The organism is Burkholderia sp. FERM BP-3421 (assembly GCF_028657905.1).
Taxonomy (GTDB): domain Bacteria; phylum Pseudomonadota; class Gammaproteobacteria; order Burkholderiales; family Burkholderiaceae; genus Burkholderia.
In genome coordinates this window covers 1,834,351-1,891,061 of sequence record NZ_CP117781.1, presented here as the reverse complement: position 1 = coordinate 1,891,061, position 56,711 = coordinate 1,834,351, and the positions used below count along the sequence as shown (strand labels likewise).

Here is a 56,711-nt window from a genome sequence, read left to right as displayed (position 1 = left end):
GATGCCGCCGCCCGCCCGCGCCGCGCGCAGCAGCACGGACGACTCGTTCGTGGCGAAGTTGCCCTGCACGGGCACGGCGATCGGCTCGCCGCCGCGGCCCAGGTGCCAGACGCTCTGGCCGAAGTACGCATAGGTCAGGCAGTTGTGGCGCGCGAGATCGCGCGGTTCGGTCGGCGTGCCGCGCGCCTGGAGATAGGCGGGCGCGGCGCACAGCACCGAGCGGCACACGCCGAGCTTGCGGGCGATCAGGCCGGGATCGGGCGCGCGGGTGATGCGGATCGCGAGGTCGATGCGCTCCTCGACCAGATCGACGGTGCGGTCGACCACCTGAAGGTCGACCGATACCGCCGGATAGCGGGCGAGGAAATCGAGCAGGGCGTCGGACAGATGGGTCTGCGCGAAGATCGCGCTTGCCGTGAGCCGCAGCTGGCCGCGCGGCGCACCGCCGTCGTCCGCCGCCAGCGATTCGATCCGGCCCGCCATCCCGAGCATGTCGCGGCACAGCGGCAACATCTGGGTGCCCGCCGTCGTCAGCGTCAGGCGGCGGGTGGTCCGGTGCAGCAGGCGCGCGCCGGACCATTGCTCCATCAGCGCGACATAGCGCGACGCCATCGCGCGCGACATGTCGAGATGCAGCGCGGCCGCCGAGACGCTGCCGCGCTCCGCTGTCTCCACGAACACCCGCATTGCGGTGAGCCGATCCATATTCGCTCAATCCATGCAACAAATCGTCAATCGGCGCATTGTATTTGATTGGATGGAGATCGAATAGACTGGCGTCCAAGCTACTTTCCCGCTGGAAGAACCATGACGAACGACCTGAAACTGCAGTATTTCTTCGATCCCCTGTGCGGCTGGTGTTATGCGGCGGCTCCCGCGCTCGCGGGATTGGCCGAGGCCTATCCCGACGCGCTGGAACTGATGCCGTCGGGGCTGTTCGCGGACGAGGGCGCGCGGGATCTGACGCGCGATTTCGCGGACTACGCGTGGCGCAACGACCAGCGGATCGAACAACTGACCGGCCAGCGTTTCACCGAGGCGTATCGCCGCGACGTGCTGCTGCGCGACGGCGTCCGCTTCGACTCCGGTCCGGCGACGCGCGCGCTGACCGCGCTGCGGGAACTGGACCCCGGCCTGGAACATGCGCTGCTCGAAGCGATCCAGCTGGCGCGCTACGTCGACGGGCTCGACACCGCGCGGGCCGAGGTGCTGGGGCAGATTGCGGCGCGCGTGGCGGCGGCCGCGCAACGCCCGCTCGACGCGGCCGCGCTGGCGCGCCGCATCGACGAGGATCCTGCGCTTGCCGCGGCGACGGCCGCGCGCACGAACGACTCGCAGCGGATGATGCAGGCCTTGAGGGTGTCGGGCGTGCCGCAGTTGCTGGTGACGCGCAACGGGCGCAGCCAGTTGCTGCACGGCGAACCGCTGTATCGCGGTCCGCAGGGCCTGCTCGCCTTGATCGAGCAGGGCGGTCGCGAGGCCTGAGCGGGCGCGCGCCGGCGGCGGGCCGGCGGCCCGCCGTTATTTTGCGGACAGCACAGTATCGAGCCGATCGCGCGTCGCGGCGGGCGCGGCCTGTCGCCACCAGCGCTCGCCCGTATGCGGGGCGGTGAGATCGAGCCGCTCGCCCATGCGTGGCGTCGCGACCGGGATGCCTTGCTCGGCCGCAAGCAGCGAAACCCGCTCGAACGGCTCCTCCCAGCGATGCATCGCGAGATCGAAGGTGCCGTTGTGCACGGGCACGAGCCAGCCGCCGCGCAGGTCGCGGTGCGCCGCGACCGTGTGTTCCGGCTGCATGTGCACGTACGGCCATTGCGCGTCGTACGCGCCGGTTTCCAGCAAGGTCACGTCGAACGGGCCGAGGCGCTCGCCGATCGTCCGGAAGCCGTCGAAGTAGCCGGTATCGCCGCTGAAGAACACCCGCAGGGTGTCGTCGGCGATCACCCATGAGGCCCACAGCGTGCGGTTGCCGTCGAACAGGCCGCGCCCCGAGAAATGCTGCGCGGGCGTCGCGGTGAAGCGCAGGCCGCCGAATTCGGTGCTGTCCCACCAGTCGAGCTGGCGCACCTTCCCGGCCGGCACGCCCCAGCCGATCAGCCGGTCGCCGACACCGAGCGGCGTGATGAAAACCGCCGCGTGGGCCGCGAGCTTCAAGACGGTGGCGCGATCGAGGTGATCGTAGTGGTCGTGCGACAACAGCACGCCGCGGATCGGCGGCAGCGCGTCGAGCGCGATCGGCGGCGCATGAAAACGCTTCGGGCCGAACCAGCGGAACGGCGACGCGCGTTCGGCGAACACCGGGTCCGTCAGCCAGTAGCCGCCGTGCAGTTTCAGCAACAGCGTCGAATGGCCGAGGCGGTAGAGCGAGCGGTCGGGCGCGGCGTCGAGCTGCGCGGCCGTGAGCGGCTCGACCGGCAGCGCGCGCGACGGTGTCGTGCCGGACGGCTTGTTGAACAGGAAATTCCACAGAATGCCGAGCGTCTTCGACGCGCCGTCGACCGGCTTGGGCTTCGGATTGCGGAAGTGCGCGCCATCGTGCTGCGGTGAGCCCGAATGGTCGGCGAGCGGAGAACGGAACAGGGCGGACAGGCGGGCAATCACAGGCGGTGCTCCCAGGCGTGGATCGGGTGGATGGCCGCTGCGTGAACGGCCACCGAAAGAAATTACACTAAGCAGTGTAGTTTTTGATATCTCAAAAGTAAACGGCTGAGTGTAAAATTGCGTGATGTCCGATCTTCAACCTTCCCGCCTGACCGATCGCAAGCGTGCCGCCATCATCGAGGCCGCGATCGACGAATTTCTCGCCGCCGGCTACGACACCGCGAGCATGGACCGGATCGCGGCGCGCGCGAGCGCGTCCAAGCGCACCGTCTACAACCATTTTCCGAGCAAGGATGCGCTGTTCGCGGAGATTCTGCAGCGCCTGTGGGAAGCGACCTGCGCGGGCGAGACGCTGCCGTACCGGGCCGACCGCCCGTTGCGCGAGCAATTGCTGGCGCTGCTCGCGCAGAAGTTCGCGCTGTTGAACGATGCGGCGTTCATGTCGCTCGCGCGGGTGGCGATCGCGGCGGGGATGCATTCGCCGGAGCGCGTCCAGGCCATGATCGCGCGGCTGGGCGAGCGCGAGGCGGGGCTGACCGAGTGGATCCGCGCGGCCGCCGCGGCCGGCCGGCTGAAGACGCCGGATCCGGTCTTCGCCGCGCATCAGCTTGAAGGCCTGGTGAAAGGATTCGCATTCTGGCCACAGATCGCGCTTGGCCAGCCGCCGCTCGCGGCGGACCAGCAGCGCGCGGTGGCCGAGTCCGCCGTCGACATGTTCCTCGCGCATTACGGCTGATACCGTTTTTCGCGCCGGCGCGGCCGGGGCTTGCCGCGATCGCTTTAAATCCGCGATTCCCGCTTGACCGGCTTGATAATGCCGCCCATTTCACTGTTTTACGCAATATGAATATCCGATCGTGAATCAGTCGGTATAGATCACACGAAACTGTGATTTAATTCCGGCCAAACACGAATTGACCGGCGGCGCGCGGGCACAACCCTGCGGGCCGCCGTTCCGCTCGGGGAGAGGGCCTCCGGCGAGCACGCGGTATCTGACCTACACGTGGTGAACGAACCAGTGGATCGCGTATGAACATGACAGAACTGGTTCAGGCCATTCGCGGCGGCCTGATCCAGCAGGACCGGCTTTTGAAAGCCGATATTCCCGCCTTGCCGGCCAATTCGCTGGTGCCGAGGCGGGTCGTCACGTCGTCGGTGCTCGGGCGCGATTTCAGCGTGACGCTCGACATGGTGTCGACGGCGGGCGACATCGCGCTGAAGACCTTGATCGCGCAGCCGATGACGCTGTGGATCCGCCAGGCCGACCGCAGCTATCTGCCGATCAACGGCTATATCCATACCGCGCGCCGGCTCGGCGCCGACGGCAGCCTGACCACCTATCAGTTGAGTTTTGCGTCGTGGCTGCACTTCCTGCGGTTTCGCAGCGACATGCGGCTGTGGCAGGACCGCAGCGTCGACCAGATCGTCACCGACATCTTCAGCGCGCACCCGCAGGCGAACGGGCATTTCCAGTTCGCCCTGTCGCGCGCGCTGCCGTCGCGTTCGTATTGCCGGCAGAGCGAATCCGACTGGCATTTCGTGCACCGGCTGCTCGAATCGGAAGGCCTGTTCGGTTTCTGGCGGCAGGCACAGGACGGCAAGTCGCACAGCTACGTGATCACCGACAACCTGTTCGCGCTCGACGCGATGGCGCCCGAGGTCGTGCCGTTCAGCCGCTCGGGCGCGTCGGGCGAGGCCGACGCGTTCACGCAGTGGTCCGGTTCGCGCACCTTGCGCAGCGTCGCCCATGCGACCCGCACGTTCGACTACAAGGACCCGTCGACGCCCTCGAATCCGAAGGGCACGAGCCTGCCCACGCGCGGCGACCAGGGCGCGCTGCCCGATCAGCTCGAGGTCTATACCTACACGGGCGCCTACACCTACGCCGACCAGGATCGCGGCGATCACCTGAGCAAGATCCAGCTTGAAATCTGGGAATCCGAAGCCAAGCGTTTCCACGGCGCGGGCGGCGTGTACGGGATCGAGGCGGGCCGACGCTTCACGCTGCGCGGCCATCCCGAGCACGATCGCGATGCGGCGGAGCAGAACGCGTTCGTCGCGCTGAAGGTCTGGCGCTACATCGAGAACAACCTGCCGCTGTCCGACCACGAGGCCGACTTCCCGCACAGCCTGAAGGCGCGGATCGCCGACGCGCGCGCCATGCAGGCGGGCACGGGGGCGGTGGCGCACGCGGACGGCAGCGAAGGCTTCTTCCTTGCCGAGGTCGAGGCGCAGCGCGTGGGCGTGCCGTATCGGAGCCCGCTCGAACACGCGAAGCCCGAGATGCACCTGGAGACGGCGATCGTCGTCGGCCCCCAGGGCGAAGAGGTGTACACCGACGCGCTGAACCGGATCAAGGTCCAGTTCGTGTGGGACCGGCTGAACCCGGGCGACGAACGCGCCTCGTGCTGGGTGCGCGTCGCGCATGCGGACAGCGGCGACGGTTATGGCAGCGTGCACGTGCCGCGCATCGGCGAGGAAGTGATCGTCGGGCACGTCGGCGGCGACTGCGACCGGCCGATCGTCCTGCATCGCGTGTACAACGGCGCGGTCACGCCGCAATGGAACAGCAACGGCATCCTGTCCGGCCATCGCTCGAAGGAATACGCGGGCAGCGGCTTCAACCAGCTCGTGATGGACGATGCGACCGGGCAAAACCGCGTGCAGCTGATGAGCAGCAGCGCGAACAGCCTGCTGCACCTCGGCTACCTGATCGACCAGAACGGCAACGCGCGCGGCCGCTACCTCGGCAGCGGCTTCGACCTGCGCACCGATGCGTACGGCGCGGTGCGCGCGAGCCAGGGCCTGTACGTCACGACCTACCCGAAAAACGCGACCAGCCAGCCGCTCGACGCCGGCGAGGCGCGTCAGCAGCTCGACAGCGCGCGCGCCGTGGTGGATGCGCTGTCGAACGTGAGCGAACAGCATCGGGCGGCGAACCTCAAGGACGCCTACGACACGCTGGGCGCGTTCAGCGACGCGACCCGCAACCCCATCGCGGGCGCGGCGGGCGGCGGCCGCACCGCGGGCGGCGGCACCGGCGAGGCGAATGCGTTCCAGGAGCCGGTGATGCTGTTCGGCAGCCCGTCGGGCATTGGTCTGTCGACGCAGCAGTCGGTGCATCTGGCGGCCGATGCGCAGATCAACATCGTCAGCGGGCAAAGCACCCATGTGGCGACCGGCAAGTCGCTGCTCGCGAGTGTCGGCGAGCAGCTGAGCCTGTTCGTGCAGAACGCGGGAATGAAGCTGTTTGCCGCGAAGGGCAAGGTGCAGATCCAGGCGCAGTCGGACAACCTGGAGCTGACCGCGCAGAAGACGGTCAAGGTGCTGTCCGCGACGGAGCGGATCGAGGTCGCGGCGGACCAGGGCATCCTGTTGACGAGCGGCGGCGCATACATCCGGATCGCCGGCGGCGACATCCTGATTCACGCGCCGGGGAAGATCGACATCAAGGGCGCCACCCACGCGCACGACGGGCCGACGAGCACAGGCTATCCGCTGCCGGCCGCGCGCCCGGACCAGCCGGGCCAACTCGAATTGAAGCACCAGTATGCGAATGGCGAGCCGCTCAAGGGCGCGTCGTTCTCGGTGCTCGACGCGAACGGCGCGGTGCTGCGCAAGGGCGCGCTCGACGATACGGGCCACACGATCGTCAGCGGGCTGCCGGCGGGCATGGCGCAGGTCCAGTTCGGCGAGGATCCGCGCAACCAGTATGACCGGGCCAGTGTGTTTAAGACCGCACCGTGGCCGGCGCAGCCGGGTGCGGGCGGCGACGTCGCGGGAACCGCGCTGTCGCGGCTGGGCGGTTTGTTGCCGGGCGGCGCGGGTCAGCTGGCGGGCGTGGCGACCCAGGCGGCGCAGGGTGGGCTCGGGCAGGCGCTGGGCGGACAGGCGATGGGGCTCGCGCAGGGCGCGCTCAAGCAGGCTTTGCCCGGCGGCGCGGGTCAGCTGGCGGGCGTGGCGACCCAGGCGGCGCAGGGCGGGCTCGGGCAGGCGCTGGGCGGACAGGCGATGGGGCTCGCGCAGGGCGCGCTCAAGCAGGCTTTGCCGGGCGGCGCGGGTCAGCTGGCGGGCGTGGCGACCCAGGCGGCGCAGGGCGGGCTCGGGCAGGCGCTGGGCAGACAGGCGATGGGGCTCGCGCAGGGCGCGCTCAAGCAGGCTTTGCCCGGCGGCGCGGGCAGCGCGCTTGCACCGGCCGGCCAGTTGCGCGCGGCCGCGACCCAGCTCGGCGGCTTGGCCCAGGCCGCGCGCGGCGCGGTTCCGCTGCTTTCCTTGTGATTTCGTGATCGCCGGGGCGTCGCGCGCGGCGCGGCGTCCTCTCTTTCTTCAGAACTGAATCGTTATGACCGGATCTTCAACAACCGTGCTGATGCCGAAGCCGACGGACGTCTACGTCGGGCCGCTGCTCCAGATCGAGACCGTGGACGTGAACGCCGGCCTGAAGGTGTGCGATCGCTGGTTGCGCGGCATCAGTCACGACCTGATCACGATCGATCGCCTGCAGATGGTGGCGAACACGCTGCCCGTGGTGGCGAACATCATGGCGGCGGTGGATCTGGTGCTCGACATCAAGGACATGGTCGAGCACAACGACCAGGGCAAGCATCCCGACGTGTTCGACTGGATGAACCTCGGCCTCGACCTGATCGGGATCATTCCCGTTCCGCCGGGCACGGCCGAATTCCGGGTGGGCGCGCGGCCGGTGATGAAGCTCGTGCGTCAGAAAATCGTGGAAAGCGGCAAGGCCATCGGCGAGGCGTCGCTGCAGGTGATGCAGATGGCGCTGCTGCAGGCGGTGATCGACGGCCTCAGCGAACAGTTCGCGGGGAAGATCGAGAGCTTCGCGGAAGGGCTGAAGAATCAATTGACCGGCTTGCTGCAGACCTGCGCGCAGTACATCGAGGCCTTCTTGCTGGGGTTCGCGAGGCTGTTCGAGGAAGTCGCGGGGGAAAAGCCGCTCAGCAGCGCGCATAACGTTCGCGCGGCGGGGCAGCACGCGGGCGATGTGGCGGCGGGATTCGCTGCGTACGATGCGGGCAAGACCGCCAAGAGCCTCGGAAAGCTGCTCGTCGATTTCGTGAAGATCGAAGCGAAGGGGGCGATCAATCTCGGGACGCAGACCGCGAAGGTGCTCGATCTGTCGTACCGGGCGCCCTTGCTGCAGATGGCGAAGTCGCTGCGGGCGATGGCGCCGGACGTGAAGGCGCGGGTCCTCGCGTTGAGCGGCGAGGACGTGGGCAAGATCGGCTGGCTGATCAACCTGATCCTGGTGGCGATCGCGAAGAAGCGGGAGATCCTGCGCCGCGGGCACACGCAGACGACGGCCGTCAAGGCGCAAGGAACGACCAAGGTCCATCACCAGGAAGGCGAAGGCCGAAAGGAAACGGTGCGGCATACGGAGCCCGCGCAGCATCCGGGGCCGAACGAATGCAAGCTCGGCTGCCCCGTGCCGGCGCCGCCCTCGGCGACGCCGCATTCGGTGGGGTTCGCGCTGGGCGACGAACGGCTCGATCACGCCGACTTCGAATTGCCGGGCGCGATGCCGGTGAGCTGGGTGCGGACGTACCGGTCGTTCTTCGATGCGTACGACCAGGATGGCGAGCTTGGGGCGCGGTGGATCACGCCGTATACGACACGCATCGAGATGCGCGCCGACAAGTTCGTGTACCACGATGCGACCGGACGGAGCGTGGATTGTCCGTTGCTGGGCGTGGGCGATGCGCATGAGGATCGTGGCGAGGGAATCACGCTGCTGCGTCTCGATGAGACCTGGTTGACGCTGACGCGCGGACATGAAGTGCTGGAAGCGTATGAGAAGCGCGGCGACGCGTTCCGGCTGGCGTTCCTGAAGGACCGCGCGGGCAACCAGGTGACGCTCGACTACGACGATGCGCATCGCTTGACTCGGCTGATCACGCCGCAGGCGATCGTCGCGTTCGCGCGGGATGCGCACGGGCGGATCGTCGAGGCGGCGCATCACGACGGCGAAGGCAAGCGGATCGGGATGCTCGCGCGGTACAGCTATGACGCGCAGGGCGATCTCGTCGCGGCGGTCGATCGGTACGGCAATCGTCGCGAGTACAGCTATCGTCATCATCTGATCACGCGCTACACGGATCGCACCGGGCGCGGCATCAACCTCGAATGGGACGGGACGGGCGCGAAGGCCAAGTGCGTGCATGAGCACGCGGACGACGGCAGCGACGACGTGCGTTTCGCCTGGCATCCGGATTTCCGGATGGTCAGCATCACCGACGCGCTGGGCGGGGTGACGCGGCATTACTACGATCTGCATGGGTATACGTTCCGGATCGTGTATGCGGATGGCAGCGAGGAGTGGATGTACCGCGACGCGCACCATAACCTCGTGCAGCACACCTATCCCGACGGCGGCAACGAGCAGATGAGCTACGACGCGCACGACAATCTCGTGCGGCATATGCGCGTCGACGGCAGCGTGGTGGAGATGGCGTATGACGAGAAGGACCAGATGGTTCGTCTCGTCGATCCGCAGGGTCATGCCTGGCTGCGCAAGTATGACGAGGCCGGGAACGTGGTCGAGGAAACCGATCCGCTCGGCCATCAGACGAAGTACGCGTACAACGGGCAGGGCATGCCGGTTGAGGTGACCGATGCGAAGGGTGGCGCGAAGGCCATCGAGTATGACGCGTCGGGGCAGATGCTGGCGTATACGGACTGCTCGGGGAAGAAGACGGAGTGGGCGTATGACGTGCAGGGGCGCTTGCTGGAGCGCAAGGACGCGGCGGGCGGGATCGTCGGGTATCAGTACGGCGCGAATGGGCAGCTGGAGAAAGTTCGCAGCGCGGCGGGCGTCGAGCGGGTGCAGTATGACGCGGAAGGCCGGTTGCTCGCGAGCGTGGATCCGATGCAGCGGAGCACGCGCTATACGTATGACGGCGCGGGGCGGATCGCGTCACGGATCGATGCGCTGGGGCAGTCGCTGAGCTATGGATACGATCGGTTGGGCCGGTTGGTGCGGCTGACCGATCCGAATCACGCCAGCTATCAGTTCAGGTATGACCCGGTCGGGCGGCTGCTGGAGACCGTCGCATTCGACGGGATGGTGACGACGTACGGCTACGACGAGGAAAGCGGGCAGCTGGCGACGATCGACGAAGCGGGCAAGGTGACCGAGGTCGAGTTCGATCGCGGCGGCAGGTTGGCGCGGCGCGTGTGTGGCGAGGCGGAGGAACGCTTTGCCTATGACGCGTCGGGGCGCTTGATCGATGCGCGGAATTCGGTGAGCCGGGTGCAGCAGTTTTTCGATCCGGTGGGGAATCTGGTGCGCGAGCATCACGCGTATACGTTGTCGGGTGAGCAGCGCAGCTTCGTTTGGCATCACGCGTATGACGAGATCAGGACGCGGATCGGGACCGTGCGGCCGGATGGTCATCGGGTCGACTGGCTGACGTATGGCAGCGGACATGTGCATGGGTTGGTGCTGGACGGCGAGGAGCGCGTGCAGTTCGAGCGCGACGATCTGCATCGGGAAGTTCGGCGGGTGCTGCCGAGCAAGGTTGTGCAGCAGACCATGTATGACCCGGTTGGGCGGCTGCAGGAGCAGACCGTGCAGCGGGAGAATGCGCCGGCGCCGCTGAGCGCGAGGTTGTATCGGTATGACGCGGCCGGGCAGTTGATGCATATCGAGGATAGTCGGAAAGGGCTGACGGATTATCGGTATGACCCGGTTGGGCGGTTGCTGGAGGCGGTTGGGCCGGGCGGCGCGGAGAGGTTCGCGTTTGATCCGGCGAGCAACTTGATCGATGCGGGGGATCCGGAGCAGGCGAGGTCCAGGGCGGCGGTGAGTCCGGTGAGTCCTGGGCGGGTGGAGAGCACGTTGCCGCCGCAGGTGCCGAAGGTGCTGGGGAATCTGCTCAAGCAGTATGCGGGAGCGCATTTTGAGTATGACGCGCAGGGGAATCTGCTTGAGAAACGCTCGGCAGGGCGCGTGCAGCGGTTCGAGTGGGATGGGTTCAATCGGCTGAGCAGGGTGTCGGCCGGGGCGGGCGAGGCTCGGTATTTCTATGATCCGTTCGGGCGGCGGGTGGCGAAGGAGGCTGGTGGGGCGCTGACGTTGTTCGGGTGGGACGGCGATACGCTGGCTTACGAGAGCGATGGGGAGCAAAGCACCCATTATGTGTACGAGGCAGGGAGCTTCGTGCCGCTGGCGCAGTTCGTGAGCAAGCCGGTGAGGGGGATTGAGACGCCGGTTTGGAGTGAGGCGTCGAGGTATACGCCGGAAGATGATCCGTTGCTGCGCGTGCCGACGCGGAGTGGCGAGGCGCATGCTTATTACTATCACTGTGATCAGATTGGTACGCCGCAGCTGCTGACGGATGATCTCGGCGATGTGGTGTGGGAGGCAAGCTACAAGGCGTGGGGCGAAGCGCGGGAAGTGATCGAGCGAGTGTCCAAGGCGACCGGGCAGGTGGTCAGGAACAGGATTCGGTTTCAGGGGCAGCAGGTTGATGAGGCGGGGGTGGTTTATAACCGGCATCGGTATTACGATCCGGACGCCGGGCGATACATCTCGAAAGATCCGATTGGTTTACGTGGAGGTATTAACCTACACACGTATGCAAAAAATCCTATCTCTTGGACGGATCCTCTGGGTTTGACATGCAAGGAAAAGAGACCCAGCACACTAGCGGCCGGCTGGCAAGGTAAGGGGAATTACCCAGGCGTCGACGCATGGAGCGACACGGTGCTTAAGAAGGGGACTCTCGTCGCACATGGGGCCCCAGGCGGAAGCAATTTTGTCACGACGCTAGGAGATGTCGAGGCAAGCAAGGGTTCGCGATCGGCGATGTTTGGCGCGCTGCAAGTTGCGCCCCATCCTGAAAGGGGATTTAGACCTGGGATGACGGTTTGTGAATTGATTGCGGACACAGCAGTCGCGAAGTCTACTGTATTGGAGAATCCGCAGCACGGTCCAGGGCGCGCGGAGCAGTATTTCATTCCCGACGAGGGTCTTTCGAATCTGAAGCCTCTCTATAGTATCCCTCTAACTAAGCCATGAAAATTGACATTTCTACTGGAAATTTGACGATCTGCGGGACAAAAATTCCTGCCAATTTAAAATTGGCGGATTTTTTTTCGCGCCCAGAGTATAGGGCGAGCAAAAAAATCTCTGAAAACCTTCCTTTTGCTACATATAAATTTGATTCGAAATGTGAAAATATGAATTATATATCTTCCTTGTATTTTAAAGGGGAGGTGCTGATTTGGGTGACGATATATATATCGGATGCTCGAGGTAATTCTGGTTGGGGGGGGTGGTCCGATGTTGATGAAAAGCAAAAGCTTCAACATCTCATTGGCATGTTGGCGGCTCAGGGGATTTCAAACGGGCAACAATTCTCGTGGGGAATAGTTGAAGCGACATATGACCCACGTGCGGGTGCATCAAGCGTCACTGTCCGGTATCGATCGTAGGAACGGTCGCAAGGGTATGTGAATTTGAAATCTCCAGGGAGAGAGTTGAGCGGACGTATGTGGTTTATAACCGGTATCGGTATTACGATCCGGAGACGGGTAGGTTCATTAGTAAGGATCCGATTGGGTTGCGTGGTGGGCTGAACGTATATCAATACGCGTCGAATCCGACCGGCTGGATCGATCCGCTGGGGCTGGCTCGATGCCCTTGCGATCCGTGCTCGAAGTACGAGGTTGGCAGGTACGACGATCTCAAGAGGCGTTCAGCTTCTGGCGACGGTCTAGATATTCACCACGCTATGCAAAAGCACCCAGCCGCTCAGGTTGTTGTTGGGTACGATCCAAAGACTGGCCCAGCCATAGCTGTTCCTGCCGGTGAACATGAACAAATCCCGACACGTAAGGGCGTGGATACGGGAACGGCAAGAGATCTGCTAGCTAGCGACATTAGAGACCTGAGACGACACACTGGTGCTTCTAACAAGTGCTTGCAACAGCTCATCGCGCTCAACAAAGAAATGTATCCAAAGGCTTTTGAGAAATAGTATTCACGTAAAAGGAACATCAGTCATGAATACAGAGGAATTTGTTGCTGCGATCCGGACGCATGTGCAGGAGCAGTCGACAAGTGATCTTGTGAGAACTTTTACTGCCCCTCCGGGGCGGCGGCCTCGTGATCTACTGATCAAGGTTTCGGAGTGGCGGGCTCGTTTGCCGAGCGATGAACAACGGCTGCTCGACGAAGCGATAGCAGAATCGGTTCGCGTTGCATTGTTTGGTCTCTTTGCTGTAATCGACGGCTCAAGGGTCGTTGACGAAAATGTTGATCGGTTTATTATTACTGCTGTAGGCTACGACGGAGCTAGAACGGAGCTCAATGAAGATACCGCAGTCGACCTTCACAGTGAGTTTGCGCCTGATTGATGAGAGCCTCTGAAAGGAGCAGTCAAACAACAAGGGCCGCGTAAGCGGCCCTTGTTGTTTATGGGCGTAAATCGGCTGGCTCGTTTCTCCCCGATTGGTGAGAAACGCGACGGCGGCCGCCAGTCTGCCGACGGCTAGAAAAACTATTCCGCACCTGCGCGAAGATTGTATCGACCATCGGTGAAACAAACAGTGGCTTGGCCTTGGGAAACTGCTCGATGACGGTGATCGATGCAGAAGATTTGAAGCGGGCCGGCGGTAAGTTTGGTGGTATCTGGGCGGTCGGAGAGCACGCTGCCGCCGCAGGTGCCGAAGGTGCTGGGGAATCTGCTCAAGCAGTATGCGGGGATGCATTTTGAATACGACGCGCAAGGGAATCTGCTTGAGAAACGCTCGGCAGGGCACGTGCAGCGGTTCGAGTGGGATGGGTTCAATCGGCTGAGCAGGGTGTCGGCCGGGGCGGGCGAGGCTCGGTATTTCTATGATCCGTTCGGGCGGAAGGTGGCGAAGGAGGCTGGTGGGGCGCTGACGTTGTTCGGGTGGGACGGCGATACGCTGGCTTACGAGAGCGATGGGGAGCAAAGCACCCATTATGTGTACGAGGCAGGGAGCTTCGTGCCGCTGGCGCAGTTCGTGAGCAAGCCGGTGAGGGGGATTGAGACGCCGGTTTGGAGTGAGGCGTCGAGGTATACGCCGGAAGATGATCCGTTGCTGCGCGTGCCGACGCGGAGTGGCGAGGCGCATGCTTATTACTATCACTGTGATCAGATTGGTACGCCGCAGCTGCTGACGGATGATCTCGGCGATGTGGTGTGGGAGGCAAGCTACAAGGCGTGGGGCGAAGCGCGGGAAGTGATCGAGCGAGTGTCCAAGGCGACCGGGCAGGTGGTCAGGAACAGGATTCGGTTTCAGGGGCAGCAGGTTGATGAGGCGGGGGTGGTTTATAACCGGCATCGGTATTACGATCCCACCGTTGGGCGCTACATATCGAAAGATCCGATCGGGTTGCGTGGTGGACTGAACGTTTTCCAGTACGTACCGAATCCGACTCAGTGGATTGATCCGTTGGGTCTTCGCAAGAGACAAGGTTGCAAAGGCAAGTTCCATTCGTTCAATGACTTCGATCTGCCAAATGACAAGCTGTTTGCTAGCGACGGCGTGCAGTTCCGTATAGCTAATAAGGCGCTGATCAGCAGGATGAATACGGACGCGGCTTTCAGAAAAGATCTTCTTTCGCGTAACCCTGCGTTGCTTGAGTGGTCGCAGAATCCCGAGGACCTTGGAAGTAGCCCACCGGGAATGACTTGGCACCACAACGACGACGTTGGTAGATTGAATTTGGTCGATCGAAGTGATCATGGCGACAATCACGGCATTTACCACCCTGACGGCACAGGCGGTCGAGATAAATGGGGTGGAGGTGCTCTCGGTCGGAAAGGGAAATTGAATGCTGCTACAGGATGCCCACTATGAGCAACTTTGTTGTGAATGCGTTTTACACGCTTGACGATCTGATCGGCTTGGTCAAGGAGAAGAAGGACCGAGATGAGATTTATATGATCTACGTTCGCAAGGGTGTCGACGACTTACGGCCGGGAATGGAGGTCTATGTCGGCGATGTGCCGGACTTTGATGACGATGACAACGAGGTATTGCCGCAATCAGTAACAGCGTTGGGGCTTGAGCAAGGCTACATGCGGGAACACTTCCAAGATGTTGTCGACCTAGCGTACAAGCAAAAACCAACGGCATCCGTGGATGAGGTAGTTCGATGCCTTAACCACTATGCGCAGCGAGACGACTTCTTAGATTTGCATTAACGAATCGATGCCAAGGGCCGCTATCGCGGCCCTTGGTGTATGTGCTGTCACCCGAAGTCGGGCGAGATAGAAATCTGGCGAGTGACATGATTGATGGAGAGGCAGACGCGTTCGCCGGGTTTGAAGCCGAGAATGCCGGACGGGCGTTGACAGCTTCCATCCAGGGCATACGGGGCTGATCGATATAGGTTAGCTGATCGATGATCGACGGGGCAAGCTGAGGGCGGTATGTGGTTCGTGCGCTGCTTGACGAGCACCACCATGAGTTCGCCGTCGTCTTGCGGACTACGGCAAATCCAGCGTTCTATGATTGAATTGAGATGCGAAGGCGCTGAGAATCGCATCTAGGCGAAAAAATTGGATGATGCGGGAGGTGATGGCGGAAAGGCTTGCTGGGTAAGGGGTTGCGGCCGTGCGTGGGAGTTGAACGTCGAAGCGGTTAGTTTATAACCGGCATCGCTTCTATGATCCGGAGACGGGTAGGTTCATTAACCGAGATCCGATTGGGTTGCTGGGGGGGATCAATATCTACCAGTATGCGGCGAACCCGATAAGTTGGATTGACCCGTTTGGCCTAGCATGCCGCCGGCCTGGCGGCTACCGTGTGAACGACGCGGACCAACACGGAAATCTTAGCCCCCAAGCGAATCGGGCGCCGGGCAACACGAATACGGTTGCCGACGGACTGGTGCAATCACATCATCCGATTCAGCAGGAATGGGCAAAGCAGCAGGTTTTTCCCAACGGGACCTATAAGTTCAAGAGCTGCGCCGGCGGTTCTGCTGCCGAGCACCTCGGGCTCTGTCCATGCCCAGATCTCCGGTATGCAGCGGGCATTCCGCAATCAATACGGCTTCAATACAGATGTACAGACTGAGTTTAATGAGGCTGCTCGGCAGATGAGGGTGGCAGGCGTTCCAGAAAATGTCGTAAGGCGGGCAATGCGGAAAAATTACAAATATTTCGACTGTTTAGGAGCTTTCAATGCTAAATAAAGCAAATCTTAGTCAACTCTTTGATCTGAAGATTCCCGCAACACCTAGCCAGATTCATGCTGCTGAAGCGAAAGTCGGCCTGTCTTTTCCGAAAGAATACGTCGATTTTCTTTTAATAGCAAACGGACTTAATTCAACAGGCCGCTTGGCTTTGCATGAAATAGAAATTTTGCCAGAAAGAAATATCGAATATGAAGTCAAAAAATATATCCCGGGATATTTTATGATCGGCGATGATAGCGGAGGTCAAGCAATTTTGATCGATGCGGCTGGAGAGATATTTGAAGTGGGGATGGGAGTGATGAATTCAAAATTTATGAAAAGGTCAGCTGATTCGTTATCCGACCTTTTGATAAATTTAAAGGGATTGACGCTCGGGGAGAGATAGGCTTTAGGATTACTGAATCCGGAGTCGCCGCGACGGGAAAGTGCACGGGGCAATTAGGAGATGAACGCGTTGCAAAACATAACTGAAGAAATTGTATACGAACTGCAGAAAAATGGCTTCCAGAGTGAGGCGCGTGAGGTCAGGCGCCTTGCTGATTTAGTAAGCAACGTGTCAGTCAATTATTTTGAAAGGAAGAATGCGCTTAACGACTTAGAAAGTATGGCGCATGTACGATGGCTTGGTGACTTGCATCTACCTCACCTCAGTCAGAACGATTGGTGGGGAAAATTGGATAAATTGAAGAAATCCATAAAATCAGCAGCATCGAAGATTTAGTGTGTAGCTAAGGGCTGCCGTCGAGGCCCTTGTATATGTAGAGTCATCCGAAGTCCGGCGAGATAGAGATCATACGGGGCCCAGAGCGCGAAGATGGAGTATCGGCACACGATGCGCTGGATTGGCCGCTGCCCTGCAGGTGTCGTCAAACCCGGTAACTCATAGTTGAATCGTGTGGAGAATCACGTCTGAGAGAAAAAATTGGATGGTGCGGGAGGTGATGGCGGAAAGGCTTGTTGGGTAAGGAGTTGCGGCCGTGCGTGGGAGTTGAGCGTCGAAGTGGTTAGTTTATAACCGGCATCGGTACTATGATCCCACCGTCGGACGCTACCTTTCGAAGGATCCGATTGGGTTGCGTGGTGGGCTGAACGTATTCCAGTACGTACCGAATCCGACTCAGTGGATAGATCCGTTAGGTCTTTCTGGCGATGACCAGCAGCGAATCGCCAACGCTCGCCTTCGGCAGCAGAAGATGTTGGACGGGAACGTTGGATACAACGTTAGTCCGACGGCTTGGGATCAATATCCAACGATTGGGCGTGCAGGTACGTTTGTTACAGACAAGCAAGGATCTCTAGGTTATTTGAAGGGGCGATGCCGAAAGGGATGTGCGACGATTTCGCGTAGCAAGGCTGCTCAGATGGAGCAGGATATGGGATTGGTGCCGGGATCATTGCAAGATGGATTTAATATTCGACAGGTCAGCGGCCTACAAAATCTCGAACCACGCAGTCCAATGGAGGGTAACCAATAATTCCTCGGCCCAGGCAACCATTTGCCGGGCGGAGCGCCAGAGATGGTGGTGAACTCTGTATCCACTGCAGACAATGACTATGCCAAGACAATCGTGAACGTAAAGGTTAGGAAATGACGCTCTTTCCAGAGAATGAGACTATTGTTGTTGAGGTGGCCGGGAATAGGTGCGTTGTTATTTCGAGTGTTTATGAACATACCCACATTTTGCAATCTGCCGGATTTAGTAAGCAAGGGGGTCAGTGGGTTCGACCGATTTCGAGTGATGCCGATCGTCAGAATCTTGTGAAGATGCTTATCGAGATTAGTGCACTGTTCTCGGCAGGTCGAGATTGGAGCCCGGAAGAACTCGTCGAGCATTATCGAGAGACCGGAGTTATTTCTGCTCCTTATCGGTCAATATCGTGGATCAAGCCAGATCAGTATCGTATAGTCGATCATACTTAATTAGCTAGATAAAGGGGCGCTATCGCGGCCCTTGGTGTATGTGCTGTCACCCGAAGTCAGGCGAGATAGAGATCTGACGAGTGACATGATTGATAGAGAGGCAGACGCGTTCACCGGATTTGAAACCGAGGATGTCGAGGTGAGCGTCGACCACTTCCATCCAAGGCATGCGAGGCTGATCGATGTAGGTTAGCTGATCGGCCGATGACTGAAGGGTCAAGCTGAGTGCGGTGCGCGGTTCGTGGGCTGCCGGACGTGCTTTATGATTGGTCTTAGCCATGATCAACTCCGTGGCGAGTTGGTGGTGGTCAGCGGGTCGTGAGTGTTGGTAGCACTCACGGCCCGCGCTTCGTTTACGGTCTGAATTCCATCGTGCCTTTGACCTGAGGCGGTGAAATCATCGTGACGGAAGCGATCGCGGTGCGACTCTCGCCTCACGCAAGGCCATCAAACTAGATTAACTTATACCAAACTAATTTTGACGACAATTTATGTTCCTGATATGGTTTTTACACCTGCAAAGCGAATAGGTTTGCGCACGTCGCCAGGGACTGAAGCGAGCCAATCAGCCTGCCATGGCGATCGGTATTTCCGGCCCGCTTTTTGTCGCCGGTGATGGGCGATCCACTCGGGTTTTTCGGCCTCGAGGATTCGGCACATCGGTTCGCCTGGATCGCGAACAGGGCGGGAGGGCGTCAGTTCGAATCGAGCGCTATAGCGCACGATCGCGGACAAGACGCGCCGCGAAATCAACACGCAGCGCAGGGGATGGTGACGTTTCGCTGGAACAGGAAGGCGAGGTACCGGCGCTGAATGCCGGCGATTCGGCACATCCGCGATCCGTGGTGCCGTACAGCTGGAGCGACAACGGAAGCAAGGAGGCGGTTTTCGTCCAGGCAGGGACGCCGCGGTCAATCTAATCGGGTGGGCGCCAGACAGATCGAGGGGTATGGTGTCTCCCTGCATATATTTACAAGGATAACGAAATTAATTCAATTTGATATGCCGGATTTTCGAATATGACACCGACCGTTGCGGCTGAGACACCGCGCAGGCCGTGCCCGTCATCTGCATTCGAATACAACGTACCCCGTTTCAATCAATCCCAAAACCACTCCTGACTGTGAAATACAGATGAAATACAAAAAAATCAACGTCAGCGTTATCGCTGTTGCCGTTTTCGCCGCATCTTCGGTGGCAATGGCGCAGTCATCGATCACCCTGTATGGCATGCTCGATGCGGGTATCGGCTACACCTCGAACATCAACGGCGACAAGCGGTTCGGGCTGGATGGCGGCGCCGCAGGTTCGAACAAGTGGGGCCTCAAGGGTGAGGAAGACCTCGGCGGCGGCCTCAAGGCGGTATTCAAGATCGAAAATGGCTTCAACATTGGCACAGGTGGCATCGGCGGCCAGGGCCCCATTGGTTCCACGCGTTCGTTGTTCAACCGCCAGGCCTACGTAGGCCTCGCTTCCGATCGATACGGTACGCTGCGTCTGGGGCGCCAGCTCGACGCCGTGACGGAAATGGTCCAGGGCCTGACGGGCGACGCCATTTCGGCGTCGACCTTCTCGACCCCGGGCGACGTGGACAACAACGACAACACGACGAACCAAAATAGCGCCGTGAAGTACATTTCGCCGCTCTTCAACGGCTTCCGGGCCGAAGGCGCGTACTCGTTCGGCGGTGTTGCCGGCGCGATGGGCTCGGGTCAATCGTGGTCGGCGGCGGCGAACTACGCTCAAGGTGGCCTGACGGTCGCGGGCGGCTACTTCCATGCCGCCAACCAGGGCGGGAACGGGTGGTCGAACGCGACAGCACAACCGATGTTCGGCGCTACGCTGGGCTATCCGAGTTCGGGTTACACCGGCGGCAATGCGTTCAAGAGCGCGGGCATCGCCCAAATCGCCGCTCAATACCAGGTGGGGCCGTACACGGCTGGCGTGCGCTACTCGAACGCTCAGTACCATGGCAACGATGGCCAGCCGTCGATCCACTTCAACGTGTTGGGCGCCCTCCTGCAGTACCAGGTCACCCCGGCGTTGTCGCTGGCCACCGGGTACACGTATGTCTACGGTTCCGCTGCCACGCCCAAGCAAGCTGCCGAAGGCCGCACAATGGCTTCGATCAACCAGGTGTCGCTGGGTACCACGTACGCGCTGTCGAAGCGCACCGCAGTTTACGCCATGGGTGCCTATGTCCATGCTCAGGGCGCTCAGGCTTCGGCTGCCGATTTTGGTAACACGGCATCGGGCGGTAACCAGGTTCAAGTCAACGTTGGCATGCAGCATAGCTTCTAATCGACGACTCAAAGGCGGCCTCGCTCGTTCGGACAGGTTTTCGATATTTTTAAGTCGCATGTCCGAGGCCGCCATGCTGCCGATTTGATCGCAGGCAGCGTCGCGAAGTATGCCTCGCCACGCTCGATCAGTTTGCGGACGGGGCCAAGTCCGTACATCGAGCACGTCATGCCGCCCTGTATCGAGTCGCAGCAAAACGAGTCGCCCCTCGACGCAAGAACTGCGCCGGAAAACCCAGGCGGATCGCGTTACGATTCCTCCGTCGCCTCTGCCACACCTCGCTTCTCGTTCCACGCCCATCCCCAACCTCACCCCAACCGGAGAGAAAGCATGGCATTGCGTTTCCTAGGCCCCTCGACGATCCAGGTTTCGCCGCTGGTTTTCGGCGGCAACGTTTTTGGCTGGACCGCCGACGAGAACACGTCGTTTTCGCTGCTCGACGCGCTCGCCGACCATGGCATCAATTTCATCGATACAGCAGACGTCTATTCCTCCTGGGTTCCCGGCAATCAGGGCGGTGAATCGGAGGCGATCATCGGCAAGTGGCTCAAGCGCACGGGCAAGCGCGAGCAGGTGGTGATCGCGACGAAGGTCGGCATGCTCGGCTCGCGCGCGAGCCTGACGCGCGCCAACATCCTGCAAGCGGCCGATGATTCCCTGCGCCGCCTGCAGACCGACTACATCGATCTCTATTTCTCGCACCGCGATTTTCCCGACGGCGCACCGATCGAGGAAACCCTGTCCGCCTACCAGACGCTGATCGAGGCGGGGAAGGTCCGCATCATCGGCGCGTCGAATTTCAGCGTCGAGCGTCTGCGCGAGTCGGCCGACGTGAGCCGCCGCCACGGCCTGCCTGCCTATCAGGTGATCCAGCCCGAGTACAACCTCTACAACCGCGCCGAATACGAACGCGACCTGGAGCCCGTCGTAGCCGACCTGAAACTCGGCGTCGTCACGTACTTCGCGCTGGCGAGCGGCTTCCTGTCCGGCAAGTACCGCACCAGCGCCGACCTGCAAAACCGCGCGCGCGGCTCACGCGTGGAGAAATACCTGAACGAGCGCGGCCTGCGGATCCTGGCGGCGCTCGACAGCGTGGCCGAGAGAAGCACGACACGACGCCGACCTCGGTCGCGCTCGCCTGGCAGATCGCGCGCCCGAGCGTGACCGCGCCGATCGCGAGCGCGACATCGCTGGCGCAACTGAAGGCGCTTGGCGAAGCGCTGCGCTTGCCGCTCGGCCAGGACGACATCAAGCAACTGAACGACGCCAGCGCAACATAAGGCTCGACCACAACCCCACCGCGCGGCCGCCGTATGGGCCCGCGTTGGCATCAGCGGGACGGGCCGAGGCAAAAGACATCACGCCAACGCCCGCCCGGCCTCCTCATCCCACCCCGCGCCCCACGGTCCCCCTGAGCCATTCCGCCAGCCTCCGCGCTCCATCCGGCAGTTCGGTGTCGGTCCTGCTGCACAGGTAGTAATTGCGCCCGTCGTCGAGCGCCTGATCGAACAACCGCACCAGTTCGCCGCTCGCCAGTTCCCGCTCGATCAACGGCGCCCGCAACAACGCCGCACCCAACCCGGCACGGGCGGCGCTCAACGTGAGCTGACCATCCTCGAACATCGGCCCGACCACGTTCGACACATGTTTCACGCCCGCGCCGCGCAGCCAGTTCACCCACGCGCCGCGATCCTCGTCGTGCACGAGCGGTACGGCCGCGAGATCCGCAGGCTTGCGAAACGGTCCATGACGGCGCAGGAACGCGGCGCTGCACACGGGCACCACGGCGCCCGGCAACAGCCGCTCGCACCGATACCCCGACCAGTCGCCGATCCCGAAACGGATCGACAGATCCGATGCGTCGCTCAGGTAGTTGCGGTGATTCGCATACAGCACGGTGACGTCGACATCGGTGTTGTCCGCCAGAAACGCATGAAGGCGCGGGATGAACCAGCCGATGCCGAACAGTGGAATCAGGCTCACGGTGATCTGCCGCAAGGTCGCGCGATCGCGCACGACGCCCGTCGCGCTGCGCAGCATCGAGAACGCCGCGCTGATCGACCGGTAGTAGTCGCGACCTTCGTCGGTGAGCGCGAGCATGCGGCCGTCGCGGACGGTCAGCGGCGTCTGGATGAAGCTATCAAGCAACTGTAGCTGGTGGCTCACCGCCGACGGCGTGATCGCCAGCTCGGCGGCGGCGGCCGTCACCGAGCCGAGGCGCGCGAACGCCTCGAAGGCGCGTACCGCCCGCAGCGGCGGATCGTTGATCAATCTTTCGATATTTTTCATGAGTTAAATTTTATCGAAAAATGAATTCGCGTGCGTATGTAAAAATATCAAATAAATTCAATGGTATATGCGCTTGATGTGGAATCGACATAAGCATTCAATTATTGGGTATTTGCCGTCTAGTGCGATGAATATTTAATATTTTTCATGTCTTGCGCGATGCGCGTCACCCTCATGGCCCCCGATTCCTCACATGAAACCCATCCTTCACCTACCCGGCGTCGTGCTCTCGCTATCCGCGCTGTTCACCGCATCCGTCTCCCACGCCCGGCCCGCAACCGGGCCCCGCACCGTGCTGATCGGGCTGGCCGCGCCGCTGACCGGCCCGTCGGCGCGCATCGGCAAGGATCTGCAAAACGGCGCGCAGCTCGCGATCGATGAGGCGAACCGCACCCAGCCGACCATCGGCGGCCAGCCGGTGATCTACAAGCTGGTCCCGGCCGACGACCAATCCGATCCCCGCACCGCGGTCACGGTCGCGCAGCAACTGGTCGAGCAGCGCGTGATCGGTGTCGTCGGTCACTGGAATACGGGCTGCAGCGTGCCGGCCTCGCGCGTCTATCGAGACGCGGGCATCCCGCAGATCGCGCCGGCGTCGACGGGCCATCAATACACTCAGCAGGGCTTCCCGACCGCGTTCCGGATCATGGGCCACGACGACGCCAGCGGCGCCTACACCGGCGCGTACGCGCTCAACGCCCTGCACGCGAAGCGCATTGCGGTGCTCGACGACCGCACCTCGTTCGGCTCGGGTCTCGCGACGCAGTTCATCAAGGGCGTGGAGTCGAACGGCGGCAAGATCGTCGATCGCCAGTACGTGAACGACAAGACCACCGACTTCAGCGGCGTGCTGACCGCGATCAAGGCCAAGCAGGCGGACCTGGTGTTCTTCGGCGGCCTCGATGTGCAGGCGGCGCAGATCGCGCGGCGCATGCGCCAGCTGAACCTGAACGCCACGCTGCTCGGCGCGGGCGGCTTCGTGAGCCAGACATTCCTGTCGCTCGCGGGCCCGGACGGCGAGGGCGTGACCGCGCTCGAGCCGGGCCTGCCGGTCGCGCGCATGCCGGGCGGCGCGGCGTTCGAGGCGCAGTATCGCGCCCGCTACCGCGCGCCGATCGAGCTGCACGCGCCGTTCGCCTACGACGCCGCCGCGACGCTGATCGCCGCGACCCGGCAGGCGAACGCCACCGACCCGGCGAAGCTCGTCGCCACGCTGCATACGCTCAACCGTCCGGGCGTGACGGGCACGATAGCCTTCGACGCGCAGGGCAACCTGAAGAACCCCGCATTCACGATCTACCAGGTGCGCGGCGGCAAATGGACGGTGGTCGACGTGCTCGGCGGCACGCCTGCCGCCGCGAAATGAACATCACTGGAGACCTCCGATGACGGATTCCATCCCGGCCGCACAGGCCGACAACCGGCTCGGCATCCTTGCGCGGCGGCGCATCGAGGCCGAGATCATCAAGCCGATCTACGAGATCATGAAGCGCGAGTTCGGCATCGAGCGCGCGCAGGCGGTGATCGCGGAAGCCGTGCGCGGCGCGGCGGTGGAGGCGGGGCGCGACTTCGCGGCGCGCGAGCCGAACGGCGCGAGCATCGCGTCGTTCGTGGCGTTGCAGGTGCTGTGGGAGAAGGACGATGCGCTCCATGTCGAGGTGCATCGCACCGACGACGCGCATTACGACTACGACGTGCATCGCTGCCGCTATGCGGAGATGTATCGCGAGATGGGCCTGGGCGAGATCGGCCATCTGCTCAGTTGCGCGCGCGACAGCCTGTTCATCGAGGGCTACGCGCCGGGCGTCGAGCTGGCCCGCACCAGTACGATCATGCAGGGCGGCGCGCGCTGCGATTTCCGCTACCGCTTGCGCGATGCCGCGCCGGAGGCCGGCGATGCCGCGTGATCGTGAATACATCCCGCGCGTCGACGGCGCGCGGCTGTGGGCGTCGCTCGAACGGATGGCGCGGATCGGCGCGACACCGAAGGGCGGCGTGTGCCGGCTGGCGCTGACCGACCTCGATCGTGCGTCGCGCGACCTGTTCGTCGAATGGGCGAGCGAGGCCGGCTGCCAGATCCGGGTCGACCGGATCGGCAATGTGTTCGCGCGCCGCGCGGGACGCCGGCCCGACGCCGCGCCGGTGCTGACCGGCTCGCACGCGGATACGCAGCCGACGGGCGGCCGTTACGACGGCATCTACGGCGTGCTGGGCGGCCTGGAGGTCGTGCGCGCGCTCAACGACGCCGGCATCGAAACCGAGCGGCCGATCGACGTCGTGATCTGGACCAACGAGGAGGGTTCGCGCTTCGCGCCGGCGATGGTGGCATCGGGCGTGTTCGCCGGCGTCTATCCGCTCGACTACGGGCTCTCGCGCACCGATCCGTCCGGCGTGACGCTCGGCGACGCGCTCGCGCGGATCGGCTACGCGGGCCGCGAGCCGGTGGGCGGGTTCCCGGTGCACGCGGCCTACGAACTGCATATCGAGCAGGGCGCGATCCTGGAGCGCGCGGGACATACGATCGGCGTGGTGACGGGCGGGCAGGGCCAGCGTTGGTACGAGGCGCGCCTGACGGGCGTCGACGCCCATGCGGGAACGACGCCGATGGACTTTCGTCGCGATGCGCTGGTGGGCGCGGCGCGGATGATCGATTTCGTCGACACGCTCGGCCATCGCCATGCGCCGCACGGGCGGGCGACGGTGGGGATGATCGAGGCGCGGCCGAATTCGCGCAATACGGTGCCCGGCGCGTGCTTCTTCACGATCGAATGCCGCCATCCAGATGCGGGCACGCTCGCGGAGATGGACGCGGCGCTGCGCGACGCGCTCGAGCAGATCGCCGCGCGCACGGGCTTGCAGGCGGAATTCACGCAGATCTTCGACTACGCGCCGGTGCCGTTCGCGCCCGGCTGCATCGAGGCGGTGCGCGAGGCGGCCGAGGCGCTGGGCCTGTCGCACGCGGACATCGTGTCGGGCGCGGGCCACGATGCCTGCTATGTCGCGCGGGTCGCGCCGACCGGCATGATCTTCGTGCCGTGCATCGACGGGTTGAGCCACAACGAGGCGGAAGCGATCACGCCGGACTGGGCGGAGGCCGGCGCGAACGTACTGCTGCGCGCGGTGTTGAAGAGCGCCCGGGAGATATGACGCGGACGAACGCTAGCCTGAGCCGGAGATCATCTTACGAATGGTTTACCGTATAGTGCGCGCTTCCGTCCTGGCTGATTGCATCCATGATCCGCAAAACCGAAGCCGTCGAACCCGTATGCGCCGACGAAGCGCTGGCGTCCCACCTGGCTCTGCTGTCCGCCACCGCCGGACCGGACACGCCGCGCGCGCCGGCCGCGGCGGGCATGCTGTTGCTGTGGCTCGCGGATGAAGTGGCGAGCCGTGTGAACGCCTCGCTGCAGGCGCACGACATCACCGAAAGCAAGCTGCACGTGCTGATGCTGTTCTCGCTCGCGGAGCGGGGGCTGGTCAAGCTCGGCACGATCACGCCGTCGATGATCGCCGAGACGTTCGGCGTGACGCGTTCGTCGGCCACCGGCCTGCTCGACTGGCTGGAAGCGCGCGGCCTGCTCGCGCGCGAAACCTGCGTGGGCGATCGGCGCAGCCTCGAACTGGTCATGACGGACCGCGGCCGCGCGCTGCTCGACAGCGCGATGCCGACCTTCTGGCGCGCATGCGCCGATTGCACCGGCGTTTTCGACGAGCAGGACAGCGCCGACCTGCAGCACCTGCTGTCGAAGCTGTGGCGCGCTCTGGCGATGCGCCGCGCATGACGCACGCGGGCCGTCACGCGGGCAGCGCGGCGGTCGCCTCGATCTCGATCCTGAATCCGTAGTGCAATGCGCCGGTCGGCACGATCGCGCGCGCGGGGAGCGCGTCGCCGGCCCAGGCTGCGTACAACGCGTTGAAGCGCGGCCAGTCGGCGATGTCGGCCAGATACACGCGTACCTGAACCAGCCGCGAGGCATCGTACGCCACCGCGCGCAGCGCGCATTCGAGGTTGTTCAGAACTTGCCGCGTCTGATCGTCGAACGAGGCATCGACGAGTTTCTCGCCTGTCTCGGTGATCGGCAGTTGCCCCGAGATGAAGGCCAAGCCCTGCGCGCAGGTCACGTGGCTGTAGTGGCCGCCGGGCGGCTCGACGCCGTCGACCGGCGGATGCACGGGGGCGGCGGGGGACATCGGGTTACCAGCCATGAAAGCGGCTCCAAAGCGCAGCGCTGCCGTCGGCGGCCAGCGCATGATAGAAGGGAAATTGCGCACCGGTGGCGCATGCATGGTTCGGCAGGATACGCAGTCGCGCACCGAGCGGGAAGCGGGTGACGATGTCCGGGCACGGTTCGCCGTGCGTGCGCGACAGGATGCCGTGTTCCTGGTTCGCGCCGCTGATCGTGAAGCCTTCGAGCGGCGCGCCGTCGAGCGTGCACGGCAGGCCGTAGCCATAATCGCGGCGCTGGCGCGCGGTGCCGCGATCGCGGCTCAGCGCCATCCAGCCCGCATCGACGATCGCCCAGCCCTGGTCGGGCCGGTGGCCGATCACGGTCGTGACGACGCTGAGCGCGAGGTCGTCCAGCGCGCATACGCCGACGTTGTGCATCACCAGATCGAAAAACGCATAGACGCCGGCGCGCACCTCGGTCACGCCGGCGAGCGAGGCGGCCGACAGGGCGGTCGGCGTCGAGCCGACGCTGACCGCTTCGCAGGGGATCCCTTGCGCGCGCAAGCGTTCGGCCGCGAGCACGCAGCGGGCCCGCTCCTGTTCCGCCAGCGCCGCGAGCGCGGCGGGGGTGTCGCATGCGTAGCTGGAGCCTGCGTGCGCGAGCACGCCGCCGATGCGAGCGCCGCCGTCGGCGAACAGGCGGCCGATCGCCGGCAGCGCGGCGTCGTCCGGAGCGATTCCCGCACGATGGCCGTCGGTATCGATCTCGATCCAGACTTCATGGGTTTCGCCGTGCGCTCGGCCATGCGCGGCAACCGCGCGCGCCGCGTCGACGCTGTCGACCAGCAGCTTGAGCGCGCACCCGCGCCGCCGCAGCGCGAGCGCGCGGTCGAGCTTGGCGGGTGCGATGCCGACCGCGTACAAGATGTCGTCGAAGCCCGCCGCGAAAAAGCTTTCCGCCTCCTTCAGCGTCGATACGGTGATGCCGCGCGCGCCCGCCGCGCGTTGCAGCTGGGCGACTTCGAGGCACTTGGCGGTTTTCACGTGCGGGCGGAACGCGACGCCCAGCGCGTCCATGCGCGCCTGCATCCGCTGCACATTGCGCTCGACGCGTGCAAGGTCCAGCACGGCGGCGGGTGTATCGAGCGTGGCGAGGCTGGAGAGCGTGTCGGTGGTCATGAGCACGAGCGGGCGGAAACGGGTTGGGACGTACCGAAGCGGCGCGCCCAGGGCGCGAGCGCATCGAGGGTCGGGGAGGTCAGCTCGGGCGGGGCCGTGCCCTCGACCCTGGCGAAGCCGGCGCGATTGTGCCAATAGGTGCGCAAGCCGACAGCCGCCGTGCCGAACAGGTCATAGCTGGAGCCCGCGACGAACGCGGCGTCCGCCGCCGCGACGCCCAGTGCGTCGAGCGCGCGCTGATAGGGGCGCGGATCGGGCTTGTACGCGCCGGCGTCCTCGGCCGTGACGATCGCATCCCAGCGTACCGGCAGGCGGGCGGCGGCGAAGCAGTCCAAGCGGGTTCGAGCAGTTGGTGACGATCGCGAGCTTGCAATGCGGCGCGAGCGCGCGCAAAGCGTCGAGCGCGCCGCTCCACGGTTGCAGCGTGGTCCATTGGCGATCCAGCGCGCGCGGCGCGGACGCCGGCAGGCCGGTGCGCGCGGCCGCCTGCTCGACCAGCCGCAGGTAGTCGACGTACGCGCCGCACCCATAGGTGAGCCGCAGGTATTCGGCGCGCCAGCGCAGGCCGGCTTCGGGCGAACCGGCGGCGGACTGCCACAGCGACCAGGAATCGAGCAGCGCGGTCAGCAGGTCGAACAGGATTGCCTTCGGATAGGCGGGGGCATCGAGGGGCGTAGGCATCGGCGGGAACAGGCGGCGGTGACGATGCGCTCGATTATAGGAGCGGCCCGCCGGCTCCGGATTCAGTTGGATTAACTGTCAGATTAAGCGTAACTGAATGCCGCCGGGCCGCTCGGCGCTCATTCGCGCCACGGCGGGCGCGGCTTGAAGCGCGCCTGCAGCAGGCGCAGGAATTGCCGTACCCGGGCCGGCATGCCGGTGCGATGGTGGGTCAGCGCGATCACGTCGGCGTCCGGCGTCTTCCAGGCCGGCAGCAGGCGCACGAGCGCGTGCTGGGCGAGCGCGTCCGCCACGTCCCACTCGGAGCGCAGGATCGCGCCGCGTCCTTCGCGCGCCCATTGGCGCACCACGTCGCCGTCGTTGCAACTGAGCGCGCCCGTCACGCGCACGCTGCGGGTCGTCCGGCCCTTGCGGAAATGCCAGAGCGACGCATCCTCGTTGTTCTCGCGCAGCACGATGCACGGCAGCCGGGCGAGATCGTCCGGGCTCGCGGGTTCGCCGTGGCGCGTCACGAACGCGGGCGACGCGCAGACGATGCGCGTATTCGGCGCGATCGCGTAGCCGACGAGATTCGAGGCGCGCAGCCCGCCGATGTGCACCACGAGGTCGTAGCGGTCCGCATGCTCCGCGAGGGGTTCGTCGGACAGCGTGAGCGCGATCTCGACACGCGGATGCTCGGCCTGGAACGCGGCGACGGCGGGCGCGACATAGCGCCGCCCGAAGCCGAGCGGCGCGTTGATCTTCAGCGTGCCGACGAGCCGGTCGCGGCGGCCGCGCACTTCGTCGAGCAGCGTGTCGAACTGCTGCACGAGGGTCGCGCCGCGTTCGCACAGCAGCGCGCCTTCGTCGGTGAAGCGCAGGCGGCGCGCGGTGCGGTCGACGAGGCGGGCGCCGAGGGTCTTTTCAAGCTGTTGCAGCCGCTGCGTGACGGCGGAGGGCGACAGGCCCAGTTCACGGGCGGCGGCGGCAAGGCTGCCGCGATCGCGGATCGCAAGCAGGAAGCGGATATCGGCGGAATCGGTCATGGAATGCTCGGGACTGCGCAAGGTGCGGCCCCCGCGCGCGCCGCGCGAGAGGCGGCCGGAGCAGGGCCGGCCGATGCATACGATACCGCATCGCCCGAGCGGCGCGTTCAGCGCGGCAGCGGCGTCGTCAGGACGTCGTGCGCGCCCGCGAGCGCGAATACCACCATCTCGGCCGGCTCGCTGTCGCTGGCGTTGCGCGACACGATGTGCTGCGCGCCGGGCGGTTCGTACCAGCCTTCACCGGGGCCGTAGGTTTTCTCGGGGCCGCCCGCGAGCTGAGACACGACATGGCCGCGCGTCACGCAGGCGAAGATGGAGCCGGGATGCCGGTGCGGCGCGGATGCCTGGCCCGGCGCGTACGATACCGTCGCGACCAGCGCCTCTTTGCCCGGCGCTTCCGGCAGCGGCTGCCGCATCACCGGGCGCACCGTCGCGCCCGGATCGTCGCCGTGCGCGTCGGCCGCCGCGCTGCCCGCGAGCAGGACCAGGGCGGCCGCGACGCCGCTCGCGTAACGTTGCATCGAATTCATCGCATCCCCCTCAGGCCGGCAGCTTGCGGAACGCGATCGCGACGCGGTTCCAGCTGTTGATGGCCGAGACCAGCAGGGTCAGGTCGACCAGTTCCTCGTCGTTGAAATGCGGCCGCACCTGGTCCCACACGGCGTCGGGCACATGGTCGTGCGCGACCAGGGTGACGGCTTCCGTCCACGCGAGCGCCGCGCGTTCGCGATCCGTGAAGAACGGCGTCTCGCGCCATACCCCGACGGTCGCGAGGCGCCGGTCGGTTTCGCCGGCCTGGCGGGCGTCGCGGGTATGGAGGTCGACGCAGAACGCGCAGCCGTTGATCTGCGATGCGCGCAGCCGCACCAGTTCGATCAGCGCGTGCTCGAGCGTGCTCTTGCCGATGCGCGCCTCGAGCGCGAGCAGCGCCTTGATGGCCAGGGGATTGGCTCGCTGGTAGTCGAGACGGGGTTCCATGGAGTTCCTCGAAGTCAGTGCGCGAAAGCGCGATGAACGTCAGATTAAGCACGTCACTGGCTTGTTGAAATATCCAATTTTCTCGATTTTCAGGTAACCAGCTTGCGACTGGCCCACTTTACGCGCGCCGGGCGAGCAGCTTGGCGAGCCGGGTCAGCGCGATGTCGATGTCGGCCGTCGCGATGCCGCCATAACCGAACAGCAGCCCTGGCGCGACCGCCCGTTCCGCGTGGAATGCCGAGATGCCGTACAGGCCGATCGAGGCCTCGCGCGCGACGGCGATCACCGCGGCTTCGTCGAGCCCGTCGCGCAGCAGCGCGGTGAGGTGGATGCCGGCCGCCGGCACGATCGGCGAGAACCAGCGTCCGAGCCCGTTGCTCAGGTGCGCGACAAGCAGCCGCCGGCGCGCGTCGTAGTGCTTGTGCAGGCGTCGCAGGTGGCGGGCGAAGCCGCCGTCGAGCATGAAGCGCGCGAGCGCGACCTGGGTCAGCGTGCAGGTGTGCCAGTCGTTGATCTGCTTGGCCTTGCGCAGCGCGAGATTCAGCGGCCGCGGCGGCACCATGTAGCCGATCCTCAGCTCGGGGAAGATCGTCTTCGAGAAGGTGCCGACGTAGGCGACGAGCCCCGCCCGGTCGAGGCTCTTGAGCGGTTCCATGGGCCGGCCGTCGAAGCGGAATTCGCAGTCGTAGTCGTCCTCGACCACGATCGCGCGATGGCGCTGCGCCCATTCGAGCAGCGCGATGCGGCGCTCCAGGCTCATCGGCATGCCGAGCGGGAACTGGTGCGAAGGCGTCACGTAGACGAAGCGCGCGTGCGCCGGCAGACGCTCGACGATCAGGCCGTGCGCATCGACGGGAATCCCCTCGACGCGCGCGCCCAGCGCCGCGAATGCCGCGCGCGCGGGCGGATAGCCGGGCTCCTCGACGGCCACCACGTCGCCGGGCCGCACGAGCACGCGCGCGAGCAGATCCAGCGCCTGCTGCGCGCCCTGCGTGACGATCACGTCCTGTTCGTCGCAGACCACCGCACGGCTCGCGGCCACGTAGCGCGCGATCGCGAGCCGCAGCGACGCCTCGCCGGCCGGATCGCGATAGTCGCCGCGACTGCGCGCCTGTTCCCGCAGCGCGTGGTGGATGCAGCGACGCCAGGTGTCGAACGGGAACAAGGTCTTGTCGGTCACGCCGCCGCGGAAATCGTACGGCAGCGGCTGCGCGGGCGGCGGCATCGCGAGGTCGGCCGGCAGCGCATCCCACGGCGCCGCCGGCTCGACGATCGGTGCGGCGGCCGGCGCGGTGCGCGCAGCCGGTTCGGCCGGGACGCGCGCGAGGCCGTCGGCGACGAACGTGCCGTCGCCCGCGCGCGTGTGCAGATAGCCTTCGGCGGCAAGGCGTTCGAACACGTCGAGCGTGGTCTTGCGCGAGACGCCGAGCCGGCGCGCGAGATCGCGGGTCGAGGGCAGGCGCGCGTCGGCGGGGAGGCGGCCGTCGACGATCGCCGCGCGCAGTTGTCGGTAAAGTTGGCCCGTCAGGTCGTGACGGCCATGAAGGTCGAGCGGAAGATCCACGCGTGCTGCCTGGAAAGAAAGCGATCGCGCCATTCTGGCATGCACGGCGTGTGCGGGCGAAGTCCGCCGCTGCCAGCCGGCTCGGCGTGCGGGATGGGATGGGGATCGAGCGGGCGATTTCGGAATCGACGGGTTCCGCCGCCAGGATCGAGCGCCGGCGCGCCCGCTCAGGCGCTCAGACCGACCGCATCCGCGCGGCGACCCCGGCGGAGATCAGGCAGCCGAGCGCGAGATAGCCCGCGACGAGATACCACGCGCCGTCCGCGACGTTCACGAGCGCGACCGCGATGAACGGCGTGAAGCCGCCGCCCACCACGCTCGCGACCTGATAGCCGACGCCCGCGCCGCTATAGCGGTATTCCGCACCGAACAGATCGGTGAAGAGCGGCTGCTGGACGCTGACCACCATGTCGTGCGCGAGATTGGCGAGCAGCACCGAGAAAACCACGATCCAGGCGGTGGCGCGCGCCTCCAGCGCGATGAAGAACGGCACCGCGCAGACGCAGCCGAGCAGCGCGCCGATCAGGTAGATGCGGCGCAGCTCGTAGCGATCGGCGAGCCGGGCGAAGCAGGGGATCGTCACGCAGCTGAGCGCGCCGACGAGCAGGCCGATGTTCAGGAACAGGTCGCGCGACATGCCCAGGTTGCGGGTCGAGTAGCTGAGCGCGAACGTGGTGACGATATACATCGTGAACAGTTCCGCGAGGCGCAGCGCGATGATGAACAGGAAGGCCTTCGGATGGCGCGCGAGTGCTTCGAGCACCGGCAGCTTCAGGCGGCGTCCGCCTTGCTCGACCCGTTCGACGAACTCGTGCGATTCCGTCATGCTCGCGCGCACCCACAGGCCGACCAGCACGAGCGCGATGCTGAACACGAACGGCAGGCGCCAACCCCAGGCGCGGAACGCGTCGTCGCCGAGCAGGTGGCTCGACAGCGAGACGACGCCCGTCGCCAGCACGAGTCCGACGCCGTATCCGACCTGCACGCCGCTGCTGTAGAACGCCTTGTGCCGGCGCGGTGCGCTTTCGACCGCCATCAGCGCCGCGCCGCCCCATTCGCCGCCGACCGCGAAGCCCTGCGCCGCGCGCAGCAGCACGAGCAGCACGGGCGCCCACCAGCCGATCGACGCGAAGGTCGGCAGCAGGCCGATCGCGACCGTGGACAGGCCCATCAGCATCACGGTCAGCACCAGCATGCGCTTGCGGCCGAGCCGGTCGCCGTAATGCCCGAACACGACGCCGCCCAGCGGCCGGAACAGGAAGCCGACGCCGAAGGTGGCGAACGCGGCGAGGGTGCCCATGGTCGGGCTGATCGCCGGAAAGAACGCGGTGTTGAACACCAGCGCGGCGACGATGCCGTACAGCAGGAAGTCGTACCAGTCGACCACGGCGCCGACGAAACTGCCGAGCGCGGCCCGGCGCGCCTGGCTGCGCTCGCCCGGTGCGCGGTCGAGGGAATCGGTGGATGCGGTCATGAAAGCGGGTCTCCGTTAGATCTGGGAAAGGCGGGCCGCCGCGTGTCGCGGCGCAGTCGCTGAACGTAGGAGGATAAGTGGGGCCGAGGTGTCGCGGCAATGGCGCGCCGACCTGAACGCACGCGATCATCGCGTGGATTCGTTCTGCCGAGGCGCGTTTTCCGGGCGGCCGACTGGCTGTTGGAGCCGCTGCGGGCGTACTCGGGCGGGTGTATAGTGCGCGACGCGATTCGCCGCCATTCCGCGGCGTTCGTCCTCATCCGGGAGTCTGCGATGCGCGTCAGGAGCGTCTATTTCAAGGTGACCGACATGGAACAGTCGGTCGCGTTCTGGGAGAGCCTGCTGGCGCGGCCGCCCGGACGCCGTTCGGCGCACTGGACGGAATTCGCGATCGGCGAGGTGCGCCTCGGCCTGCTGCTGAACGATTTTGGGGAAACCCTGACGGGCAGCGCGTGCGTGCCGGTGTTCGAATTCGAGGCGGCCGCGCTGGCCGCGTTCGCCGCGAAGGCGCGGGCGCTCGGCGCGTCGGTGGTGGTCGACGGTCTCGATGATCCGGCGATGAACAGCATCGTGCTCGCCGCGCCGGACGGCCACGAATTCGAGTTGTACAAGGGCCACGGCTGACCGACCCGTGGCCTGGCCCGCCGTCCTTGCGCGGCGCGCAGGGGCAGGGGACCGGGCCGGCCCCCTGCGCCGGCTGGTCAGTTGACCTTCAACTGGCCGCCGCGGCCGAGGCCGCCCTTGACGTCCTGGGCCTTGTAGCTGCGCAGCGAGACGACCATCTTGTTGTACGCGTCGATGAACGCGACCACCGTGGCCTTGCCTTCCGGCGTCGACGTGAAACCGCTCAGGCCGCCGCCCACGTTGCCGCCGAAGCCCGACAGCGCCGCGCCGAAGTTGGTCGAGGTCGAGCTGCCTTCGGCGGCGGCGATCTGCACCGCCGAGCGCACGTCGAACAGCGTCAGCGTGACGACCGACGACTTCGTCTGCAGGCTGCCCGCGACCCGCGCGACCGCGCTGCTGCCGATCAGCCCGCCGATCATGCTGCCGATGCCGCCGACCGGCGAATCGTTGATCACGATCTGCGGTTCCATGTAGTAATCGGCCGCGACGCGCTGTCCCTTCTGCTGTTTCGAGCCCGCGCGATACTCGCCGGTATTGCGCTGCAGGTCGGTGATGCGGGCCAGGCGCGCATCGCTCTTCTGGTTGCCGATCGAGGTGATCACGAAGCAGTTGGACTGCTGCACCGCGAGGCGCAGCAGCGGATCGATGCTCGTCACCTTGGTGGCGCTGCCGAACTGGCCCCACCAGTCGGCGTTGCGGCCGTCGTCGACCGCGATCGTGCCGAGCGGCGCGGTGCAGCGCTGCAGCGTCGAATCGGCGCCGGCGCTGGTGCCGCCCGCGGCCGCGCCCGTCACGCCGGCATTTTCGCCGCCCGGCGTCACCATGCCGCCGCACGCGGCGAGCGATGCGGCCAGCGTGGCCGCGACCGCGCATTGGAGGGTGAAACGGCTGGAATGAGTGGTCTTCATGTCGTTATGGATCACAGTTGAGTCGAAGTTCGGCCTAGTGCGTGATGCACGTTGCTAAGCCCCCGGCAAGTCACGCGACGAGTCGGTCTCCCCGCTGCGGCCCGGCAGCTTCCGGATCCGGTCAATACCAGTACCAGGACGTCTCGCGCCAGACGCCCTGGTACGGGTAGCCCGCATTCCAGTAGCCGTAATAGACGTCACGCCAGCGCGTGAGCCACTTGTATTCCTGTTCGTCGGATTGCTTGGCCGCGCGGGCCTGTTCGAGCAGCTTCTGCGAGTCCTTGTCGCCGCGGCTCACCGCGATCGACAGCCATTTCTCGGCTTCGCGCGGGTCCGGGCCCATCTCTTCGAGGCCGAACAGGTAGTAGCTGCCGAGCGCTTTCTGGGCGGCGAGGTTGCCGCCCTCGGCGGCCTTGCGCATCCAGACGAGCGCCTGATAGCTGTCCTGCCGGACGCCGTCGCCGCGGAAGTAGCGCAGGCCGAGGTCGTAGGCCGCGCGCGGCTCGGTCTCGGCGCTCGCCTTCAGCGCGGCGATGCGCGGATCGACGCGCTCGGACGCGTTCGCCGAGGCGTCGAACGACACCTGATCCTTCGGACGGTCCGCGCAGCCGCGGTCGTCGCAGATACGCACCAGGTTGCCGGCGGACGGATTTTGCGCACAGGCGGCGAGCGCCAGGACGGCGATGCACGGCGCGAGAAAGCGATACTTCATGTTGACCCCTGGTCCCCTGTTGACTGCTGACGACGTCGCCTCGGCTCAGGTTATTCATTAGGAATCCATAGCCATTGGCGCGATGCATACCGGCGGTTCTCGCGATTTCGATCGGGGCCCTTGTCGGGATCCTGGCAACGCATGATGCGCAAAACCGCTTTCCCGTCAGTAGCGCTGAATGTTTATCCGGTCGGCGAATCAGGATTAATCCTTTAATTACCGCCGCTTCAATCGGGCTTGCGTGGATCGGGATAATAAAATCTCTTCGTCGCGGCGGGGTGTCCGCCCGTCCAGATTTGGTGACCCGCCGTCCCGCGGCAGATGAGTATCTTGGAATCCTATCGTTAAATGAGAATTCCAATGCGAAAAGGCTGGACTGCTATTGCAGATAATTGATGGGAAGCCTCATTTCTGGGATGTTCGCTCGGTTTTATTTCGGGGCTGATCACAACGGAGCATTCCGTGTCAGAATATTTCCTTGCATGGAAGGATAGTCATCGGATCTGGTTCAAGTCGCCTGAAAGCTTGTTTTCAGACGTGTCATATCAAACAAAGTTAAGTGGAAGCGAGCGGAAGTTAATCCCGTGGGCGATTATCCCGGGCAATTCGACATGCAAAGTCGCGGTGCGATCTGCACATGTTTTATTGTGATTGGGCGTAAGTCGAAGGGGTTTTCACAGGTGGGCGGGCGGTGGGCTTCGTTGCCGGTTTCAATCTGGAGCGGGGCATCACATTCCACATGACAAGCGCGACGACGCAGTGCGCGCAATGAAGAAAGGAAACGATGCCTGCCGGCGTGCGCAGCGGCTGAGAGCCCGCTCCGTGCTGTCGACCGGACAGGCTGGGGTACCGTCAATGGACGACATATCTAAGCAGGATGCTGGGCAACCGGGGGCGGCCCTGGAGGCGGCGGGGGGGCACGCCGCGCTGGTGCATCGGTCGCTTGCCGCGGCGGACGCGCGCCGCGAGGCCGCCGAGGCCCGTGATGGGCAGGCGACGCACCCGGGCGTGGCTGCGCCGCCCGGGCAACCGGATCCCCTTGAGGGGCCGGCGGCGGAATTGCAGGTCTCCGACGCCGCGAGCGAACTGCTGTTCGACTACCTGTGCTCGCTGCGCAAGCATCTGCCGCACCTGAGCGCGGCGGAGACCCCGCACGTGATCCAGGCAACCAACAGCCTGATGCGGGCAGGGCTGCGCCCGCTGCCCGACGCCGCGCGCGACGAAGGGCGAGCGCCGCCCAACACGGTGCTGTTTCAGCGCGTGCAGCGCTACATCGACAGCAACCTGTCCAGCGCCGACCTCACGCCCGAGCGGATCTGCAAGGACGTCGGCATCTCGCGTTCCAAGCTGTACCAGCTGTTCGCGCCGTCGGGCGGGGTGATGCGGGTCGTGCAGCGCGAGCGGCTGCTGCGGATCCGCGAGATCCTGGCCGATCCGGCGCGACCGAAGATGCGCATCGCGGAGATCGCGTGGTGCCACGGCTTCGTCAGCGAGAAGCACTTCAGTCGGGTTTTCAAGGCCGAATTCGGCCATACGCCGCGCGAAACCCTCGAACGCGCGCCACGCGCCGGCGCCTGAACGGCCGGCCGCCGCGTGGCGGCCGACGCACCTCCCGACGCACTTCCAGGAAACCGATGCCATAAATCTTTAACGATGGGCCGCGACAATGGCGCCCGTGTCGATCGCCGTGAGTTGGAGCCGGCGTTGCACACGTGTGCAATCCTGTCGCGAGCCACGCGGCGTTCACCCGAGAGAGCCCCGATGAAACTGTCCAGCCGCCTGCGCGCGTTATCCGTCGCCATCGCCCTTACCGTCACGAGCCTCGGCGCGAGCGCGGCGGACCTCGTGATCGCGGGACGCGACGACATCTATGGCAAGGGCCTCGCCGAGGCGGTCGCCGGCTTCACGAAGCTGCACCCGGGCGCGGACATCGAATTGCTGAAGCTGCCGAACAGCGGCCTGTACCAGAAGCTCAAGCTGTCGCTGCGCGAGGGGACGAGCGCGTACGACCTGATCATGATGGACGACACCTGGGCGCCTGAATTCATCGGCAACGGCTGGCTGAAGCCGCTGCCCGGGGCGCTCGCGGACGCGGACCTCGTGCCGTCGACGGTCGCGCTCGGCCGCGCCGCGTCCGGCGGCCTGTATGCGCTGCCGGTGGTCGGCAACGTCGAGCTGTTCGCCTACCGCAAGGATCTGCTCGCGAAATACAAACTGCAGCCGCCGCGCACCTGGGACGATGTGCTGAAGATCGCGCAGACCATCGGGACGGCGGACAAGCAGACGGCCGGCGTGGTGTTCCGCGGCACCAAGGGCAATCCGGTCGTGACGGGCTTCCTGCCGATCCTGTGGGCGTACGGCGGCGATGTGCTCGACCGCGACGGCAAGGTCGCGATCGACACGCCGCAGGCGCGCGCGGCCCTGAAGACGTTCCTCGCGCTCAAGCCCTGGGCGCCGCGCGACGTCGACGTCTACGGCGCGGCCGAAGTGCGCGACGCATTGCAGCGCGGCGCGGCGGCGCAGGCGATCGAGGTGTGGCCGGCATGGATTCCGGCGCTCGACGATCCGCAGCAGTCGCGGGTCGTCGCGCGGATCGGCTTGCAGGCGCCGCCGGGGCAGGTGACGGGCCCGGCGCCGATGCTCGGCATCTGGCAGATGGCGATTCCGAAGGATGCGCCGCACGCGCCGCTCGCGCAGGCGTTCCTGGCCTATCTGACGTCGCGCGACACGCAGACGCGCCTCGCGGCGCTCGGCCTGCCGCCGACCCGCCGCAGCGTGTTCGCCGATCCGGCGCTGGTCAAGCAGTTCCGCTGGTATCCGGACCAGCTGAAGGCGCTCGAGGCGGGCCGCGCGCGGCCGCGCGTGAAGGACTGGCAGCAACTCGAAAGCATCCTCGGCGACCAGCTGCAGCTCGCGCTGACGGGCCAGAGCGCGCCGGACGCCGCCTTGCGCCAGGCCGCGCAGAAGATGGCGCAGGCGCTCGCGGCGGGCAGCCAGTGACGCGCGCGTCCCGCACGCGGGAGTCGAACCGATGAAATCGCTGCGCGGCATCCTGCCGCTCGCGTTCCTGACCGCGCCCGCGCTGCTGGTGCTCGGCGTGCTCGCGCTGTATCCGGTGGCGCGGGTGCTGGCCGACTCGTTCCTGCGCGGCGGCGGGGCGGGCGGCCCGGTGCTCGCGGGGCTCGCGCATTACCGGGCGGTGCTCGGCGACGACGCCTTCGCGGCGAGTTTCGCCAATACGCTGCACTTCACCGTGGTCGCCTCGCTCGCCGAGGTGGCGCTCGGCTTCGGGCTCGCGCTGCTGTTCGTGCGCGCGTTTCCGGGCCGGCGCATCGCGCTGCCGCTCGCGATCCTGCCGATGATGCTGTCGACGCTCGTGTGTTCGGCGATCTGGCGCAACTGGCTCAACTACAACGGTTTCCTGAACGCGCTGCTGGCGGCAGCCGGCCTGCCGGGCGTGCGCTGGCTGTCCGATCCGCAGCTCGCGATCTGGTCGCTGATCCTGGTCGACGTGTGGCAATGGACGCCGATGGCGTTCCTGATCATCCTGGCCGGCTTGCAGGCGATTCCGCGCGAGCTGTACGAGGCCGCGCGCACCGACGGCGCGAGCGACTGGCAATGCCTCGCCCATATCACGCTGCCGCTCGCCGCGCCGCAGATCGCGCTCGCGCTGCTGTTGCGCTCGATCGACACCTTCAAGCTGTTCGACAAGGTCTACGCGCTCACGGGCGGCGGGCCGGGCAACGCGACGCAGACCCTGTCGACCTATGTCTACGACACGGGCTTCCGCTTCTTCAACCAGGGGCCGGCCAGCGCGGCGGCGGTCCTGATGCTCGCGGCGTCGGCCGTGCTCGTCTCGGGATATGTATGGCTATCGTTTCGCAAGCGGGGCAACTGATGGGTGCGCCGGCACAGGCCGCGCCGCCGCGTCCGGCCGCCCGCGCGATGGGCAGGATGGCGCTTGGCGCCTTGCGCGGCGCGGCGCTGCTCGCCTTGCTGCTGCCTTGTCTGTGGATGCTCGGCGCGGCCTTCATGCCGACGCTCGAACGGCTCGATCATCCGCTGCGGCTGTGGCCGGCCGCGCCCACCTTGGCGCATTTCTCGGCGGTCTGGGCCAGCGGGATCGGCGTTCAGGTCGCGAATTCGCTGCTCGTGAGCAGCGGTGCGACCATCCTGTCGCTGGCGCTCGCGTTTCCGGCAGCCTACGCGCTCGCCAGGCTGCGCTTCCCGGCGCGGCTCGACCTGCTGTTCCTGCTCCTGGTGCTCGCGCTGAAGCTGATGCCGCCGATCACGATCGCCGTGCCGCTGTTCACGCTCGCGAAAACCCTGCATCTGCTCGACTCGCTGCCCGGGCTGATGCTCGCGTACCAGATCTACACGCTGCCGATGGCGATCTGGATGCTGCTGTCGTTCGTACGCGAAGTGCCGGTCGAATACGAGGAGGCGGCCTGCCTCGACGGCGCGGGCCTCGCGCGCCGTCTCCTGCATATCGTGCTGCCGCTGTGCGCGCCGGGGCTGATGGCGACGGCGATCTTCGTGTTCATCGCCGCGTGGAACGAATTCCTGCTCGCGCTGCTGTTCGTGTCGACGCCGAGCCGCTTCACGCTGCCGCTCGCGATCGCCGGCTACGTGACCGAAAACGGCATCGACTGGGGCGACCTGATGAGCGCGGGGCTGATCGCGTCGCTGCCGACGCTCGCCGTGGCGGGCTACGTGCAGCGCTACCTGCTGCGCGGTTTCGCGGGCGGGCTCAAATAGATCGAACAAAGCCCGGGCCGCGCGACGGTCCGGGCGCGAGAGGCACCTGAATCCGGCCGGACGCCGTCGCGCCCGCCATACAACCATTAGGAGTCCAGCATAAATGAACAAGCGCATGGTCGTTTTCGCAGCAGCGGGTTTCGCGGCCGCCGCCGCGCATGCCCAGAGCAGCGTCACGCTTTACGGGGTGCTCGACAACGGCATCGTTTACCAGAACAGCAGCACCACGCGCGGCTCGACCTCGGGCGGCCGTTCGGCCGTGACGATGTCGACGGGCGCCTGGGCCGGCAGCCGGTTCGGCCTGAAGGGCGGTGAGGATCTCGGCGGCGGCACGAAGGCGATCTTCCAGCTCGAGTCCGGCGTCAGCACGACCAACGGCACCGCGCAGTTCGCGGGCGGCATCTTCACGCGCCAGGCGTGGGTCGGCCTGACCAACCCCGTCTACGGCTCGCTGACGGCCGGCCGCCAGTACACGGCGTACTACACGCTGCTGTCGCCGTACAGCCCGACCACCTGGCTCACGGGCTTCTTCGGCGCGCACCCGGGCGATATCGACTCGCTCGACACCACGATCCGCGCGAACAACTCGCTCGTCTACACGTCCCCGAAGATCGGCGGCTTCACCGTGAGCGGGTCGTACGCGCTGGGCGGCGTCGCCGGCAGCGTCAACCGCGGCTCCACCTGGAGCGCCGCGCTGCAATACCTGAACGGGCCGCTCGGCATCGCGGCCGGCTTCCAGCGCGTCAACAACTCCACGCCCGGCGGCGGCGCGTGGGGCGCGGATTCGACGACCAGCTCGGGCGGCCAGCCGGGCGTGTCGGCGATCAACAACGGCTACCAGACCGCGCAGGCGCAGCAGCGCGTGGCGGTGACGGCGGGCTATCAGTTCTCCTCGGCGTGGGACGTGTCGGTGTCGTATTCGAACGTGCAGTACCTGCCGGGCGCCGGCTCGGCGTTCCGCAATACCGCGACCTTCAACACCGGCGGCATCGCGCTGCACTGGAAGCCGAGCGCGACCTGGGATCTCGCGGGCGGCTACAGCTACACGCGCGCGACCCAGTCGAACGGCATCACGAGCGCCGCGCAGTATCACCAGCTGTCGCTGACCCAGTACTACAGCCTGTCGAAGCGCACCGGGCTGTATCTGGGCGAGGCGTTCCAGCGCGCGAACGGCAAGACGATCGGCTCGAACGGCACGCAGATCATCGACGCGACCGCCTCGGTCGGCGACGGCTTCAATGGCACGCCCGCGTCGACGCGCACGCAGATCGTCGTGGGCGGCGGGATGCTGCATCGCTTCTGACGCAACCGCGTCCCGCTCCGCACGCGCCGCGCCCGCTTCGCCGGGCGCGGCGCCTTGGCACAGACAACCAGGAATCCCCGTGGCGACACTCACGCTCAACGCGGTTCGCAAGACCCGCGCGCTCCGGCAGCCGGTGCTGCAGCACATCGACCTCGACGTCGCCGACGGCGAATTCGTCGTGCTGGTCGGCCCGTCCGGCTGCGGCAAATCCACGCTGCTGCGGCTCACGGCGGGCCTCGACAGCGTGACCTCGGGCGAGATCCGCATCGGCGGGCGGCGGGTCAACGACATCGACGCGCGCGATCGCGACGTCGCGATGGTGTTCCAGAACTACGCGCTGTATCCGCATCTGACGGTCGCGGACAACATCGCGTTCGGGATGCGCATGCGCGGCGTCGCGCCCGATGCGATCCGCACGCGGGTCGCGCAGACGGCGCGGATGCTGGCGCTCGACGCGCTGCTCGCGCGCAAGCCCGGCGAATTGTCGGGCGGCCAGCGGCAGCGCGTGGCGATGGGGCGCGCGATCGTGCGCGAGCCGGCGCTGTTCCTGTTCGACGAGCCGCTGTCGAATCTCGATGCCCGCCTGCGCGCGCAGCTGCGCGTCGAAATGCGGCGGCTGCATGCGCGGCTCGCGACCACCACGCTGTACGTGACCCACGACCAGGTCGAGGCGATGACGCTCGCGCAGCGCATCGTCGTGCTGAACCAGGGGCGGGTCGAGCAGATCGACACGCCCGAGCAGATCTATGCGCGCCCGGGCAGCACCTTCGTCGCGAGCTTCATGGGCGCGCCGCCGATGAACCTGCTGCCGGGCCGGCTCGCGGCCGACGGCGGGGCGTTCGAGGTCGACGGCGGCCCCTCGCTCGCGCTGCCCGAGGCATGGCGGCGGGTGGACGGGCTTCGGCCCGGGCGGGGCTACGTGCTCGGCATACGTCCCGAGCATCTCGGGCTCGGCCGTGCCGAGGGCTGTGCGCGGGCGGCGCTGCCGGTGGAACTGGTCGAGATGCTCGGCGCGGATACGCTCGCGTTCGGCGCGTGGGGCGACGCGAGCGTCGCGGTGCGGCTGCCGCATGGCCTGCGCGCGACGCCGGGCGACGCGCTCGAACTCCATCTGCCGCCGGCCCACCTGCATCTGTTCGACCGGGAAACCGGGCGCCGCGTCCATTGAGCGGCGCGCCGCGCGCCTCAGCCGCAGGTCTTGCGCACCACGCTCGTGACGGGCACGACGCGCGTGCGGGAATCGCCGCTGTAGGCATCGATGCGATCCGCGAGCATGTCGACGGCCTGATTCGCGAGCCCGTGTGTGTCCTGCTGGATCGTGCTCAATTGATAGGTGTCGTAGCCGGCCGCCGGAATGTCGTCGAAGCCGATCACGCACAGGTCGCCGGGCACGCTCAGGCCGTAATGGTGGCGCGCCGTATCGATCAGCCCGAGCGCGAGCAGGTCCGACGAGCAGAACACGCCGTCGGGACGCGGGTCGAGCGCGGCCAGCCGGTGCGCGGCCGCGACGCCCGATGCGTAAGTGTCGGCGGGCGTATCGAGCAGCGCGACGGGCGGCAAGCCGCCCTCCGGCGCCAAGCGCGCGAACTCGGCATGCCGCGCGAGTGCGCTGTAGCTGGTCTCGACCGGTCCGACGAACGCGAGCCGGCGCGCCCCGGCGCGCGTCAGCAGCCGGGCGGCGTGCGCCGCGCCGGCCGCGTTGTCGCTGACGACCACGTCGGCGCCCGGCAGGTTCGACGCGCGGTTGATCATCGCGACCGGAATCTGGTGGTCGAGGTACTGGCGCGCGAGCCGCAGCGGCGGCGAGGCCGAGGTCATCACGATGCCCGCGATCCGGTAGCTGAGCAGCATTTCGAGCGAGTGCTTGATCTGGCGCGGATCCTCGGCGTTCATCACGAGCGGCGTCAGCGCATAGCGGCCGAGCGCGGTGAGGATGTCCGCGAGCAGCTTGGCGCGAAACGGATTCTCGAAGCCGGCCGTGACGACGCCGACCATGCTGCTGCGCTGCGTGATCATGTCGCGCGCGATCAGGTTGACCTGGTAGCCGAGCGCGCGCGCGGCGCGCATCACGCGCTCGCGGGTTTCGGGCGCGATGCTCGCGGTCGGCGAGAAGGCGCGGGAGACGGCGGAGCGGGAGACGCCGGCGCGCAGCGCGACGTCGGAGGCGGTGACCCAGTGCTTGTTCGGTTTGTCAGCCATGCGCGATCGAAGGGGCGAGGCCCGGCGCGCAGCGGCGGCGCCCGGGCGGCGACACATGATACGGCCGCGCGGCACGCGCCGCGCGGCCGCACCCGCGAAGTATTGATTGATCCATCCGGACGGCGCGTGCCGGCGCGCCGGTCCGCCTTGCCATCGCCGGCCATTTTCCATGACCCATTGCCAGACCGATGCCTCCTTGCCGCTGTCCGACTGGATGGCGGCGCTCGACGACAGCCGGGCGCTCCAGGCGCTTACCTTAGCCGGGAGTCATGACACCTGTGCGTATACCGTCGACGACGCGCTCGCCCGCACCCAGTCGGCCCCGCTCGACGCGCAGCTGCGCCACGGCGTGCGGGTGCTCGACATCCGCTGCCGGCATGAGCGGGACCTGTTCCATATCAATCATGGCGGCATCCCGCTCGGGCTGATGTTCGACGACGTGCTCGACGACTGCGCGCGCTTTCTCGCCGCGCATCCGGGCGAAGCCATCGTGATGTCGGTGAAGGACGAGTGCGGTCCGCGCGCCTGCACGCGGACCTTCGCGCAGACCTTCGCGGCTTACCGGCAGCGCCATGCGCGCCTGCGCTGGCGGCTGGAGCCGGTGGCGTCGACGCTCGGCGCGGCGCGCGGCGCGATCGTGCTGCTGCGCCGCTTCGCAAGCGGGCAGCCGCTCGGGCTCGACGCGTCGGCGTGGCCCGACAACGCCAGTTTCACCATCGACGCGCCCGGCGCGGCGTTCTCGATCCAGGACGAATACCGGGTGCCGGTGCGCGCCTCGCTCGATTACAAGTGGCGCGCGATCGATGCGCTGCTGGCGGACACGGCGCGGCTCGTCGAGGCCGGCCGCTGGGTCGTGAATTTTTGTAGCGGCACCGGCATGGGGGCGAATCCGTCGGTGGTCGCGCTCGGCGACGCGGCCAGCGTGGGCATCCATGCCCGGCTGGCGGCCCGGTTGGCCGCGTGCGCGGGCCCGTGCGGCACGCTGCTGTTCGATTTCTGCGACGACCGGGACTGGGCGCTCGTGCGTGCGCTGGTCGAGCGCAATCGGCGGGCCGCCGACGGCGGCGGATGAACCGATGCAGGGAGATCGGCAACATTGAGCGGCGAAAAAGACCCGAAGCGGCGGGAAAGAAGTCGGGGCGCGGCGGTTTCGCGCCTCGACCCTGGCCGCCCGGGGCCGGGACGGAGGAGGCAGGATTGTTTCCAAATGTGCAACCTGCAGCGACAAATATCAACGCGGCGTCGCGTAAAACGAGGGCAGGATGCCGATTACGCAGAAATTTTCGCATCCAGGGCTAAAGTATTACGTTAATCTTTCCGAAAATTACTGTCGTAATGGTCAGATTAATCAACTTGCGGGGGTAGTCCATGGCGATCGACAGCTTAACCAACAACACGGCAATCAATTCCAACTCTGCGCTGCAGGACGCGGCGCAGTCGATCATCAACGGCGCCACGGGCAAGAGCAATCTGGACGTCGATGGGCTGGTCGCCGTGCTGGTCAAGGGCAAGACGGCCGGCCTGAACGTGGCGATCAGTGCCGCCACCACCCGGAACAACGATTTGTCCGCCGCGTTCGGCCGCCTGCGCAACGAACTGACGTCGCTGCAGACGGCGCTGACCTCGCTGTCCGACGGCACGCTGCAGCAGAAATTCGCGGTCAACGCATCGGGCAAGGGCCTGACGGCCACCACCGAGAAGGGCGCGACGGCCGGCAGCTACCAGGTGGAAGTCAAGCAGGTCGCGAATTCCCAGACGCTCGTGTCGAGCGCGTTCGATCCGAAGCAGAAGCTCGGCACCGGCACGATGACGCTCAAGGTCGGCGACAAGTCGATGCAGCTCGACGTCACCCCGGAGAACAACACCCCGGCCGGCATCGCCGCCGCCATCAACGCCTCGCAGAAGAACCCGGGCGTGACGGCCACGATCGTCAACGGCACTGACGGCGCGCACCTGGTGCTGCGCACGGTCGCCTCGGGCAGCGCGAACGTCATCAACATCGACGTCAGCAACGTCAAGGACGACGGCGGCCTGTCGAAGTTCGCGGTGCAGTCGGTGGTCGATCCGAAGGGCGGCCCGTCGAAGGTGATGGACGGGGCTCACACCTGGACCCAGAGCAAGGACGCGGCGGCCCAGGATGCGATCGTCTCGGTCGGCGGCATCACGGCGCGCCACGCCGACAACGCGATGAAGGACGTGATCGCCGGCGTGACGCTGAACGTCACGCAGGAGGCGCTCGGCTCGACCCAGACGCTGACGATCTCGCCCGACATCGATGCGCAGGCAAAGGTGGTCACCGATTTCGTCGCCCAGTACAACTCCGTGATGAAGACGGCGGCGGCGTTCTCGACCTTCGACAAAACCGCGGCGAAGGGCCAGCAGGGCGGCATCCTGCTCGGTGATCAGACGCTCAACGCGATCCGCAACTCGCTCGGCAAGATCATGGCGGGGGGCGTTGACAACGGCACGGCCAAGGCTGGTTTCGCGGAAATCGGCGTGAAGTTCGCGCCGCTGGGCTCGAACCTGCCGGACGGTTCGCTGGTGGTCGACAACGCCGCGTTGAAGGCCGCGCTGCAGAACAAGCCCGCGGTCGTGGCCCGGGTGTTCAACGAAACCGACGGCCTCGGCAAGCAGATGAGCAACCAGATCAATCTGCATATCCGCGACGACGGCACCAAGTTGACCGACAAGGGTACGATCGCGGTCCGTCTCAGCGCGATCGACACGGACATGAAGAGCCTGTCGCAGCGCGGGAAACAGTTGGAGCTTTACACCTCGCAGCTGACCACGCAGTACAAGTCGCAGTTCACGGCGCTCGACGCGCTGATGGCGAAGATGAAGACCAACGGCGACTACCTGACGGCGTTGTTCGGCGGCCAGAACAGCGCCGGCGCGTTGGCCAACAAGTAAGCCCCGGCGCGCGGCGGCCCGCGCGCGCCTCTTGCGGTTCCGCCGCCGCGGCAGGATCATCGGGCACCGACCTCGCCCGATCCTGCCGGCGGCCGGCGTGACCGGTCCGATCGCGCGCCTTGCGGCACAGGCGCGCCCGCCGGCCAGGTTCACCGTTTCCCGGGAACTCATGGCCACCGAATCCGTCCGTTTCCCCAAGTTCGCCGCGCGAGCGGATCGCATGCCGCGCCGGTTGCTGTTGCCCGCCGCGCTTGCGTTCCTGTGTCTCGATCTGGCGTGGTGCCTCGCCGCGCGCTGGACGATCGCACCGCGCGAACTGCTGCTGGGCCTCGCGATGTGCGCGGGGCCGCTCGCGCCGCTCATCGCCGTGCGTTACCGGCGCGATCCCCGCCTGCGCGCGCTGTGCGTCGATACCGCGCAGTTCATGCTGTTCAGCCATGCCGCCGCGTTGTTCAGCTACCTGGTGGTGAGCACCGGCGCGCCGCTCGTCGACGCCCGGCTCGCGCGCTGGGACCGCTGGCTCGGCTTCGACTGGCCGGCGCTGTATCGCTGGCTGCATGCGCGGCCCGCGCTCGACGCGCTGCTCGGCGTCGCCTATGACAGCGCGCTGCCGCAGATGGCGTTCGTGATTCTCTATGGCAATCTGGCCAACCGGCGTGCGCGGGTGATCGAGTTCTTCAACGTGGTCGTGCTCGCATTCGTTGTCACCACGGTCGTCGCGGGCTTCGCCCCGGCGGCCGGCGCGGCCAAGCTCCACGCGGCCGAGGTGCACGCGAATCTCGCGCTGTGGGCGGATTTCGAGCCGCTGCGCGCGGGCCTGCTGAAATCGTTCAGCCTGCTGCACGCGCAGGGCCTCTACGCCTTCCCGTCGTTCCATACGGTGATCGCCGTCGCGCTCGCCTACGCGCTGCGCGGCACGCGGCCGTTTTCCTGGTTCGTCGCGCTCGACGCGCTCATGATCGCGGCCACGCCCATCCACGGCGGTCACTACCTGGTCGATGTGCTGGCGGGCGGGGCGACGGCGGCGCTCGCGATCGCCGCGGCCCGCTCGCGCCTGTTCACCCGTATCGCGCGCTGAGGGCAGGGCGGCCGAGCCCGCCCGCGCACCGATTCTCCCGATCGCGTCGCAAAGCGCAGCGGGCAAGCGCAACATTTCGAAGGTTTACTCACTTTATTGTTTCAAACGGCTGACAGCGCAACGATCGCGCGCATTGGCTCGCGCGCCGGGCTTCCCATCCTGCGTCTCAAACACACGTCCCGGACAAGACCCTCGGCGCACGGTGCGCGAGCTTACAGTTCGCCTTGACCGACCCGGTTCCCGATGGCTCAATCCGGCGAACGGCGCGTCGCCCGAGGCGATCGAGACCGTGAGTTCAACGAAACAACTCAACGAGACAAATACCGGAGGGGACGTGAAGATCATCCGCATGATGGCCGGCCTTGGGCTGGCCTTGACCGCGTCGTTGTCGCAGGCCGCCGTGTCCTGCCGCCCGGCCACGCCGCTCGAGGCAGCCGCGTATACGACGCCATTCCAGTTTCCCGGGGTCATTTCGCCGCGCGACGGCACCTGCTGGGTCAACAACCTGACGATCACCGCATCCGACGGCACGCGCCTGACCGCCAACGTATCGCTGCCGAAGCAGTCGCGCCCGGACCAGACGTTCCCGACGATCGTCATGATCTCGAGCTGGGCCGCCTCCGACTTCTTCGAGTACCTGGGCCAGCAGCAGAAGCTCGCCCAGGACGGCTACGTGGTGCTCAGCTATACGCCGCGCGGCTTCTACCTGTCGGGCGGAACGGTGCAGGTGGCGGGGCCGCAGGACGTCCGCGACGTGTCGACCGCGGTCGACTGGGCGCTCGCGAACACGGGCGCCGACCCCGACCGGCTCGCGGTCAGCGGGATTTCATACGGCGCGGGCCTGTCGCTGCTCGCGCTGGCCCAGGACCCGCGGCTCAAGACCGCCGCCGCGCTGTCCGGCTGGGGCGATCTGGTCGACCAGCTGTATCCGGCGCAGTCGCCGAACGCGACCTGGTCGGCGGTGCTGTTCCTGTCGGGCAAGGTGACGGGCCGGCTCGATCCGATCGTCGACCAGTACATCAAGGCGCTGCTCGATCCGAACACGCCGCAGGCGAAGGTCGACGAGATCGTCGCGTGGGCGCGCGTTCGCTCGCCGGCGAGCTACATCGACGCGATCAACAAGCGCAACGCCCCCGTGTTCCTCAGCAAGAACTTCGAGGACGACATGTTCACGCCGAACTCGTCGATGCGCCTGTTCTCGAAGCTGATGGGCCCGAAGAAGCTGCTGATCAATCCCGGCATCCACGCGCAGGCGGAGATTCCCGGCGCGCTGCTCGGCTTGCCGAACTTCCCGTACGACGAGGCGCACCGCTGGTTCGACCGCTTCCTGAAAGGACAGCAGAACGGCGTCGACACCGGCCCGCAGGTGTCGATGCAGATCAAGTTCAGCACGACGCGCGACACCTTCGACACCTGGCCGGCCAGCAACGTCCGTGCGCAGACGCTGTACGTCGGCCCGCGCGGCGGATTGCGCTGGGAGCTGGGCTGCTTGTGCTGGAAGGGCACCAACGGCGCGTTGCAGGCGACGCCGAACACGGTGGCGGGCGGCGACCTGATCCAGAATTTCTCGGACACCACCGCGACGAGCGGGCCGATTCCGATCCTGTCGACCTTCGGCGAGGGCCTCGGCGCGCCGGTGATCAACGCGTTGCCGAGCGTCGCGCTCGCGACCGGCGTGCGCTACGAAGGCGCGCCGCTCGCCGCGCCGATGCAACTGCGCGGGGTGGCGCAGTTGAACCTGCGCGTCGCGCCGTCGCAGGCCCGCGCGCAGGTGGTGGCCTACCTCTACGATGTCGATGCGCTCGGCATCGGCAAGCTGATCACGCACGGCGCGCGCACCGTGCACTGGGCCACGCCCGGCGCGACGATCGATTTTCCGATCGAATTCTCCGCGACCGCGTATGACGTGCCGGCGGGCCACCACATCGGCGTCGTGCTCGATACCTACGACAGCCTGTACCAGCCGCCCGTCAACCCGGGCGAACGGTTCGGCGTGACCTTCCAGTTCGATCCGACCCGGCAGGCCACGCTGGTGCTGCCCGTCAAGTCGTGACGGGCTCACTGTAAGGACCTCGCCGTCACGGCCGCGCGCCGCCTCAGCTTTGCACGTAGCGTGCGGGCAGCGGCGGCGCGCCGGCCGGAATCGTCACCAGCCCCGTGTTGAGCCAGCCCTGGGGCGCACCGTTCGACTGCGCATACGCGCCGACGTACGGCATCATCCGGGTCGTCTGGTACACCTGCGGCGTCCAGCCCGGCGGCGCGAGGAAGATCGAGGTCGCGCGCTTCTCGCTGTACGCGGAAGCGCCGTAGGTCGAGATGTTCCACAACGTCTGCTGGTAAGTCGCGTAGTCGGCATTGTGGCGATCGCCGCCCGCCGGCCAGCCTTCGAGCTGGATGAAGGTGTTGTACGCCCCCGCGCCGGCCAGCAGATTGTTGACGGTGCGGCCGTACAGGAACGACAGGATCAGCCCGCATTGCTCCGGCGCGAAGTCGCCGCCGACGCTCAGGTAGTAGCGTCCCGTCGTGTTGACGAGCGACGCGTAGTGCGAATTGCCGATGTCGACCGAGGTCGCGAGCCCGCTCGCGCCGATGTAGCTGTCGAACGCCTGCATCGACACGCCCGGGGGCAGGTCGCTCGCCGCGCTGATCGCCACGAAATGAGACCCCGCCGCGAGCAGCGTCAGGCAGGCATTGACGCTCGCCGCATTCCAGTTGCCCGCCGCGTCGGTGAACGCGAAGCCGCGATACCCGCTCAGGTTGAACACGGCCGGCGCGCTGCCCGGCTGCCAGGTGAGCTGCGGCACCCACATCGTCAGCGCGCCGTTCGCGGATGCGCCCGCCACGTAGTGCTTCAGCAGATCGATCAGTTGCGCGTCGGCGGGCGGCAGGGCCGAACCGGCCGCCCCGCCGAGCCAGCGCTGCGTCCATTGAGCGACGAAGCCCGCCAACTGGCCGCCCGTGAAATCCGCCGGCGGGATGTAGCCGAGCGGCCCGGTGTCCTGATAGGCGGCCTGGATCGCGGCCGCGCCGCGCAGGCTCGCGCCGAACAGGCTGTTCGCGAAGTCCTGACAGTTGTTGCGCGGCGGCGTGTCGAGCAGCGCGAGGGGGGCGACGTAGGCGCCGTTGGCGGTGGCGACGCCGCGATACAGGTTCAGGTTCGCGACCGCGTCATGCCCCGGGAAGGTGGCTGCGTTCGCGCCGGCCACATAGCCTGCCGACGGCGCGACGCCGACCGTGGTCGCCTGCGCGCCGAACGGGTGCACGTAGGACAGGTTGAAGCCGGCGTCGCCGCCCGCCAGGCTGAAGCTGCCCGTGCAGTCGCTCAGGCTGCTCGACGCGCTGACCGTCGTGGTCTGGCCGGTCGAGATCCGCGACGCGGACGCCTGCGGAGCCGAGCCGCTCTGGCTCGCGGCGTTGCCGTAGGCAAGCGTCAGCCCGGGGATCCAGCTGGTGACGTTGATCGTCATCGAGCGGCCGGTCAGGCTGAGCGCTCGCGCGTCGGGTTTCGGGTCGGACGCCGCGAGCAGCGAGGCGCCGCCCGGCGAGTCATCGCCGCCGCAGGCGGCAAGCGCGGCGACGAGCGGCGACAGCGCGAGCGCGGCGCCGCGCGAGATGAAGCGGCGGCGCGGCGCGACCGGGAAGAGTGAAGCGGGAAGGCGGGGCATGGCGGGACCTGTTCACGAAGAGAGTGGGCGAAACGCGCATCGTCCGATGCACACGTGTGCAAAAGAGGCGGCAGACGCGCACCGGTTCGCGAGGCCGCGGCACACAGTTATGCGCGCGTTGTGTGAAATGCGTGCGACAGCGATTGGGCGCGATGCGCGGACCCATCCGTATGGCGCGCCTCGAAAGCGATCGAACCGGAAAGGTCGCGTCGGGCTGCCCGCGGGCCGCGGCAAGCGCTCGACGCCGAGCGAGGCGCGCGCGTGGGCTCAGATCATCCGGATTCGATTGCGTGTCGGCCGCGATGAACTCGGTGCGCCGGTAACGGACCCGGACCGGTGTGAACCATGCGGCGCTTCGCGACGAGGCATGGCGAGGAGATCGGCGTGATGTCGAAAGCACTGTCCGGCCATCGAGCGTCCAATCGACCGGGGCGTATTGCCGACGCCCGAAGGCCGATGCGGAATGGACGCATGCGCGCGCCGTTGCGACGACGCGTGACGAGCCCCGCTCAGTGCATGACTTGCGACAGCGCGCGGGCCGCGTCCGGCGTCATGCCGGTCCACGCGTGGAAGGCGCGGAAGAAGGAGTTGGGATCCTGATATCCCAGCAGGAAAGAGATCTGGTTGTACGGCAAATCGGAATGGACGATGTAGTGACGCGCGAGCTGTTCGCGCACGCTGGCCAGCAGCGTCTTGAAACGGGTGCCTCCCTGTTCGAGCCGTCGTTGCAGCGTTCGCCGGCTGACGGCGAGCTTGTCCGCGACGTCGTCCGCGCTGCTGAGGCCACTGGGAATCATGTCGAGCAGCGCGGCCCGCACCCGCTCCGACAGACCCGCTCCGACAGACCCGCGCCGGCCGCCGACAGGCCGGACAGTCGCCGCCTCAGGTAGGAGCCGGCGCGGCGCGGGACCGTGCCGGGCGCTCCCAGCGGCCGACGCGATCCCTCGGTATCATGGACGCGCGCGTGCTGCCCGCACGCCCCGCCCAACCGACACTCATCGACCCAATGGAGCAATGAGCATGGCCATTCCGAGCTACACCGATACGCAGTTGCTGATCAATGGCGAGTGGTGCGACGCCGCGAGCGGCAAGACGATCGATGTCGTCAATCCCGCGACCGGCGCCATCATCGGCCGGGTCGCGCATGCGGGCATCGCGGATCTCGACCGCGCGCTCGACGCCGCGCAGCGCGGCTTCGCGCTGTGGCGCAAGGTGCCCGCGCACGAGCGCGCCGCCACGATGCGCAAGGCCGCGGCCCTCGTGCGCGAACGCGCCGACGCGATCGCGCGGCTGATGACGCAGGAGCAGGGCAAGCCGTTCGTGGAAGCGCGCATCGAGCTGCTGTCGGCCGCCGACATCATCGAATGGTTCGCCGACGAAGGCCGCCGCGTGTACGGCCGGGTCGTGCCACCGCGCAATCTCGCGGCGCAGCAGACGGTGGTGAAGGAGCCGGTCGGCCCGGTCGCCGCGTTCACGCCGTGGAATTTCCCGGTGAACCAGGTGGTGCGCAAGCTGAGCGCCGCGCTCGCGACCGGCTGCTCTTTCCTGGTCAAGGCGCCGGAGGAAACCCCGGCGTCGCCGGCCGAACTGCTGCGCGCATTCGCCGACGCGGGCGTGCCGGCGGGCGTGATCGGGCTCGTGTACGGCGACCCGGCGGAAATCTCGGGCTACCTGATTCCGCATCCGGTGATCCGCAAGGTCACCTTCACCGGCTCGACGCCGGTCGGCAAGCAGCTCGCGGCGCTGGCCGGCGCGCACATGAAGCGCGCGACCATGGAGCTGGGCGGCCACGCGCCCGTCATCGTCGCCGACGACGCCGACCTCGCGCTGGCCGTCAAGGCGGCGGGCGGCGCGAAGTTCCGCAACGCGGGGCAGGTGTGCATCTCGCCGACCCGCTTCCTCGTGCACAACAGCATCCGCGAGGAATTCACGCGCGCGCTGGTCCAGCATGCGGAAAGCCTGAAGCTCGGCGATGGCCTCGCGGAGGGCACGACCCTCGGCCCGCTCGCGAACGCACGCCGGCTCGGCGCGATGCGCAAGGTGCTCGACGATGCGCGCGCGGTGGGCGCGACGGTCGCCACGGGCGGCGAGCGCGTGGGCGAGGTCGGCAACTTCTTCGCGCCGACGGTGCTGGCCGACGTGCCGCTCGAAGCCGACGTGTTCAACAACGAGCCGTTCGGCCCGGTCGCGGCGATCCGCGGCTTCGATTCGCTCGAGGACGCGATCGCCGAGGCCAATCGCCTGCCTTACGGGCTCGCCGGCTACGCGTTCACGAAGTCGTTCCGCAACGTGCACCTGCTGACCCAGCATCTGGAGGTCGGCATGCTGTGGATCAACCAACCCGCCGCGCCGTGGCCTGAAATGCCGTTCGGCGGCGTGAAGGATTCCGGCTATGGATCGGAAGGCGGTCCGGAGGCGCTCGAACCGTACCTCGTCACCAAGGCGGTGTCGGTGCTCGCAGTCTGAGCGCGCGAGGCCCGGGCGGGGCGGCAATCACGCCGCGTCGCGCGGGGCGGACCGGAGTCCGACGCCCGCCAGCGCGCCGGCCGCGGCAGCCGCGGCCACCAGATACGCCACGGCGGGCCACCCGGCCGCGCCGGCCAGCGCGCCGACCAGCAGCGGTCCGAGCACCTGCCCGAGATAATTGCCCTGCATCACGAGCCCGAGGCTGAGCGGCGCCAGCGAGGGCGCGGGCGCGGGCGCGGTGCCGCGAGCACGGTGGTCGGCAACATCCCGCTGATCGCGCTGAACCCGCCGCACAGCAGTACCGCGAGCGGCGCCGGCATGCCCGAGACGAATATGGCCGCGCCCGTGCAGCCCATCGCGAGGCTCGTCGCGGCGAGCAGCCGCGCCGGCGCCATGCCGCGCGCGAGCAGCGCGCCGGCGAGCAGGTTGCCGGCGGCATTGAGCGCCACGATCACGGCGGACAGCGCGCCGGCCGTCCCGAACGGGATCGCGAGACGCTGCATCAGGAACACCGGCAGGAATGACATCACGGAAAAGAATTGCAGCGTGTAGGCCGCGAAGCCCAGCGCCAGCAGCAGCGTCGCGCGGCGCGTGAGCACGGCGCGCAGCGCGGGCGCGATGTCAGCCCGACTGACGCGCGCGGCGGAACCGCGCGGGGTGCTGAGCGGCAGCAGCAGCGCGGCCCCCAGCGTGAGCGCGGCGCACACCAGCCAGACCGTGCGCCAGCTGCCCAGATGCGGCCCGACCAGCATCGCCAGCGCCATGCCGCCCGCCATGAACGTGCTCCAGAGCCCGAACACGACGCCGCGCCGCGCGGGCGGCGCAAGCCGGTTCAGCACGGCGGGCGCGGCCACCACCACGATCACGAAGCCGAGCCCCTCGGCGCAGCGGCTCGCGAGCAGCCCATCGAAGCTGCGTGCGAGCGCACCGACGCCGCTCGCCGCGCTCATGACCAAGAGCCCCGCCATCAGCAGGCGTCGGTCGCCCCAGCGGTGCACCAGCAGGCCCGCCGCGATGCCGCCGAACACGCCGACGAGCGGAAACGCCGACAGAATCCCGCCGAGCGACGCGAGCGAGCGGCCGAACGCCGTCTGCAACTGCGGCAGCGCGATCGTCGCCTTGCCGACGTGCAGCGCGGCGAACACGCCCGCGAGCACGACGTGGACAAGCGCCGGCCATGAGGCGGACGCCGGCGGCTGCGGAGTGCGCGGAGTCATGGCGTCGTCACTCGGCGCGGGCGGCGTCGCGCGGCGCGTCCGTGGTCGGCCATCCGCCCGCGAGCGCCTTGTACACGGAGACCACCGCCGTGGCGTTGCGCAGCCGCGCATCGGCGGCGGCGTCCTGGGCCTGCAGCAGCGAACGCTGGGCATCGAGCACCTCGTAGTAGTCGATCGCGCCCGCATCGAAGCGGGTTTGCGCGAGTTGCGCGGCGCGCGCGCTGTCCGTCGCCGCGCGTTCGAGATGCGCGGCCTCGTCGCGAGTGCGCGCCGCGCGCAGCAGCGCGTTCTCCGCGTCTTCCAGCGCGCCCAGCACGGTCTGCTGATATTGCGCGAGCAAGCCGGCCGCGTCGGCGCGGCTCGCCGCGAGGCGGGCGCGCACCCGGCCGACGTCGAGGAACGACCAGTCGACGCCGAGCGCGATCAGGTTGGTGTCGCCGCCGCTCGCGAAGACCCCGTAGCGCGACGTCAGGCTGCCCAGCATGCCGCTCAGCGTGAGGCGCGGGAACAGGTCGGCGGTCGCGACGCCGACCCGCGCGGTGGCCGCGTGCAGGCGGGCCTCGGCCGCGGCGACGTCCGGCCGCCGGCGCAGCAGATCGGCCGGCGTGCCGGCGGCGATCCCGGCGGGGGGCGCCGGCAGCGGCGCGGGTACGTCGAGCGCAGCGATCAGTGCATCCGGCGTGCGCCCCGTCAGCACCGCGAGACGGTGTTCGTCGACGCCGATGGCGGCTTCGTGGAAGGCGATGCGCGACACGGTGGTTTCGTACTGCGCGCGGGCGCGCGCCGCGTCGAGTTCGGAGCCGCGCCCCGCGCCGACCCGCGCGTCGATCAGCGCGAGCGTGCCGCGCTGGTTGTCGGCGTTGTCGCGGGCGATCCGCAGGCGCTCCTGCTGGCCGCGCAGATCGAGGTAGGCGGTCGCCGCCTCGCCCGCGATCGCGACCCGCACCGCGCGCAGATCGGCGGCGCTGGCCGCCGTCTCGGCGCGCTGCGCTTCGACGCCGCGCCGCACGCGGCCGAACAGGTCGAGTTCCCAAGCTCGCGTTGACGCTGACGCCGGAGATCGGCGTGTCGCGCTGGCTGCGCGAGGCGCCGAACGCCTGCGACTGGCTCAGCAGCTGATGGCCGATCTGGCCGCTCGCGGTGATGGTCGGAAACTGGTCGAAGCGGGCGTTGCGCAGCAAGGCGTCGGCCGCGTCGTGGCGGGCGAGCGCGAGCCGCAAGTCCTGGTTCGCCGTATACGCCTGCGCGATCAGCGCGGCGAGCGTCGGATCGCCGAAGCCGCTCCAGAAACCGGCATCGGGCGCGGTGTCGGCGGAAGCCGACGCATTCGGCGCGGGCGCGGCGGCCGCGCGCGCGAAGCGTCCGGGCAGCGCGGTGTCGGGCCGCTGAAAGTCGGGGCCGACCGCGCAGGCACTCAGTGCGAGCGTAAGCGTAAGCGGAATGAGACAGGCCGGCGCGATCATGAATGCGCTCCTTCGGAAATATCGTGGGA

At 66.5% G+C, this 56,711-nt stretch carries 47 protein-coding genes and 7 pseudogenes (2 of these 54 only partly in view); 33 read left to right on the top strand and 21 right to left on the bottom strand.

Annotated elements, in window-relative coordinates:
• Positions 1–705: the 5' portion of a LysR family transcriptional regulator gene (locus tag Bsp3421_RS11360; protein WP_273996065.1), read on the bottom strand. It extends 195 nt beyond the left edge of the window; only the first 705 of its 900 coding nucleotides appear in the window; it begins with the start codon at positions 703–705; its stop codon lies off the left edge, out of view.
• A gap of 102 nt (positions 706–807) precedes the next feature.
• On the opposite strand from Bsp3421_RS11360, the gene Bsp3421_RS11355 reads away from it, so the two are divergent.
• The gene (locus tag Bsp3421_RS11355) at positions 808–1,485 is read left to right on the top strand and encodes a DsbA family protein (RefSeq protein ID WP_273996064.1); all 678 of its coding nucleotides are present in this window, start codon (positions 808–810) and stop codon (positions 1,483–1,485) included.
• Between the two features lie 36 nt (positions 1,486–1,521).
• Here the strand turns inward: Bsp3421_RS11355 and Bsp3421_RS11350 are convergent, their stop codons facing one another.
• The gene (locus Bsp3421_RS11350; protein WP_273996063.1) at positions 1,522–2,601 is read right to left on the bottom strand and encodes an MBL fold metallo-hydrolase; all 1,080 of its coding nucleotides are present in this window, start codon (positions 2,599–2,601) and stop codon (positions 1,522–1,524) included.
• 124 nt (positions 2,602–2,725) lie between these two features.
• On the opposite strand from Bsp3421_RS11350, the gene Bsp3421_RS11345 reads away from it, so the two are divergent.
• The 14 genes and pseudogenes from Bsp3421_RS11345 to Bsp3421_RS34325 all read left to right on the top strand — a co-directional run.
• Complete coding sequence (locus Bsp3421_RS11345) at positions 2,726–3,337, top strand: TetR/AcrR family transcriptional regulator (RefSeq protein WP_273996062.1); 612 nt, start codon at positions 2,726–2,728, stop codon at positions 3,335–3,337.
• 293 nt (positions 3,338–3,630) lie between these two features.
• Positions 3,631–6,879: a type VI secretion system Vgr family protein gene (gene tssI, locus Bsp3421_RS11340; protein ID WP_273996061.1), complete on the top strand. Its 3,249-nt coding sequence runs from the start codon at positions 3,631–3,633 to the stop codon at positions 6,877–6,879.
• Between the two features lie 64 nt (positions 6,880–6,943).
• Positions 6,944–11,641: an RHS repeat-associated core domain-containing protein gene (locus Bsp3421_RS11335; protein ID WP_273996060.1), complete on the top strand. Its 4,698-nt coding sequence runs from the start codon at positions 6,944–6,946 to the stop codon at positions 11,639–11,641.
• On the top strand, positions 11,638–12,057 hold the full coding sequence (locus tag Bsp3421_RS11330) for a hypothetical protein (RefSeq protein ID WP_273996059.1): 420 nt from the start codon (positions 11,638–11,640) through the stop codon (positions 12,055–12,057). The genes Bsp3421_RS11335 and Bsp3421_RS11330 overlap by 4 nt, the downstream gene beginning before the upstream one ends.
• A 59-nt stretch (positions 12,058–12,116) precedes the next feature.
• Positions 12,117–12,267 (top strand): annotated as a pseudogene (locus Bsp3421_RS34340) (RHS repeat-associated core domain-containing protein); the annotation flags it as partial.
• A 360-nt stretch (positions 12,268–12,627) separates the two neighbouring features.
• Positions 12,628–12,981: a hypothetical protein gene (locus Bsp3421_RS11320; RefSeq protein ID WP_273996057.1), complete on the top strand. Its 354-nt coding sequence runs from the start codon at positions 12,628–12,630 to the stop codon at positions 12,979–12,981.
• 279 nt (positions 12,982–13,260) lie between these two features.
• Positions 13,261–14,454 (top strand): annotated as a pseudogene (locus tag Bsp3421_RS11315) (RHS repeat-associated core domain-containing protein); the annotation flags it as partial.
• Positions 14,451–14,801: a DUF7716 domain-containing protein gene (locus Bsp3421_RS11310; RefSeq protein ID WP_273996056.1), complete on the top strand. Its 351-nt coding sequence runs from the start codon at positions 14,451–14,453 to the stop codon at positions 14,799–14,801. The pseudogene Bsp3421_RS11315 and the gene Bsp3421_RS11310, both read left to right, overlap by 4 nt.
• A gap of 439 nt (positions 14,802–15,240) precedes the next feature.
• Positions 15,241–15,381, top strand: a pseudogene (locus tag Bsp3421_RS34335) (RHS repeat-associated core domain-containing protein); the annotation flags it as partial.
• 24 nt (positions 15,382–15,405) lie between these two features.
• Complete coding sequence (locus Bsp3421_RS11305) at positions 15,406–15,678, top strand: hypothetical protein (RefSeq protein ID WP_443111433.1); 273 nt, start codon at positions 15,406–15,408, stop codon at positions 15,676–15,678.
• Positions 15,581–15,796 carry a hypothetical protein gene (locus tag Bsp3421_RS34330; protein WP_443111509.1) on the top strand — a complete coding sequence of 72 codons (216 nt, stop codon included), beginning with the start codon at positions 15,581–15,583 and terminating at the stop codon, positions 15,794–15,796. Before Bsp3421_RS11305 ends, Bsp3421_RS34330 begins: the two co-directional genes overlap by 98 nt.
• Positions 15,786–16,184 (top strand): SMI1/KNR4 family protein, encoded by a 399-nt coding sequence (locus Bsp3421_RS11300; RefSeq protein ID WP_273996055.1) that lies wholly within the window; start codon positions 15,786–15,788, stop codon positions 16,182–16,184. Before Bsp3421_RS34330 ends, Bsp3421_RS11300 begins: the two co-directional genes overlap by 11 nt.
• Before the next feature lie 60 nt (positions 16,185–16,244).
• Positions 16,245–16,520: a hypothetical protein gene (locus Bsp3421_RS11295; protein WP_273996054.1), complete on the top strand. Its 276-nt coding sequence runs from the start codon at positions 16,245–16,247 to the stop codon at positions 16,518–16,520.
• A gap of 283 nt (positions 16,521–16,803) precedes the next feature.
• Positions 16,804–16,945 (top strand): annotated as a pseudogene (locus tag Bsp3421_RS34325) (RHS repeat-associated core domain-containing protein); the annotation flags it as partial.
• A gap of 821 nt (positions 16,946–17,766) precedes the next feature.
• Here Bsp3421_RS34325 and Bsp3421_RS11285 read toward each other — a convergent pair.
• Entirely contained in the window at positions 17,767–18,000 is a 234-nt protein-coding gene (locus Bsp3421_RS11285) for a hypothetical protein (protein WP_273996053.1), read from the bottom strand.
• Between the two features lie 854 nt (positions 18,001–18,854).
• Between Bsp3421_RS11285 and Bsp3421_RS11280 the strand changes: the two genes are divergently transcribed.
• The gene (locus Bsp3421_RS11280) at positions 18,855–20,021 is read left to right on the top strand and encodes a porin (protein ID WP_273996052.1); all 1,167 of its coding nucleotides are present in this window, start codon (positions 18,855–18,857) and stop codon (positions 20,019–20,021) included.
• 330 nt (positions 20,022–20,351) lie between these two features.
• A pseudogene (locus Bsp3421_RS11275) lies at positions 20,352–21,301 on the top strand (aldo/keto reductase).
• A gap of 103 nt (positions 21,302–21,404) precedes the next feature.
• On the opposite strand, the gene Bsp3421_RS11270 reads toward Bsp3421_RS11275, so the two are convergent.
• Positions 21,405–22,310 carry a LysR substrate-binding domain-containing protein gene (locus tag Bsp3421_RS11270; RefSeq protein ID WP_273996051.1) on the bottom strand — a complete coding sequence of 302 codons (906 nt, stop codon included), beginning with the start codon at positions 22,308–22,310 and terminating at the stop codon, positions 21,405–21,407.
• A gap of 193 nt (positions 22,311–22,503) precedes the next feature.
• On the opposite strand from Bsp3421_RS11270, the gene Bsp3421_RS11265 reads away from it, so the two are divergent.
• The 4 genes from Bsp3421_RS11265 to Bsp3421_RS11250 all read left to right on the top strand — a co-directional run bounded on the left by Bsp3421_RS11265 (position 22,504) and on the right by Bsp3421_RS11250 (position 26,092).
• Entirely contained in the window at positions 22,504–23,676 is a 1,173-nt protein-coding gene (locus tag Bsp3421_RS11265) for a branched-chain amino acid ABC transporter substrate-binding protein (protein WP_273996050.1), read from the top strand.
• Between the two features lie 19 nt (positions 23,677–23,695).
• Positions 23,696–24,217 (top strand): L-2-amino-thiazoline-4-carboxylic acid hydrolase, encoded by a 522-nt coding sequence (locus Bsp3421_RS11260; protein ID WP_273996048.1) that lies wholly within the window; start codon positions 23,696–23,698, stop codon positions 24,215–24,217.
• Complete coding sequence (locus Bsp3421_RS11255) at positions 24,207–25,457, top strand: Zn-dependent hydrolase (RefSeq protein WP_273996047.1); 1,251 nt, start codon at positions 24,207–24,209, stop codon at positions 25,455–25,457. Before Bsp3421_RS11260 ends, Bsp3421_RS11255 begins: the two co-directional genes overlap by 11 nt.
• A gap of 86 nt (positions 25,458–25,543) precedes the next feature.
• Positions 25,544–26,092, top strand: coding sequence for a MarR family winged helix-turn-helix transcriptional regulator (locus tag Bsp3421_RS11250; RefSeq protein WP_273996046.1), 549 nt, complete (start codon positions 25,544–25,546; stop codon positions 26,090–26,092).
• Positions 26,093–26,105: 13 nt separating this feature from the next.
• Here the strand turns inward: Bsp3421_RS11250 and Bsp3421_RS11245 are convergent, their stop codons facing one another.
• From Bsp3421_RS11245 to shiA, 8 genes and pseudogenes are all read right to left on the bottom strand, one after another.
• Positions 26,106–26,501, bottom strand: a complete 396-nt coding sequence (locus tag Bsp3421_RS11245; RefSeq protein WP_273996045.1) for a RidA family protein — start codon at positions 26,499–26,501, stop codon at positions 26,106–26,108.
• A gap of 4 nt (positions 26,502–26,505) precedes the next feature.
• Positions 26,506–27,657 (bottom strand): DSD1 family PLP-dependent enzyme, encoded by a 1,152-nt coding sequence (locus Bsp3421_RS11240; RefSeq protein ID WP_273996044.1) that lies wholly within the window; start codon positions 27,655–27,657, stop codon positions 26,506–26,508.
• Positions 27,654–28,338, bottom strand: a pseudogene (locus Bsp3421_RS11235) (HAD-IA family hydrolase). Before Bsp3421_RS11235 ends, Bsp3421_RS11240 begins: the two are co-directional and overlap by 4 nt.
• A gap of 119 nt (positions 28,339–28,457) precedes the next feature.
• Positions 28,458–29,363, bottom strand: a complete 906-nt coding sequence (locus Bsp3421_RS11230) for a LysR family transcriptional regulator (RefSeq protein WP_273996043.1) — start codon at positions 29,361–29,363, stop codon at positions 28,458–28,460.
• 107 nt (positions 29,364–29,470) lie between these two features.
• Positions 29,471–29,893 (bottom strand): cupin domain-containing protein, encoded by a 423-nt coding sequence (locus tag Bsp3421_RS11225; protein WP_443111432.1) that lies wholly within the window; start codon positions 29,891–29,893, stop codon positions 29,471–29,473.
• A gap of 10 nt (positions 29,894–29,903) precedes the next feature.
• Positions 29,904–30,341, bottom strand: coding sequence for a carboxymuconolactone decarboxylase family protein (locus tag Bsp3421_RS11220; protein ID WP_273996042.1), 438 nt, complete (start codon positions 30,339–30,341; stop codon positions 29,904–29,906).
• A 118-nt stretch (positions 30,342–30,459) separates the two neighbouring features.
• A complete protein-coding gene (pdxR, locus tag Bsp3421_RS11215) occupies positions 30,460–31,905 on the bottom strand; it encodes a MocR-like pyridoxine biosynthesis transcription factor PdxR (RefSeq protein WP_273996041.1) in 1,446 nt (481 codons plus the stop codon).
• 175 nt (positions 31,906–32,080) lie between these two features.
• The gene (gene shiA, locus Bsp3421_RS11210) at positions 32,081–33,379 is read right to left on the bottom strand and encodes a shikimate transporter (RefSeq protein ID WP_273996040.1); all 1,299 of its coding nucleotides are present in this window, start codon (positions 33,377–33,379) and stop codon (positions 32,081–32,083) included.
• Positions 33,380–33,652: 273 nt separating this feature from the next.
• On the opposite strand from shiA, the gene Bsp3421_RS11205 reads away from it, so the two are divergent.
• Positions 33,653–34,003, top strand: coding sequence for a VOC family protein (locus Bsp3421_RS11205; RefSeq protein ID WP_273996039.1), 351 nt, complete (start codon positions 33,653–33,655; stop codon positions 34,001–34,003).
• 77 nt (positions 34,004–34,080) lie between these two features.
• Here Bsp3421_RS11205 and Bsp3421_RS11200 read toward each other — a convergent pair whose 3' ends face one another.
• Both Bsp3421_RS11200 and Bsp3421_RS11195 read right to left on the bottom strand, forming a co-directional pair.
• A complete protein-coding gene (locus tag Bsp3421_RS11200; protein WP_273996038.1) occupies positions 34,081–34,911 on the bottom strand; it encodes a hypothetical protein in 831 nt (276 codons plus the stop codon).
• 121 nt (positions 34,912–35,032) lie between these two features.
• Entirely contained in the window at positions 35,033–35,623 is a 591-nt protein-coding gene (locus Bsp3421_RS11195; RefSeq protein ID WP_273996037.1) for a tetratricopeptide repeat protein, read from the bottom strand.
• A gap of 768 nt (positions 35,624–36,391) precedes the next feature.
• Here Bsp3421_RS11195 and Bsp3421_RS11190 point away from each other — a divergent pair.
• The 6 genes from Bsp3421_RS11190 to ugpC all read left to right on the top strand — a co-directional run bounded on the left by Bsp3421_RS11190 (position 36,392) and on the right by ugpC (position 42,852).
• A complete protein-coding gene (locus tag Bsp3421_RS11190) occupies positions 36,392–37,201 on the top strand; it encodes a helix-turn-helix domain-containing protein (protein WP_273996036.1) in 810 nt (269 codons plus the stop codon).
• A 183-nt stretch (positions 37,202–37,384) separates the two neighbouring features.
• On the top strand, positions 37,385–38,623 hold the full coding sequence (locus Bsp3421_RS11185) for an ABC transporter substrate-binding protein (RefSeq protein WP_273996035.1): 1,239 nt from the start codon (positions 37,385–37,387) through the stop codon (positions 38,621–38,623).
• A gap of 31 nt (positions 38,624–38,654) precedes the next feature.
• Complete coding sequence (locus Bsp3421_RS11180; RefSeq protein ID WP_273996034.1) at positions 38,655–39,521, top strand: carbohydrate ABC transporter permease; 867 nt, start codon at positions 38,655–38,657, stop codon at positions 39,519–39,521.
• 47 nt (positions 39,522–39,568) lie between these two features.
• Complete coding sequence (locus tag Bsp3421_RS11175; protein WP_273998350.1) at positions 39,569–40,381, top strand: carbohydrate ABC transporter permease; 813 nt, start codon at positions 39,569–39,571, stop codon at positions 40,379–40,381.
• Positions 40,382–40,484: 103 nt separating this feature from the next.
• Positions 40,485–41,684, top strand: a complete 1,200-nt coding sequence (locus Bsp3421_RS11170; protein ID WP_273996033.1) for a porin — start codon at positions 40,485–40,487, stop codon at positions 41,682–41,684.
• Between the two features lie 79 nt (positions 41,685–41,763).
• Positions 41,764–42,852, top strand: a complete 1,089-nt coding sequence (gene ugpC, locus Bsp3421_RS11165) for a sn-glycerol-3-phosphate ABC transporter ATP-binding protein UgpC (RefSeq protein WP_273996032.1) — start codon at positions 41,764–41,766, stop codon at positions 42,850–42,852.
• Positions 42,853–42,869: 17 nt separating this feature from the next.
• On the opposite strand, the gene Bsp3421_RS11160 is transcribed toward ugpC, so the two are convergent.
• Positions 42,870–43,883, bottom strand: a complete 1,014-nt coding sequence (locus Bsp3421_RS11160) for a LacI family DNA-binding transcriptional regulator (RefSeq protein ID WP_273996031.1) — start codon at positions 43,881–43,883, stop codon at positions 42,870–42,872.
• 169 nt (positions 43,884–44,052) lie between these two features.
• On the opposite strand from Bsp3421_RS11160, the gene Bsp3421_RS11155 reads away from it, so the two are divergent.
• From Bsp3421_RS11155 to Bsp3421_RS11140, 4 genes are all read left to right on the top strand, one after another.
• A complete protein-coding gene (locus Bsp3421_RS11155) occupies positions 44,053–44,955 on the top strand; it encodes a phosphatidylinositol-specific phospholipase C (protein ID WP_273996029.1) in 903 nt (300 codons plus the stop codon).
• Between the two features lie 296 nt (positions 44,956–45,251).
• Positions 45,252–46,793 (top strand): flagellar filament capping protein FliD, encoded by a 1,542-nt coding sequence (gene fliD, locus Bsp3421_RS11150; RefSeq protein ID WP_273996027.1) that lies wholly within the window; start codon positions 45,252–45,254, stop codon positions 46,791–46,793.
• A gap of 169 nt (positions 46,794–46,962) precedes the next feature.
• Positions 46,963–47,871 (top strand): phosphatase PAP2 family protein, encoded by a 909-nt coding sequence (locus Bsp3421_RS11145; protein WP_273996025.1) that lies wholly within the window; start codon positions 46,963–46,965, stop codon positions 47,869–47,871.
• Positions 47,872–48,220: 349 nt separating this feature from the next.
• Entirely contained in the window at positions 48,221–49,924 is a 1,704-nt protein-coding gene (locus tag Bsp3421_RS11140; protein WP_443111508.1) for a CocE/NonD family hydrolase, read from the top strand.
• A 43-nt stretch (positions 49,925–49,967) separates the two neighbouring features.
• On the opposite strand, the gene Bsp3421_RS11135 is transcribed toward Bsp3421_RS11140, so the two are convergent.
• On the bottom strand, positions 49,968–51,536 hold the full coding sequence (locus tag Bsp3421_RS11135) for a hypothetical protein (RefSeq protein WP_273996021.1): 1,569 nt from the start codon (positions 51,534–51,536) through the stop codon (positions 49,968–49,970).
• A gap of 509 nt (positions 51,537–52,045) precedes the next feature.
• Positions 52,046–52,354 (bottom strand): helix-turn-helix transcriptional regulator, encoded by a 309-nt coding sequence (locus Bsp3421_RS11130; RefSeq protein WP_273996019.1) that lies wholly within the window; start codon positions 52,352–52,354, stop codon positions 52,046–52,048.
• A gap of 202 nt (positions 52,355–52,556) precedes the next feature.
• On the opposite strand from Bsp3421_RS11130, the gene Bsp3421_RS11125 reads away from it, so the two are divergent.
• Complete coding sequence (locus Bsp3421_RS11125; RefSeq protein ID WP_273996018.1) at positions 52,557–54,002, top strand: NAD-dependent succinate-semialdehyde dehydrogenase; 1,446 nt, start codon at positions 52,557–52,559, stop codon at positions 54,000–54,002.
• A 27-nt stretch (positions 54,003–54,029) separates the two neighbouring features.
• Here the strand turns inward: Bsp3421_RS11125 and Bsp3421_RS33990 are convergent, their stop codons facing one another.
• From Bsp3421_RS33990 to Bsp3421_RS11110, 4 genes and pseudogenes are all read right to left on the bottom strand, one after another.
• Positions 54,030–54,191: a hypothetical protein gene (locus tag Bsp3421_RS33990; RefSeq protein WP_337995258.1), complete on the bottom strand. Its 162-nt coding sequence runs from the start codon at positions 54,189–54,191 to the stop codon at positions 54,030–54,032.
• Positions 54,191–55,219 carry an MFS transporter gene (locus tag Bsp3421_RS11120; RefSeq protein ID WP_337995257.1) on the bottom strand — a complete coding sequence of 343 codons (1,029 nt, stop codon included), beginning with the start codon at positions 55,217–55,219 and terminating at the stop codon, positions 54,191–54,193. The genes Bsp3421_RS33990 and Bsp3421_RS11120 overlap by 1 nt, the downstream gene beginning before the upstream one ends.
• A 7-nt stretch (positions 55,220–55,226) precedes the next feature.
• A pseudogene (locus Bsp3421_RS11115) lies at positions 55,227–56,682 on the bottom strand (efflux transporter outer membrane subunit).
• A protein-coding gene (locus Bsp3421_RS11110) for an efflux RND transporter permease subunit (RefSeq protein WP_273996016.1) crosses the window boundary here: on the bottom strand, positions 56,679–56,711 show its end. It continues 3,141 nt past the right edge of the window; only the last 33 of its 3,174 coding nucleotides appear in the window; the start codon falls outside the window, past its right edge; its stop codon occupies positions 56,679–56,681. Before Bsp3421_RS11110 ends, Bsp3421_RS11115 begins: the two are co-directional and overlap by 4 nt.

Excerpts from the sequence above, each read along its gene's own strand:
- Bsp3421_RS11135 (WP_273996021.1), bottom strand. The coding sequence starts at position 51,536 with ATGCCCCGCCTTCCCGCTTCACTCTTCCCGGTCGCGCCGCGCCGCCGC.
- Bsp3421_RS11200 (WP_273996038.1), bottom strand. The coding sequence starts at position 34,911 with ATGAAGACCACTCATTCCAGCCGTTTCACCCTCCAATGCGCGGTCGCG.
- Bsp3421_RS11225 (WP_443111432.1), bottom strand. The coding sequence starts at position 29,893 with ATGAATTCGATGCAACGTTACGCGAGCGGCGTCGCGGCCGCCCTGGTC.
- Bsp3421_RS11175 (WP_273998350.1), top strand. The coding sequence starts at position 39,569 with ATGGGCAGGATGGCGCTTGGCGCCTTGCGCGGCGCGGCGCTGCTCGCC.
- shiA (WP_273996040.1), bottom strand. The coding sequence starts at position 33,379 with ATGACCGCATCCACCGATTCCCTCGACCGCGCACCGGGCGAGCGCAGC.
- fliD (WP_273996027.1), top strand. The coding sequence starts at position 45,252 with ATGGCGATCGACAGCTTAACCAACAACACGGCAATCAATTCCAACTCT.
- Bsp3421_RS11160 (WP_273996031.1), bottom strand. The coding sequence starts at position 43,883 with ATGGCTGACAAACCGAACAAGCACTGGGTCACCGCCTCCGACGTCGCG.
- Bsp3421_RS11140 (WP_443111508.1), top strand. The coding sequence starts at position 48,221 with ATGATGGCCGGCCTTGGGCTGGCCTTGACCGCGTCGTTGTCGCAGGCC.
- Bsp3421_RS11230 (WP_273996043.1), bottom strand. The coding sequence starts at position 29,363 with ATGACCGATTCCGCCGATATCCGCTTCCTGCTTGCGATCCGCGATCGC.
- Bsp3421_RS11310 (WP_273996056.1), top strand. The coding sequence starts at position 14,451 with ATGAGCAACTTTGTTGTGAATGCGTTTTACACGCTTGACGATCTGATC.
- Bsp3421_RS11120 (WP_337995257.1), bottom strand. The coding sequence starts at position 55,219 with ATGACTCCGCGCACTCCGCAGCCGCCGGCGTCCGCCTCATGGCCGGCG.
- Bsp3421_RS11220 (WP_273996042.1), bottom strand. The coding sequence starts at position 30,341 with ATGGAACCCCGTCTCGACTACCAGCGAGCCAATCCCCTGGCCATCAAG.
- Bsp3421_RS11300 (WP_273996055.1), top strand. The coding sequence starts at position 15,786 with ATGCTAAATAAAGCAAATCTTAGTCAACTCTTTGATCTGAAGATTCCC.
- Bsp3421_RS11270 (WP_273996051.1), bottom strand. The coding sequence starts at position 22,310 with ATGAAAAATATCGAAAGATTGATCAACGATCCGCCGCTGCGGGCGGTA.
- Bsp3421_RS11190 (WP_273996036.1), top strand. The coding sequence starts at position 36,392 with ATGAAGAAAGGAAACGATGCCTGCCGGCGTGCGCAGCGGCTGAGAGCC.
- Bsp3421_RS11255 (WP_273996047.1), top strand. The coding sequence starts at position 24,207 with ATGCCGCGTGATCGTGAATACATCCCGCGCGTCGACGGCGCGCGGCTG.
- Bsp3421_RS11125 (WP_273996018.1), top strand. The coding sequence starts at position 52,557 with ATGGCCATTCCGAGCTACACCGATACGCAGTTGCTGATCAATGGCGAG.
- Bsp3421_RS11245 (WP_273996045.1), bottom strand. The coding sequence starts at position 26,501 with ATGTCCCCCGCCGCCCCCGTGCATCCGCCGGTCGACGGCGTCGAGCCG.
- Bsp3421_RS11250 (WP_273996046.1), top strand. The coding sequence starts at position 25,544 with ATGATCCGCAAAACCGAAGCCGTCGAACCCGTATGCGCCGACGAAGCG.
- tssI (WP_273996061.1), top strand. The coding sequence starts at position 3,631 with ATGAACATGACAGAACTGGTTCAGGCCATTCGCGGCGGCCTGATCCAG.
- Bsp3421_RS11240 (WP_273996044.1), bottom strand. The coding sequence starts at position 27,657 with ATGACCACCGACACGCTCTCCAGCCTCGCCACGCTCGATACACCCGCC.
- Bsp3421_RS11145 (WP_273996025.1), top strand. The coding sequence starts at position 46,963 with ATGGCCACCGAATCCGTCCGTTTCCCCAAGTTCGCCGCGCGAGCGGAT.
- Bsp3421_RS11170 (WP_273996033.1), top strand. The coding sequence starts at position 40,485 with ATGAACAAGCGCATGGTCGTTTTCGCAGCAGCGGGTTTCGCGGCCGCC.
- Bsp3421_RS33990 (WP_337995258.1), bottom strand. The coding sequence starts at position 54,191 with ATGCAGGGCAATTATCTCGGGCAGGTGCTCGGACCGCTGCTGGTCGGC.
- Bsp3421_RS11260 (WP_273996048.1), top strand. The coding sequence starts at position 23,696 with ATGACGGATTCCATCCCGGCCGCACAGGCCGACAACCGGCTCGGCATC.
- Bsp3421_RS11320 (WP_273996057.1), top strand. The coding sequence starts at position 12,628 with ATGAATACAGAGGAATTTGTTGCTGCGATCCGGACGCATGTGCAGGAG.
- Bsp3421_RS11355 (WP_273996064.1), top strand. The coding sequence starts at position 808 with ATGACGAACGACCTGAAACTGCAGTATTTCTTCGATCCCCTGTGCGGC.
- Bsp3421_RS11285 (WP_273996053.1), bottom strand. The coding sequence starts at position 18,000 with ATGGCTAAGACCAATCATAAAGCACGTCCGGCAGCCCACGAACCGCGC.
- Bsp3421_RS11330 (WP_273996059.1), top strand. The coding sequence starts at position 11,638 with ATGAAAATTGACATTTCTACTGGAAATTTGACGATCTGCGGGACAAAA.
- Bsp3421_RS11345 (WP_273996062.1), top strand. The coding sequence starts at position 2,726 with ATGTCCGATCTTCAACCTTCCCGCCTGACCGATCGCAAGCGTGCCGCC.
- Bsp3421_RS11205 (WP_273996039.1), top strand. The coding sequence starts at position 33,653 with ATGCGCGTCAGGAGCGTCTATTTCAAGGTGACCGACATGGAACAGTCG.
- Bsp3421_RS11155 (WP_273996029.1), top strand. The coding sequence starts at position 44,053 with ATGACCCATTGCCAGACCGATGCCTCCTTGCCGCTGTCCGACTGGATG.
- Bsp3421_RS11335 (WP_273996060.1), top strand. The coding sequence starts at position 6,944 with ATGACCGGATCTTCAACAACCGTGCTGATGCCGAAGCCGACGGACGTC.
- Bsp3421_RS11180 (WP_273996034.1), top strand. The coding sequence starts at position 38,655 with ATGAAATCGCTGCGCGGCATCCTGCCGCTCGCGTTCCTGACCGCGCCC.
- Bsp3421_RS11280 (WP_273996052.1), top strand. The coding sequence starts at position 18,855 with ATGAAATACAAAAAAATCAACGTCAGCGTTATCGCTGTTGCCGTTTTC.
- Bsp3421_RS11195 (WP_273996037.1), bottom strand. The coding sequence starts at position 35,623 with ATGAAGTATCGCTTTCTCGCGCCGTGCATCGCCGTCCTGGCGCTCGCC.
- Bsp3421_RS11185 (WP_273996035.1), top strand. The coding sequence starts at position 37,385 with ATGAAACTGTCCAGCCGCCTGCGCGCGTTATCCGTCGCCATCGCCCTT.
- Bsp3421_RS11265 (WP_273996050.1), top strand. The coding sequence starts at position 22,504 with ATGAAACCCATCCTTCACCTACCCGGCGTCGTGCTCTCGCTATCCGCG.
- Bsp3421_RS11295 (WP_273996054.1), top strand. The coding sequence starts at position 16,245 with ATGAACGCGTTGCAAAACATAACTGAAGAAATTGTATACGAACTGCAG.